We start from the raw sequence: 57,671 nt of genomic DNA, 5'->3' as shown, positions 1-57,671 counted from the left end.
GTGTCGTTGTCTTGTAGTGCTAAATAAACTTTTGATGTCATGGTGCAATTCCTTATGCAAGATTGAAAATGTCAGCTAAACCTGCTTTTTTGCTGCGTTCAGCAATCACAGCCAGTCCTTGTTCGATTTCGGCATCATTCAAGGCTAAAGTTGACCATGCGCTGAAAGCTTCCTGTACTTGTGGTAACAGTTCCGCAACCCAATTTTGAATCAGGGCTTTGTTTTCTTCTGATTCAGCAATTGCCAGTTTGAATACAGGGTCTGACCATTTGCGTAAATCGGTTAAACAGTCCTGCATAAACTCAGTCAGCATTGCCACATCACGCGCGCCATTTTCAACCAAGAGTTGGTCGAATGTTCCGTACACCAAGCTTTGCATTAAGCTATCAATCAGGAGGTTTTGCAGCACAAACAGTTTGAACCAGTCTTGTTCAGTCAGGCTGAGTTCACACAGTTTGCGCAGGGGTTGCCAAGCGGCATCATTCATCCAAGCATTTTTTGCTTGTTGCAAAGACTCACCTGTATTGCCATCAAGCAATAGACCAATACGGGAAATGTACTGTGCCATACCAAGGCGATCCATGGCTGCAAACATACAGGCTTGGGTAATGACTGTGCCATAACCATAGGCACTGCCTGACATCATGTGCAGGTTGGCGGTTTGTTCAACGTAGCGGAAAGGCAATAGACAAGTGATGATTTTTTGTTTGATTTCATCACTGATATTTTCCACCAAATGACGCTTTTCAAAGAAGGCATAATTGCTTTCAGCCACATCCTGTAAACGCGCACGGTGTTGTACATAAGCCCCATAATAAAATTGGCGTGGGTCTTTAAATACATACCAGTCTTGCATGTGTAGCGCAGTATAGCTTGGGTCATTTAAGGTTTTTGACGGATTCCATAAAGGACGATAATGGAAGTTGGCTGCACCTTGAATATCAAAGCTGACTTCTTGATAACGTGTCGCAGGCTTAGTACCAAAACGGCGTTCGATATACGCATAAGTTTGGCGAATTGGCGCGACATTGGACGTTTTAATTTCTAAAGTCATCGTGATCTCCTTATAGATAAAACTCAGATCTTCTTGATCTGCATCATTACGGCTTAAATTGTTTTGAAACTGAATTTTCGAAGTCGAAAATGGCTTATTGGTCTTGCTTCAGTGCGTGTTGCGCAATCGGATTTAACACATCGGGTTCTTCGCCATAACGCCATTTGTCTTCTTGGGCGTCATTCCATGCTTTTTGTGCTTCGGTCATTTCAACCACTTGGTTAATTTCACAAAAATGTTGAAATGCCTGTTGCGGTAAAACCAATTCGACAAAAAGCGTCGGGTCTTGAATGGCAAAGTCAAATTCAACAAATTTGGCATTGCGGTCACCTGTAACACGAATGTATTTGGTGAGTTGATCCTGAGTGGTCTGATTCATAACGATCATCCTTTTGTCTTTTACACTGAAATCATTTCAGTGGTGCAAGTGTGCATTTGCTCTATACATTTCAAGAACTGTGCCAACTTTTATATTGTTATATATTTCAATAGCTTAAAATTATATTGAATAAACTTGAGTATTTTGATCAAGATGAATTCATGATTTAATGAAATGAATTTTGCTGAATTTTAATGATTTGATGAAATTCTGAAAATGGTTTGAATAAATATCGCAATCGCTTAAAAATAAGATAAATTTTCAAAAAAATAAAAGCTGCAATTTTTGGATAGTGATTGCAGTTCTTGTCCTATCTGATTGTTTGGAATCTTTGCATGATGTGGAAAACAACAAGCAAGGATGAAGGAAATGTCAGGAAAGTATATTCAAGTGACAACTGCAACAGGGAACCAATACAAAGCTTACTTAGCAACTTCTGTAGATGGTAAAGGTCCGGGTGTTGTGCTGTGCCAAGAAATTTTTGGCGTTAATCAAGCTATGCGTGACAAGGCAGACTTACTTGCAGAAGAAGGTTATAGCGTTTTAGTACCAGATTTATATTGGCGAATCGCACCTGAAACAGAGTTAGGTTATGGTGCTGAAGATTTTCAACGTGCATTTGAGTTGTATCAACAATTTGATGAAGATTTAGGTGTACAAGATATTGAAGAAAGTTTGGCTTTTTTAAAAAGTCTAGATGTATGTGATGATCAAGCACAGCAAGCGGTGGTTGGCTTTTGCTTAGGTGGAAAATTGGCATATTTAGCAGCGTGTCGTATTCCAAATCTGGCGTGTTCTGTAGCGTATTATGGTGTTGGGATCGAAAAATCACTTGCTGAAAGTCAAAATATCCAAGGCAAATTGTTATTACATATGGCGGAACTGGATCAATTCTGTCCTGAAAATATTCGCCAAGACATTCAACAGGGTTTAGCGCAGATCAAAGGTACAGAAGTCTATGTTTATCCGCAGGTAGATCATGCTTTTGCTCGTCCAAGAAGTGAACATTTTGATAAAACTGCCGCACAAATTGCTCATGAAAGAACAGTCGCTGCATTACGTAAAACCATCGGTCCTGATTATGATTTAGCAGCTCTGTGGGAGGAACACATTCGCCATGAGTTTGATACACGAGATGTCCCTGCAACCATGGCAACCATGGTGGCTGAGCCTTATGTGAATCATATCCCAACCATGACGGGCGGTGTTGGTTATAAGCAACTGTCACGTTTTTATCAGCATCATTTTGTTCATCAAAACCCTAAAGATATGAGTCTGATTCCAATTTCTCGTACAGTGGGAGCAACCCAAGTTGTAGACGAGTTCATTATGAGTTTTACCCATGATGAAGAAATTGATTGGCTGATTCCGGGGATTGCACCTACAGGTAAAAAAGTACAAATCCCAATGTTAGGTGTAATCAAATTCCGTGGTCCAAAACTGTGTCATGAACATATTTATTGGGATCAAGCAAGTGTGCTTGTTCAGTTAGGTGTTCTCAATCCACAAGGTCTACCTGTTGCAGGTGTAGAAACCGCACAAAAATTGATAGATGAATCTTTGCCTTCAAATACCTTAATGCCATCTTGGTCATCAAGTGAAAAGAAATCAGTCGCTTAATAGGAGTTGGTAATGAAGATTGAATTTAAAGAAAAAACAGTCATTGTGAGTGGTGGTGCAACGCTGATTGGTCAAGCTGTGGTTGATGCCTTTATACAAGCAGGTGCAAATGTTGCGATTTTAGATATAGATCCAGCAGGGCAAAAAATTGCAGATGCTTATACAGACCAAGCTTTATTTATTGAAACAGATTTAACCCATGATACGCAACTTAAGGATGCAATTTCCCAAGTTCAGCAAAAGTTTGGGCAAGTTCATGTTTTAGTCAATTTAGCATGTACATATTTAGATGACGGATTTCAGTCGAGTCGTCAAGATTGGCTCAAGGCTTTAGATATTAATTTAGTTTCAGCTGTAGAGTTAACTCGTGCTGTGTATACGGACTTAAAAGCAACACAAGGTTCAATTGTTAATTTTACCTCTATTTCAGCGCAATGTGCACAAACAGGTCGCTGGTTATATCCCGTATCTAAAGCTGCAATGCAAGCATTAACCAAAAGTATGGCAATGGATTTTGCAGCCGATGGCATCCGAGTCAATTCAGTTTCACCAGGTTGGACATGGTCACGTGTAATTGCGGAAGTGAGTGGACAAGACCGAGCAAAAGCAGATCGTGTGGCGGCAGATTATCATCTTTTAGGGCGTTTAGGTCACCCTGAAGAAGTGGCAAATGTGGTGCTGTTCTTAAGTTCTCAAGCTGCGAGTTTTGTGACAGGGGCAGATTATGCTGTAGATGGTGGTTATAGCGTGATGGGACCAGAGCAAAATCAACCCGCAATTCCACGTTTAGCAGATTAATCATTTTTTAGATAACGACAGCTTTTAGGTAAATACAGCTTAATTTTACCCAAAACAAAAATTTCATGGATTGAATAAGGAAATATCAAATGCGCAAAATAGCAATCGTAGGTGCAGGTCAGGCAGGTTTACAACTTGGTTTAGGGCTTTTAGATAAAGGCTATGAGGTTAGTATGTATACCAACCGTACTGCTGAGCAGGTTAAACATGGCAAAGTCATGTCGAGTCAATGTATGTTTCATAATGCATTACAAACCGAACGTGATTTAGGTCTAAATCAGTGGGAAGAGCAATGCCCTGCAGTAGAAGGGATCAGTGTCACGTTGGTAGAACCAGAGAAAAAAGAGAAAGTTTTTAGTTGGAGCGCACGTTTACAACGCTATGCTCAATCTGTGGATCAGCGTGTCAAAATGCCAGAATGGATGGGTGAGTTTGAGCGTCGTGGCGGAAAGTTAGTGATTCAAGATGTAGGTTTAGCTGAATTAGAACAACTCGCTGAACAATATGAGCTTGTTTTATTGGCAGCGGGTAAGGGCGAAATTGTCAATCAATTTGGTCGTGATGATACACGTAGCCCATTTCAACAACCACAACGTGCATTAGCTTTGACTTATGTTAAAGGCATGCGTCCAATGTCACCTTATTCACGTGTCGCTTTTAACCTGATTCCTAACGTTGGTGAATATTTCTGTTTTCCTGCACTCACAACCAGTGGACCATGTGAAATCATGGTCTTTGAAGGGATTCCAAATGGTCCAATGGATTGTTGGCAAGAGGTTAAAACACCAGAACAACATTTGGCAAAAAGCTTAGAAATTTTAGAAAAATATATACCATGGGAGGCTGACCGTTGCCAAAATGTCGAATTAACAGATGATGGTGGTTATATTGCAGGGCGTTTTACTCCGACAGTACGTCATCCTGTTTTAACTTTGGCATCAGGTAAAAAAGTCTTTGGTATGGCAGATGCTTTAGTGGTCAATGATCCTATTACTGGTCAAGGTTCAAACAATGCAGCCAAATGTTGCAAGGTTTATTATGATGCGATTTTAGCGCATGCTGACCAAGCATTTGATGAAGCATGGATGCAGCAAACCTTTGATCGTTATTGGGATTATGCACAGTATGTTGTGGACTGGACCAATAGTATGCTACGTCCACCTGAACCACAAATGATAGATGCTTTGGTCGCAGCTTCTCAAAACCAACACATTGCTGCACAAATTGCTAACAACTTTGATGATCCACGAGGGTTTTCTCCGTGGTGGTTTGATGCAGAAGCAAGTCAGCAGTTTTTACAAGGCACTGATTTAAATCGTGTGGCATAAAGGAGTATGGCTATGAATCATTCAGTATCATCTTTAGGTTTAGCTGCAATTAATGTCAATGAACCACGCCACATTCGTAATTTGTTAGGGCAATTTGCGACGGGTGTCACGGTCATTACGACCACAGGACAAGATGGACGTAAAATTGGTATGACCGCAAATTCATTTTCATCTTTATCTTTAGAGCCACCTTTAATTTTATGGAGTTTGTCTAAAACTGCACCGAGTTTACCCGATTTTGTTGCTGCACCACATTTTGCGATACATGTGTTAGGTCATCATCAGCATGAGGTTTCTGGGCATTTTGCGCGTGGTGCTGAAGATAAATTTGCCAATATTGATCATCAGATGTGTGATCTGGGTTTACCGATATTACAAGATAGTTTGGCTACTTTAGTCTGTCGAAATGTCAACCAATATGAAGGTGGAGATCATCTGATTTTTATTGGAGAAATTGAGCATTATCAGCAAAATGATGGTGATCCATTGGTTTTTCATGCTGGAAAATATCGCATAGCCGCACAGCATCCAAACTCATGATAATGAATGTTTAAAATGCCATAAAGGAGCTGATCAATCAGTTCCTTTTTTTATCTATAAAAAATAGAAAACTCAAATGATTAACGCAAAAATTTAACTTTAGTTTCTGATGGGCTATAGCCATAACGTTTTTTATATTCTTGGGAGAAACGTCCTAAATGCGTAAATCCCCATTTCAGTGCAACTTCAGTAATTGCTTGACTTCCTTGAATGAGTTCCTCATGAACTTGTTTAAAACGTAACTCTTTTAGATATTGCATAGGTGTCATATTGAGATACTTTTGAAAACCCAAAAATAAACTACGAACACTAATACCTGCGTGTTGTGCCAAGATTTCAATTGTTAAATTTTCATGTAAATGAGCATGAATATAGTCTTGAGTGCTTTTAATAAAATGCGGTGAAATCTGTCGTTGTTGGGTCTGCGATAATTGAGCTTGATAACTGTGTGTTTGACCATAAAGTAAAGCATTATAAATATTTGCTTCAAATTGTTGTAAAGCTAAAGGATGTTTCAATGGATGATGATCTGTATGAATTGCCTGTAAAAGTTGTTGGAATAGTTGCAGAAAATATTGCCCACTGACCTGTGAAAAGTCGAGTTTTGGATCAAAAATAGGATGAGTTAAATTAAAATTTGCTAAATGTTGTTGGCAATGTAGCAATAAGCGATCTTTACTGATTTTTAAAATCATTTGTGGGGCGCGCGCTTTCCATTTCATTCTTAAAGGCATATCTGGAGATAAAAGCGCAGCAATTTGTGAATAGGAAATAAATTTTTGTTGTTGAAATTCAATTTCAGCATAACCTTCACAAGGAATTTGAATGAGATAAAAATCTGTTAAACAGTCGGGTTCAATATAAACGTCTAGACCATATTCCAAACGGCTCACTGATAAATGACCACAACGAATATGGTGCATTGAAGAAAGTGTCGATGAAGACGAACAGGCTTTTAAACGATGAGGTTTAAGTACATGTGCGACATTGTGTTGAGTTTCAGCAAGATCTGAGTTTTTAAAAATAAGTGATTGTTGTGAAAACAAGGTATTCGAAAATGGCGATACAAATGCTGAATGTTCAGTCTGAGTAGGTGTAGACATAGCTGATTCCTTTAGCTAAGTACATTATTTTATTAAAATATAAAGATATAGCTCCTGCCAAAACCTCGATATTTTTGTACAAATGAATAGGGTAAAACATGAATAAATAAGAAGTTGACTGAATTAGTCAGAAAAATCAAGTGAATTTAGATAAAATAATCACATGAAGAAGTGCTATTGAATGGATAGCACTTCGAGTCATTATGATGTAGGTTTTGTCAGTCAAAACTTAGAGATCATAACTACTTTTTTTCCAAATACCCAAATCAATCATTTTTTGAATTTGTGGCTCAAGCACTTGCTCTTTATACGTTGCATGGTTGCTTTGTACACCATCAAGGTACAAATTTTTAGGATAAATATTGTTTTGATAAATTAATTGAGCACATTCAGAACGAATATCTTTCATCCAGTTTGACACTTGAGAATGCGTACGATGATAACGTAAAGCTTCAATGTCAATCACACCTGAAACATAAGTTGAGCCATTAGTATCACTTTGTTTTCCAACGATTCGACCTTTATAATCAATAACTTGTGATAATCCGCCGCCACAATCAATAGGTGCTAAAGTATTTTCATCTAAATACATTCCGCCAATATTCGGTGCAACAACATACATATTATTTTCAAGAGCACGTGCGCGATTCGAAATTTCGAAAATATCATTTTGGGTAAAAGGTGTCGGTAGAGAAGCGCGATAAACCACTTCAGCACCATTCATGGCAAGCCCACGACCATTTTCAGGGAAGTTACCTTCCATTGCCATCATAATACCTAAGCGACCAATTTCAGTATCGACCACAGGCCAAAACGATTGTAAGTTATAACCGTATTTTTCTACCCAAGCATCAAATAAGTCATGAGGAGAAGCTGAACGTTCACAAGGCAGTAGAGCAGACATTTTGTGATGTTTTAGAATAATCTCACCTTGTGGATTAATAATAAAACCCACATTAAACATAATGCCTGACCAGTCTGGATCTTTGACTTTTGCTTGCGCCATAATAAAAACATTATGGCGTTTTGCGAGTTCACCTAAACGGTCAGTTTCAGGACCCGGAATTTCTATCGCACCATCTGCAAGAAAATCTGCAATGGGTGTATCAAGTGCTTCATCGTTAAATCCTTGTAAAGCACCTTCAGGTAGTACTAATAGTCTTACAGGCAAATCTAGGGAACTTAACCATAATGCTCCTGCGGTCAGTTCCTCTAAATGAGAAATATTTTTCATAATGTCAGCACGACTTTTAATTCCCCAAATGGTTGGAACTAAACCAACAACTCCATAAGGTTTAACCATAATAAATATCCTTTTTAAAATAAAAGTGAAAAGACTGACAAAGCATTGTCATCAGCTTGCCTATTTAAGTTATCAGTATGCTGATAATATTTCAAATATTATCTGAGGAAAATCCAAAAAATGATCATCTGGCAGAAAAATGATGAAAATGAGAGAGCAAATAAAATTTGATATTTTAAAAAGCTAAAAAACCCCTGTCTTTGTCAAGAGATCAGGAGTTTTAGGCAAATTTAAAAAAGTAAAACAATCATCACCTTAAAAATGATGATGAGTTGACTATGGTGACGGTGTTTCAATGTTTGGAATATAAGCAAGCCATTTACGTAAAGTTGCTATTTCTTGTTCAGAAAAGTCTTGCTCAAGTTTGTCTTCTAGCTGTTCAATGGCTTCGGTAGCATCCAACAAAACTTTTGAAGCATTGTCTGTGATTTCAATACATTGAACTTTTTTATTATGTGGATGGGCATTTTTGGTGACCAAATCCATTTTTTCCAATTTATTGATCATTAAGTTAACGGTTTGTGGTGTTAACGATGCATAACGAGCAATGTCTGCATTTGAACAACTTGGGTAAACAGAAACAATTTTTAAAATCGTAAATTGGGGCGGAGTAATGGCATATTCTAATAAGACTTTTTCCATTTTGAGATGGTAGGCATGAGCCGCTTGTCTGAGTAAAAAACCGAGATAACCCTGTTCAGGGCTAAACATATCTGTTGCTTGGTGAAATTGTTTTACCATAGTGCTAAAGTGCTTTCTCTTTAAAAAATAATCATATAAAAATATAAAGCTATCTTAAATCATCTTTTTATAGACTTAGATAGGATTGTTGTAAGGCTTTCGCATCCGCTAAAGCATAATGAGGCTGTTCAGATAAAACCGCAGTTGTTCGTTGTTCTAGCCATAATTGCATGGTCAATGGTGGTGTGATCATACAACGACCCGCAGCTAAAATAAGACTACGGCTAAAAAGAGCAAGGTCTTCTGGCCAGTCTGCAATGATATTGATCTGTTCATATTGTAATAAATAATCATGTAAGCGCTGCTGAAAAACTGAATAAGAAACAGGGGCTTTTTGAGTAATAGGCAAAACATTTTGCTTGACCCATTCTACAGGTGTGGGGCATTCTAAAACTTCATAGAAAAATAGTCCGTGTTCGTCCACCAATGCCATGGAAATCAGTTCACCACCGAAACCATTAAACTCACAATCTAAAAATAAATTCATTTTTCTGCCTTATATTTTGAAAATTTAAATCAATATGTGAGTAAATACTCAAAAGGTATACTGATATGCTTCTAAGGTCATACAGTTTTATACACTAAAACCAGTATCATTATATATGGACATTGACCAAGGAATGGGATGCCATGCGAACAAAAGATGAAAAATCTTATAAACAATATTTTGAACAGAGTAAAGAAATTCAAGATCTACTCGAAAAAATCCATTTTGATACTGAGCATGGGCAAATTTGGTTCGATGAAAACCGTATGTTGCTGATGCATACCAGTATGATGGGATATTTACGCAAAGACTTATATGAAATGTTGGGTTGGGAGCGCACAAAACATTTTTTTATTCGTTGTGGCTATCAAGCAGGTATGCGTGATGCTGAAGTTACCTCTAAATTACGTCCAAATTTAAATGAAATAGAAGCTTTTATGGCAGGTCCACAAATGCATGGCATACGAGGCATGGTGCATGTGGAAGTCAATGAACTGAATTTAAGTCATGATTTAAAGCAATTTTATGCCGATTTTAACTGGCAAAACTCATTTGAAGCGGAGGTACATTTAAGTGAGTTTGGCATGGCTGAAGAGCCATCATGTTGGATGCTGTTAGGTTATGCTTGCGGCTATACAAGTTTTGTCATGGGGCAAACGATTATTTATCAAGAAACGCATTGTGTTGCTCAAGGAGATGAGTGCTGTCGAATTATTGGTAAGCCATTAGCAGAATGGGAAAATTCAGAGGAACTCATCCGCTTTATGTCACCTGATCCTGTATCAGATGAATTAATTGCTTTACAGGCTGAGCTGAATAAACTTAAGAAAAATATTTATACGGATGCAGAGTCTGATTACACCATGTTTAAAGCAGTGGGTGAATCAGCAGCCTACCGCAAGGTTTGTGATTTATTAAAAAAAGCAGCAGGAAGTAAAGTTGCAATTTTATTGCAAGGTGAAACAGGAGTCGGTAAAGAAGCTTTTGCACGTGGCGTACATGATGGCAGTCAGCGTCGAAATGAACCTTTTGTTGCTGTGAACTGTGCTTGTATTCCACCCGATTTAATTGAAGCTGAATTATTTGGTGTAGAAAAAGGAGCATTTACAGGTGCATCACAAACTCGAATGGGTAAATTTGAGCGTGCGCATGGCGGTACGATTTTCCTTGATGAAGTGATTGAACTATCTCCTCGTGCGCAAGCTGCACTATTACGAATGTTACAAGAAGGTGAATTTGAACGTGTTGGTGATCAGCAAACCCGAAAAGTAGATGTCAGAATTGTGGGAGCTACGAATGAAGATCTAGAACAAGCTGTTAAGGATGGGCGTTTCCGAGCAGATTTATATTATCGTTTAAATATTTTTCCAGTGCGTATTCCTGCGCTACGGGAACGTCGTGAAGATATTCCTTTATTGGTCGAATATTTTATCAAGCGTTTTGAAAATTTATATGGAAAAACCTTAAAAGGCTTGTCTGATAAGGCTTATAGCTTTGTGATGAAATATGATTGGCCGGGAAATATCCGAGAATTAGAAAATTTACTGGAACGAGCAACTCTCCTGACAGACCATCAACAAGACATTAAACTGAGTAGCTTATTTCCACAGCTTGATGAGCAGGAACACAAGCAAAAAACTGTTGTAAATCGTTTAGATGACTTGTTGGCAGATGGTTTTTCTCTGGATCAATATGAACAAGAAATTATTATGACCGCGATGAATAAGTGCAAACAAAATGTCTCAGAAGCTGCACGAGTATTAGGCATTAGCCGTGCAACTTTAGATTATCGTTTAAAGAAAATGGTATCTTAAAAGCGCACCTTAAAATAAAACTTTCATATAACATCAAGCAATGGTCTTTATAACACGCTGTTCCATTAAGTATTGCTGTGCAATAAATGGTGTTTCATGTTCTGCTGCTTGCAGTGCTGTCCACTGCCCATTGGCTGCAAGCTCCCAAGCCCGAACATTGTCTTTAAGATAGTTCAGTAATCCATCTTCAATGATTTGCTTACGCAGTTTAGGCGCTTCAATCGGGAAACAGGTTTCCACACGAGAAAATAAATTACGTCCCATCCAGTCAGCACTTGAACAATAAAGCTTCGCATCATCATTATTTTGAAAATAATACACACGAGTATGTTCTAAAAAACGTCCCACGATAGAGCGAACCGTAATATTGTCTGATAATCCTGCAACTTTTGGTCTTAGACAGCAAATAGAGCGAATAAGTAAGTCTACTTTTACACCTGCTTGTGAGGCTTTATATAAGGCAGCAATGAGTTTTGGTTCTGTTAGGGCATTGACTTTAATAATAATATGCGCTGAAAGACCTGCTTGAGCATGCTGAATTTCTTGATCAATTAAATTTAACAACTGTGCATGTAAGGTAAATGGCGCATGAAATAACTTTTGTGATTTTGCCATACGTCCCATGCCTGTAAGCTCTTGGAAAATTTTATGAACATCTTCACAAATATCTAAATCAGTCGTCATTAAGCCATAATCTGTATACATTTTGGCATTACCTGCATGATAATTTCCTGTGCCTAAATGTACATAGCGTTTCAACTTATCTGCTTCACGACGCACAATTAAAATCATTTTAGCATGTGTTTTATAGCCAACGATTCCATAAACGACAACAGCACCAGCTTCTTGTAAAATATTGGCGACGATGATATTTGACTCTTCATCGAAGCGAGCGCGTAATTCAATGATTGCAGTGACTTCTTTGCCATTTCTGGCTGCTTCTGCTAAAACTTGGACAATTTCCGAGTCTGGTCCGCTACGATACAACGTTTGTTTAATAGCGAGAACATTGGGATCTTTGGCTGCTTCTTTTAATAAACTAATGACAGGTGTAAAAGAGTCAAATGGATGATGCAATAAAACATCACGTTTACTTAAGACTTCAAATATTTGTGCGGTATTACGCACTACTTTAGGAATAACAGGTTGAAAAGGTTTAAAACGTAAGGCAGGAATATCAAAATTCGCCACCAGACGCGCTAAATTTACAGGACCATCGACTTGATATAAATGCATTGGGTCTAAATCGAACTGTTCCAGTAAATAATGGCTAATCGGTTTTGGGCAGTTTTTTGTCACCTCTAAACGTACTGCACGTCCAAAACGTCGAGAAGATAATTCATCTTTTAAGGCTACGGCTAAGTCATCTATATCTTCAGCAAGTGTTAAATCTGCATTACGAGTGACACGGAATTGATAGCAACCTGTTGCCACCATGCCCGGAAATAAATCACTGATATGTTGTTGAATAATCGCAGAAAGCAAAATGTAATGTTCTTCGCCATCAGTGAGTTCTGCTGGAAGTCTCACCAGTCGTGGTAGAGAGCGGGGAGCAGGGACAATCGCCAGTTCAATATGTCGCCCAAAAGCATCTTTGCCTTCAAGTGTCACGATAAAGTTCAGACTTTTATTGACTAATCGAGGAAAAGGATGCGCAGGGTCAAGACTAATCGGGGTAACTACAGGTTGAACTTGTTTGAAAAAGTAGTCTTTAATCCAATCTTTATGTTTTTCTAAAATATCTGCAAATTGAATATAACGTATGCCAAAATTTTGCAATTGTGGCAAAAGATCATCATTTAATATTTTATATTGTTCTTCTAGGGCTTGGTGAGCAAGTTCAGAAATCTGCTGAATAATCACTTCATTGGGAATACCATCAGGAGAGGTGGTAATGGTGTTCATATCTAATTGTTTAATTAGACCTGCTACACGGATTTCAAAAAATTCATCTAAGTTTCTTGAAAAGATAATCAAAAAGTTTAATCGCTCTAATAAAGGATGATTTTGATCGTTTGCTTGAGCGAGTACACGTTTGTGGAATTCTAAAAGAGAAATTTCACGATTAATATAAGTATCTGAACTGTGTTGAAAATTTTCTAAATCAGGCATGATCTTCGTCATTTTTAAAGGTCTGTGTAAGCTTGCATGGCATACTAAGATTTATATATGACAGTTATGTTACATTCTCTCCTGAATAAAAATTTATTTTTTTTCAAGGTTTAACAGAAGATCAAACTTGAGCATCATACAGACATATTCAAAGGAAAATATCTGTATGATTTTTTATCATTGTGCTGACTTAAAAACGATGATTTAACTGTAAACCAACGGTATGAGCCGTATTTTTATATTCAGCAGAATAGTTTGCGTTACTTTTTTCTTGATGAACACGTGCTGTATTTTCGAAAATATACATATAACCTGCATCAATTGAAGTATTTTCTGTTGCTTGATAGTTTGCGCCTAAGCTGACAATATTACGATTGCCTAAAGGAAGACGTACTGTACGATGCTCAGTATCTACAGGGCTTTGGTCGTAGGCATAACCTGCACGAACTTTCCAATGCGGATTAACACGATATTCAGCCCCCACATTGAACATCCAATTATCTTTAAACTTTAACACTTCATCATGGTTGCCTGCCAGTTGAGCATCGACCATTTTTTTGATTTGATTGATTTCTTCAGGACTCAGTTTGCCAGAAGCAAGCATTTGCCCCAATAATCCAGCCAATTGTGCATTTTGTGCTAATAATAAATCGGCACTAAAACCTGTTTCTGGGCTGAGTGTACCTAAGCGACTCCAACGTGTCCAAGTCGCGCTACCTAGTAGGTTTAAGTTTGGTGTAACTTGATAAGAAACTGATAACTCAGCACTTTCAGGTGTTGTTACTTTTAAAGATGCATCTTGTGATGTCATATTTAAAGCATTTAATGGCGGTAATGCAGCAAGGTCAATCCCTTTTTGTGCCAACAACGCTGCTGCTTGTGGATTTGCCAACAAAGCCATTGGGTTTAGCCCTTTAAGATAAGCTGTATCTTTTAATTTATATTCAACTTTTGAATGATATGTTAAACCAACATGCGTTTTTTCAGTGGGATGTAATAATAGTCCGAGATTATAACCTCCTGCAAAATCCTCACCTTTTAAACCTGTACGGTCTGTTTGACCTGTTAAGCTTTGGTTAATTTCACCGTCCATACGGTTGATGGTCGCACCAAGACCTACAGAAATTTTAGGGTTAATTTCATAAGCAATAGTAGGTTGAATAGTCACCACTTTAACTTTGGTTTTATCGCCAAAAACAGAACCTTGGAAGTTGGTTTCATAATTACTCGAAATCCCAAAAGGAACGTAAATACCGAGACCTGCCGATAAACCATCAATTAAATGATTGAGTGGAACAGAGGCATAGCTTGAACCTAAAATCACTTCAGGTACAAAGTCGCCATCATTGCTTCCTTGACTGGCTAAGCCTGAACCTTGTGTATTTTTAAGATCAGAATAGGCTTTTACAAAAGTAAGATTTTGGCTGATTTCAGCATGTTCTAATTGTGTAATCCCAGCAGGGTTGCCATAAAGAATAGAGGCATCTTGGACATTTGCCCCACGTCCTGCATAAGCTGAGCCCATTGCAGAAATACTTTGTTCATTTACAGCATAACCTTGCGCAAATGTTTGTGTTATAGAACCTACACTGATGAGCGAGATTGCAATAGTGATCAACTTAGGTTGCATACGCATGTATTTTTCATCCAAGACATTATCATTACAGAGGAGTAAAATCTAAAAAACAGATTAATTACTCTAAAATCAGCAGGCGTTGTAACATAATGAAATATATTGAACAATTCTCATAAAATAAGAAAATGTTGTTTTATTCTTCGATTTTTAGATAAATGAATACTGAATCAATAAGTTGTATTCCTTGAATAAAATCACATAAAAATAACCAAATGTTCGAAAAATAGTAGAGTAATTATTCTATTTTTATTGAAAGTGATATGTTTTAAAAAAACAAAGTCTGGAATTAATATCAATCTGTTAAATTAAATTTATATAACTTAGTCGCTTTTGCTTTTCTGCATAAATTGATTTAAACGTGGTGATGTTATCGTGAGGCGACATGGATGTCGCCGTTGAGCACAGGTACAGGGACTTACCTTGTGCTCAACAAAGGATTTTTGTCACTTTTCATCCTTGAAAAGTGAGGTATTGACTACACAAAGCAATTTAAATTTTTCAAAGTATGTTGTGTCTGTGCAAACCCATAATTTATATTATCTAACTTTAATTAAATGGTATAAATTTTAAATTTAGTCAAAGTTATAAAAAGAAAGTAGATAAAATATTCAAAAATAAGGATTTCAATAAGATCAGGTGTATATTTGATAAACTGATTTTGACCAACCACATTTACATGTCTTCAATTTGGATTTTTTTTACTTTAATGGCTGCATTTATGCAGGCATGGCGTAATGCATTTCAAAAACAACTCAGCTTAACTGTTGATGTTTATGGCGTAACTTTAGCGCGATTTATTTTTGGTTTTCCATTTGCAATTTTATATGTATCTCTATTATCTCGGTATCAAATTGAATCAACACATGTTGTATTTACCCCAAGATATTGGCTATATATTGTGATCGCAGGAACGAGCCAGATTGCAGCAACAGCTTTAATGGTACAAGCTTTTTAAACAAAAAAATTATGCAATTGGCGTGGGATTAGCCAAAAGCGAAGCCATTTTAGCTGCCATGATTGCGGTGATGTTTTTAAGTGAACGGTTAACATTTTTGGGCTGGATTGGAGTCGCTTTAGGCGGTGTCGCTGTTTTTTTATTGAGTCAGGGCAGTCAAAAACAACCACTTTCTTTACAAACTTTGTTGATTGGAATAGGAAGTGGATTATGTTTCGCCATTACTTCATTGTTGGTACGTGAGGCGAGTTTAGAGCTGACAAATTTATCTTATATGTATCGTGCTGCATGGGTTTTGTTGAGTATTATTACTTTTCAATGTTTAACAATGCTGTTTGTTTTAGCAGTTTTTCGCCCTAAAACTTTATTGGCAATGTGGCAGCAAAAAGGGCTGACTTTTAAAGTGAGTGTATGCAGCTTTTTGGCTTCTTTGGGTTGGTTTACGGCAATGAGTATGCAATCTGTTGCAATTGTAAAAACGCTAGGTCAAATTGAAATTTTATTTAGTTTATTGATTTCATTATTTTTCTTTAAAGAAAAATTAGCAAGAACAGAGCATTTAGGGTTGGTTTTAGTGGTGATTGCAGCAATTTTAGTTATCTGGGCTTGATTTTATGAATGGTAAATAGCCTAAGTATTATATGTAATGGTAATTTAAAATTTATTTCTTAAATCACCATTGAACATAAATTTTTTAAATCTTGGAAATGACCACTTTCAAACCTGTGGGAATATTATGCATAAATTCAATCTGATAAGCATGTTTATTTAACAGCACACTGACTAAAGAAAGACCTAAACCATGCCCAGTATTTTGTGCCGATTTTCGCCAAAAACGTTTGGTTAATAAGTTTAGTTCTACATCATTTAAACCTACACCTTGATCTTGAATAATCAAAGTTTCGTGTTGCATAAAAATCTGAATGACTGTGTTTGAATGTGCATGTAAATAAGCATTTTCAATTAAATTTTTCAATACCATATAAATAGTTGAAGCGGGAAGTTGTAGAGATGTCAAACTTTCCCAGTCAATTTGAAGAAGTTGCGTTTGTGCAGCAGGGTGATGTGCTAACTCTGTGATCACCTGTTGTAAAATACGACCAATAGCACTATGTTCTAAATGTTGTTGTGTGTGTAATTCTGTTTTGCTCAATAATAATAATTGCTCTAACAATTGTTGATAACGCTGAATACTAGACTCTGCTTGCTCAAGGTTTTGAGTCAGTTTATCTGCTTTGAGATGAGGCTGTTTGAGCATGAGCAAACTTAGTTGTACATTGGTTTTAATGGCAGTGAGCGGACTGCGCAACTCATGTGCAGCAAAGGCACTAAAACTTTTTTCATTTTCTAAACTGTGATGTAAGTTTTGAATTAATGCAATTAAGCTTTCAACAAAAGGTTGAATTTCATGAGGAATATTTTGTGTTTCTAAACTACGTAAATAAGTCGTTGCATCTGATAAATGTTGTTTTTTTTCAGTAATATGTTGAGCAATCTGATCAAGCGGTTCAAATTCAATTTTGATGATCCACAAAATCAAAAACACGCATAAAATAAGTGTAAAAATCAATGGTATGAGCACTGATTTTAAAATTTGTGTGAGTAATGAAGCACGTAATTCTAGTTTTTCAGCAGAAACAACCTGTATTTGCCCCTTTTTTAAGGTATAGCTGCGCCATTCAATGCCGTGATATTGCCATGTGCTAAAGCCTGTATTTTGTGTACTCAGATTTTCAGGAGCATCTTGTGTTCGAGCAATCACTTTTTGATGGCTTGAAATTTGCGAACTAAAAAATGAGACTTCACAGGCAATTAGATTTTGTGCTGCTGTTTCAGCATTGACCGATTCCAACATATTCGGTAAATCTTCAACAGGTAAATGTTGGATTAAGCGCGCGACCATATGTGCTGATGCTGAAAGACGTTCATCAAGTGTGTGTTGTAAACGTTTTTGTAGATCATAATACAACCAAAAAAACACCATTGACCAAAGTAAAATAAAAACGATCAATAATGTTGAGACTAAACGCCATTTCAGACTATAACTTTTCATAGGTGATGAGCAGCAATTTTTAAAATATAGCCCACACCACGAACCGTTTGAATCAAGTCAGGGTGTGTTTTATGGCGTAAATGATGAATATGGACATTGATGGCATTACTTTCGATACTATCTTGAAAACCATAAGTTTTATCAATTAATTGGTCGGTTTTTAAGACCTGATTCGGATATAACATAAATGTTTCGAGTAGGCTGTATTCTCGACGTGACAGACTCAGTGCTTGCTGTTGATAATAAGCTTGTTGTGTTTCCTGATGAATTTCTAAATCACCTATAGATAAAATATTAGAAGAATAACCACGATGACGACGTGAAAGTGAGTGTATTCTTGCAATTAATTCTTCTAAATCAAAAGGTTTAGTCAGATAGTCATCTGCACCTGCATTTAACGCTTCTACACATTGTTGTGTTTGATTACGTGCAGTCAGTACTAAGACAGGAACATGAAGTTGATCTTTACGCCAACTTGATAATAACTCCAGACCATCTTGATCAGGTAAGCCTAAATCTAATAAACATAAATCTACGGCACTTTGGCGAATAAAATAATCCGCAGCTTGGGCAGTACTCACATGTTCAATTGAAATATTTAAATAATCCAAGGCGGCAACGATACTTTGTGCAATATAGGGATCATCTTCAACCAAGACTACAAACATGAATATTCCTCTCATAAAGTATATATTTTACAAAGAAAAACAAGTCTTAATGTTCTCTTAACTTTATTTCTACGATAATGCCATACATCAGATTATTTAGATGAGTTGATATGTTCATCAAAACCTTGACAGGTATGGTACTGAGCTTAGCCTCAGTTTCATTATTTGCAAATGAAGATTTTTTAGCGCCTGATCAAGCTTTCAAATTTCAGGCAAGTTCTATTTCTACACAAAAAGCTGAACTGAACTGGCAAATTGCTCCACATTATTATTTATATCATGAGCAATTTAAAGTCAGTGTGGGGCAAAAACCCGTCGCTTTAAAACTGCCCAAAGGTGAAGAAAAAGATGATCCAACCTTTGGTAAAACCAATGTGCATTATCACCAAGTCACAGCACAGATTGCTGTACAACCCAACAGCAAGTATCAGGTGGAGTGGCAAGGTTGCTCAGCAGATGGTTTATGCTATCCATTACAAAGTACAACGATTGAAACGGATGCTACAGGTTTATTGCCTCAGCAAAATTTTGCAAAAAAATTAGTAACAGCGGCTGAACCAACACTGACCGAAGAAAAAAATCAACTTACACAAAATAAAGACGTTGAAAATAGCCTAAATACAGAAAAGCAGATAAAAACCATACCAGAGGTTGACAATAAAGCGACTGAAAAGCCAATAGATTCAACACATGAGTTGGGTAATGCAAGCACAGCACAAGCTTTAGAGCTTATACCTGAAGAGCAGCCCAAAACCACATCTGCACAAACTGCAACCGCAACACAGCTCCAACCTGAATGGAACAATGACCAATTTTTCTTAGCTTTACTTTCGCAACAAAATATTTTTTTTAATATTCTAGTTTTTATTGGTTTGGGTATTTTATTGGCATTTTTGCCTTGCTCTTTACCACTCATTCCAATTTTATCTGGCATTTTAATTCAGCATAGTAAAGGTTATCGAGCTGCAGCAATCGCTACGACGTTTGTGCTTTGTATGGCATTGGTCTATGGCTTGATGGGCGTTGTTGTTTCACAGCTTGGTTTTGGTTTACAACGTTGGTTCCAAAACCCAATTTTTATTGGCGTTTTTGCCTTATTGTTTGTGGTTTTTGCACTCAATTTATTTGGTTTATATCAATTGTCATTACCACAAGGCTTGATGCAGCGTTTAGACCGCCTTCAGCAACGTCAAAAAGGTGGAACTTTAGTGGGTGCAGGTATGATGGGTGCGATTTCAGCACTCATTGTTGGACCATGTATGAGTGCACCATTGGCAGGAGCATTGTTATATGTTTCTCACCTTGATCAGCCTTTGCTTAGTGGGTTTTATCTATTTTTATTGGGTATCGGCATCGGTTTACCTTTATTTATCGCCAGTGTTTTTGGTGCAAAATATCTACCTAAACCCGGTTTATGGATGGACAGACTGAAGTTTGGCTTTGGCTTTGTGATGTTGGCAATGGCGATTTATTTTGCACGCCCATTATTGCCATTAACTGCTTATTCAGTAGCATTTGTGATTTTATTTTTAGCAGCGCTTATTTATTTATTGAATATTTTACGCCATATCACAAAATTTTCTTATAAAATCATTGTGTTAATATTGGTTGCTGTCATGGCTGTAGCAACAATTTGGCAAATGAATCAAGTTTATCAAAATATCAATGCAACAGAAAATACAACTTTACATTCATGGATTAAAGTCACCACCAAACAAGAGCTGACTCAGGCTTTGGCGCAAAATAGTCAGAAAAATGTAGTCATTGATGTTTATGCAGACTGGTGTGTCGCATGTCAACCCATTGAGCGTGAAGTTCTTCCTCGTGCTGATGTACAAGATGCGTTAACTGATGTTGTAAGGATTAAATTAGATTTAACTCAATCAAATGCATCACAAAGTGAGTTGTTAAAAGAGTGGCAAATATTGGGTCCACCTACCATGATTTTCCTCAATGCACAGCAACAAGAAGTGCGTGATTTGCGTTTGACAGGAACATTTAAAGCCGCAGAATTACAACAACAACTTAAAACTTTGACTGAGGGCACAAAATGATGCTCTCCGCTGAAGCCATACATGTGGGACCATTTATGCTTCCTTTTGCTTTGGCTCTGGTCATTTTGAGTTTGATGATTGTTTATGGTACGGGAAAAGTGTTGCAAAAAAAGCAGCAATGGTCGGCTGAAACTTGGCAAATTTTTTCTGATTCTTTATGGACGACATTGTGGGTGGGTTTGATCGCAGCACGATTGGTTTTTGTGCTGTTAAATCTAGATGTGTATTTAGCATCTCCCATCGACATGCTTAAGGTTCAAGACAAAGGCTTCCATTTATATGGTGGTGTATGTGCAGGTGTGGCGTGGTTTTTATGGAAAAATCGTGCATTTAAACTTGAAAATAAAATTATTTTCGTCACCATTTTTAGCTTACTCTGCGCTGTAAGTTTGGGCTTAAAACAGTGGCAAAAGCCACACAGTTTTTATCCTGAAATGCAATTTTCTAGCCTTGAACAAACAGAAATTCCATTACAGCAGTTTATGGGTAAGCCGACCGTTGTGAATCTTTGGGCGAGTTGGTGCCCACCATGTCATCGTGAGATGCCTGTTTTGGCACAAGCACAAACTCAATTTAAAAATGTCAATTTTGTCATGCTGAATCAAGGTGAAAATGTGGTGACAATTCAGCAATATTTAAATAAACATCATTTTTCTTTTCAATATGTTTTGATGGATTCAAAAGGTCAACTTGCCAAAGAAATGAAGATGTTTGGTTTGCCAAGTACACTATTTTTTAACTCACAAGGACAATTGATGGATCGTCATATGGGCGAACTGAGTCCTGCCATGCTGCAACAGTATTTAAAGAAAATTTCGAATTCTGATCATTTAAAATAGGTAGAAATTATGCAAAATATTCGTTATTTATCACAAAAAATTGCTTTAACTTTATATGTATTTGGTAGTGCAAGTACAAGTTTTGCACTCACGCCATTGCAACAACAAATTGCAAATGAAGGCTTTGAATTTGTGAAGGAAATTCCTGCACCTACAAATATGACAGGTTGGGCAGGGCATAGAGACCAATATCCTGCGACAGTGTTCATTTCAAATGATCAAAAATATTATATCGTGGGAGATTTATATAATGCCAAAGGGGAAAATCTATCCGTTGAAGCATTAGAAAAGCATGTCAAAGGCGCTGTTTTAGATGATGTATGGCAATCATTGGAAAAATCAACGTATATTCAAGATGGTAAAAAAGATGTGCCACGTATTGTTTATGTTTTTTCTGACCCGAATTGCCCTTATTGCCATCAGTTTTGGCAAAAGGCACGTCCTTGGGTAAATTCAGGAAAAGTTCAATTACGTCACATTCAAGTGGCTGTGATCCGCAAAGAAAGTCGTGGGCAAGTGGCAACTTTATTAACATCGAAAAATCCTGAGCAAGTTTTTAGCCAACTTAATTTAAAATCAGGTGATCAATCCTTAAAACCAATGCAAAATATTCCTGCTGAAATTGCCAAAAAAATTGATGCTAATCAGGAACTCATGGATAAATATGGTTTCTTTGCAACGCCTGCGGTGATTTGGAAAGATAGTAAAGGTGAATTTAAGTCTGCTCAAGGGATGCCGAAAGATTTAAAAGAAGTTTTTGAACAATGATTTTGATTTTAAAATCATCACTTTTTGCAAGTATTTGAAATATAAGACCCTGAATTTAGGGTCTTATGCGAGTTGTTTAAAAATAAAAAATTAGTCCATCAATAAATGTTGATATTCATCCGCTTGCGCTCTTAGAAAATCCCAGACCAATTTAATGCGTGGTTCATGTTGTAAATCGACTAAAGTCAACATCCAAAAAGTATGTACAAAGCGCACTTCGTCATGCAAAACTTGTTCAAGTTCAGGCTGATCATTGGCTAAAAATTTGGGCAATATTGCCAATCCTGCGCCTGCATTGACAGCAATTTGCTGTGCCAAAATGCTACTGCTTCGAAAATTTGCAGTGAGTTGTAAAGGTAGCCGCTCTAAACAATACAATTCAGGGCTATAGACCAAATCATCAATATAATTAACAAAGCGATGCTGCTTTAAATCTTCAAGTTTATGAATGGGTTGGCTTTGTGAGAGATAGTCTTTACTGCCATAAATTTTTAAACAATAGTCGGTCAAACGGGTGATGATATAAGGTCCAGATTTAGGGCGATCAATTGAAATAACAATGTCAGCTTCACGATGTGAGAGCTTAATCATTTTTGGTACAGGGATTAGATCAATGGTGAGTAAGGGATATTTTTTGGACAATTCTGCCAATAATTTTGCTAAAAATGCAGTGCCAAAACCTTCTGGTGTGCCAATACGCACACGACCTTGTAAAGGTTGATGTGGTTTTTCGATTTGTAAAAAAGCGTGTTCCATTTGCTCTACACGTGGAACAAGTGCTAAACCCTCTATAGTCAGTTCATAACCTGTTGCTTCACGTTTAAATAATGGCGTTCCTAAAGCCAGCTCCAAAGCCTGTATTCTTCGAGAAACAGTACTATGTTCAACACCAATCATGCGTGCTGCATTGGTCAGTGTTTTTGCACGTGCCAAGACTAAAAAATATTGTAAATGATCCCAATCCACTTTCATTGTTGCTGTTCTTCCGTGTGCATTTTTGCACAGCAATCGTGCGTGAATTTCTATTGGTCGTCAAATTTTTCTTTGTTAGTCTCAAATGAAACAGCAATACAGAAAATAGACTGAATTGAGTTTCAAGTTATTTTCAAACAATGAAACAACTTTCAAAAGACGAAACAACAAAAAATAGTACCTATGGAGAGGTTATGAACAGCATCACAAATATTCAGTCAACGACGGCTAAATTATTAATTAACGGACAGTTTGTAGAATCACAAACTTCGGATTGGCAAGATATTGTCAACCCTGCAACACAGGACGTGTTAGGTCGTGTGCCAATGGCAACACTGGATGAAGTTGATGCTGCCATTGCTGCTGCTCAAGATGCTTTTAAAACGTGGCGTTTAACACCAATCCAAGCACGTATGCGTATCATGTTGAAGTTACAGGACTTGATCCGTGACAACATGAAAGACATTGCAAAAGTATTAACGGCTGAACAAGGCAAAACTTTGGCAGATGCTGAAGGCGATATCCAACGTGGTTTAGAAGTCGTTGAGCATGCGTGTTCAATTGGTACGTTGCAAATGGGTGAATATGTCGAAGGTGTCGCACGTGGTGTAGATACGTATACGTTGCAGCAACCGCTTGGCGTGTGTGCAGGTATTACACCATTTAATTTCCCTGCGATGATTCCTTTGTGGATGTTCCCAATGGCGATTGTCTGCGGAAATACTTTTGTATTGAAACCCTCTGAACAAGATCCATTATCGACCATGATGTTGGTTGAACTTGCCGTACAAGCGGGTGTACCTGCAGGCGTATTAAACGTTGTACATGGCGGTAAAGAAGTGGTTGATCGTTTATGTACCCATCAAGATATTAAAGCGATTTCTTTTGTCGGTTCAACGGCTGTCGGAACGCATGTATATAACCTTGCAGGACAGCATGGTAAACGTGTTCAGTCGATGATGGGCGCAAAAAACCATGTCGTGGTCATGCCTGATGCCAATAAAGAACAAACTTTAAATGCGCTTGTCGGTGCGGCATTTGGTGCGGCAGGTCAACGTTGTATGGCGCTTTCTGTTGCAGTGATGGTCGGTGAAAGTAAAAACTGGGTAGATGAACTGGTCGAAAAAGCCAAAACTTTAAAAGTTAATGCGGGACATGAGCCAAATACTGACATTGGTCCAGTGATTTCTCCTCGTGCCAAAGCTCGTGTGATGGACTTGATCAACAGCGGTGTAGAGCAAGGCGCAGAGTTGTTACTCGATGGTCGTGATGTGCAAGTTGTGGGCTATGAAAATGGCAATTTTGTTGGTGCGACCATTTTCAATCAAGTCAAAACAGATATGCGTATTTATAAAGAAGAAATCTTTGGTCCTGTGCTTGCCATTATCAATGTAGACACTTTAGATGAAGCGATTGAACTGATTAATGCCAATCCATTTGGTAATGGTGTGGGCTTATTTACCCAAAGTGGTGCAATTGCACGTACATTCCAAAATACCATTGATATCGGTCAAGTCGGTATTAACATTCCAATTCCTGTACCTGTACCATTTTTTAGCTTCACAGGTTCGCGTGGTTCAAAACTTGGCGACTTAGGTCCTTATGGTAAGCAAGCAGTACAGTTCTATACCCAAACTAAAACCATTACTAGCCGTTGGTTTGAAGACACTCAAGAAAAAGGTGAAGTTAACACCACCATTAGCCTACGTTAAAACCTGCGTGTAAATACACAAAATTTAGGAGTTCAAGGATGAATATTGCTTTTATTGGTTTAGGGAATATGGGCGGTAAAATGGCTCAAAACCTCCTCAAAGCAGGTTTAACGGTATACGGTTTTGACCTCAGTGAAGTGACAATTCAGCACTTCACCGAAGCAGGTGGGATTGTGTGTGACAGTCCTCAGGCTGCGGCACAACATGCTGATGTGGTGATCAGTATGTTACCTGCGGCAAAACATGTAAAAGAGGTGTATCTGGGTGAAAATGGTGTGTTGTCAGTACTTAAAGCAGGTAGCTTATGTATTGATAGCAGTACTATTGACCCGCAAACGATTAAAGATATCGCAGCGGTTGGTGCTGAAAAAGGTATCAAAATCTGTGATGCACCTGTGTCAGGCGGTACGATTGGTGCACAAGCAGGTACATTGACCTTTATGGTCGGTAGCGATGATGCGGTATTTGAACAAGCGAAGACTGTCTTGCAACACATGGGTAAAAACATTGTGCATTGTGGTGATGTTGGCGCAGGGCAAATTGCTAAAATTTGTAATAACTTGATTTTAGGCATTTCAATGGCTGCGGTTGCTGAAGGCATGGCACTGGGTGCAAAACTCGGTATTGACCCACAAGCACTTGCAGGCGTAGTGAACAGTTCAAGTGGTCGCTGTTGGAGTTCAGAAGTATGTAACCCTTGGCCTGATATTTCAGCCAATGCACCTGCGGGTCGTGGTTATACGGATGGTTTTGCTACGCAACTCATGCTGAAAGATTTAGGTTTAGCCATTGAAGCCGCAGGACAAGTCAAACAACCGATTTTATTAGGTGGTTTGGTGCAACAAATGTATCAACAGTTGTGTTTGCAAGGTAATGCGCACTTAGATTTTTCAAGCATTATTCAGCAATATTTACCACCACAAGCTGAATAGTTGCATGCCAAAGGATGGCATAACGATAAATATTCACTCATGTCATGAATAAGAACAAATCTAGACGGAGCTTAAACGATGTTGAATTATCAAGATGTAGCGGCAGCATTTGATTTAAATCAAGCTGCTAAAGAAATGCTTTCGGGTTCATTAGATCAAGTTAATGCTTGCTATGAATGCTGTGACCGTCATGCAGAAGCCGATGCTAATAAAGTTGCATTATATTGGCAAGGAAAAGATGGGCGCAAAGAACAATATACCTTTAGCCAACTAAAAACATGGTCAAGCCAATTTGCAAATTTTTTAAAATCGCAAGGTGTGCAAAAAGGTGATCGAGTTTCGGGCTTATTACCCCGAACGCCTGAACTTTTAGTGGTGATTTTAGGTGCTTGGCGCATTGGTGCTGTGTATCAACCATTATTCACCGCTTTTGGACCGAAGGCGATTGAGCATCGTGTTCAGTTAGCACAAAGTAAATTGGTGATTTCTGATGTAGGCAACCGTAGCAAACTGGATGAAATCGCCCATTGCCCACAAATCGTGACGGTTGCAGATCGAGATGGCAATGGTGTTCAGCAAGGTGATTTAAACTTTTGGGATATGGTCAATGCGCAGTCTGATCAATGTGAATTGGTCATGCAAACGATCCAAGACCCATTTTTACTGATGTTTACCTCAGGTACAACAGGTCCTGCAAAACCGCTTGAAGTACCATTAAAAGCTTTAATTGCTTTTGGCAACTACATGAAAGATGCCATTGGTTTAAAAGCAGATGATTCATTTTGGAATATTGCTGACCCTGGTTGGGCGTATGGTTTGTACTATGGCATCACAGGACCATTACTGTTAGGTCATGCGACTTTATTCTACGAAGGTGGTTTTAGCATCGACAGCTTGTGTCAGATTGTTGATGATTATCAAGTGACCAATTTGGCAGGTGCGCCAACAGCCTACCGTATGATGATGGCGGCTGATCCTCAGCAAATGGTAAAACTCAAAGGTAAATTCCGCGTGGTGAGTAGCGCAGGTGAGCCATTAAATCCAGAAGTATTTAGATGGTTTAAGCAAGTTCTAGATGCTCCAATTTTTGACCATTATGGGCAAACTGAAACAGGTATGGTGGTCTGTAATCATCATGCACTTAGTCATGATGTTCGAGCAGGTGTCGCAGGCTATGCAAGCCCAGGGTATCGTGTGGCTGTTGTGGATGAGCAAGGCAATGAACTACCGACAGATACGGCGGGAATCCTTGCAGTTGATATTGAACAATCACCGATGATGTGGTTTGGTGGCTATAAAGAAAGCCGTAAATCACCATTTTTAAAACAGTATTATTTAACTGGGGATACCGCAGAATTACATGCAGATGGCAGTATGAGTTTTGTTGGACGTAGTGATGATGTCATTACAACGTCAGGCTATCGTATCGGTCCTTTTGATGTAGAAAGTGCTTTGCTTGAGCATGATGCGGTGATTGAAGCTGCTGTTGTAGGTGTGCCTGATCCTGAGCGGACTGAAATTGTGAAAGCTTTCGTGATTTTGGCGGAAGGCAAAACTGCATGTGATGAACTCGCGGAGCAACTTGGACAATTTGTCAAAAAACGTTTATCTGCACATGCTTATCCACGCCAAGTTGAGTTCGTTTTGGAGCTACCTAAAACCCCAAGCGGTAAAATTCAGCGCTTTTTATTACGCAATCAAGAGATTGCCAAACAAGCCGCAAAGCAAGCAGGTTAATGAATATAAGACTTTCATCGAGTATTCAGCGTAAAAAATAATGTGTTAAAACTTGATGAAAGTTAAGGAATTTTTGTAAAGGAAAACAAGATGCAATTTACCGAAGAACAATTGTTAATTCAGGATATGGCGAGAAATTTCGCACAAGAGCAAATTAAGCCAAATGCAGCAGATTGGGATCGTCATGGCACATTCCCGAAAGATGCATTGTCACAAATGGGACAGTTGGGCTTTTTAGGTATGTTGATTTCTGATGAATGGGGTGGCTCAGCAACTGGAAATTTAGCCTATGTTTTAGCGTTAGAAGAAATTGCAGCAGCAGACGGCGCAACCTCGACCATTATGAGCGTACACAATTCAGTTGGTTGTGTGCCCATTGCCAAATTTGGCACAGATGAGCAAAAAGAAAAATACTTAAAACCTTTAGCACAAGGTGAAATGATCGGTGCTTTTGCTTTGACCGAACCACATACAGGTTCAGATGCGGCAGCCATTAAAACCCGTGCAGTTAAAGATGGTGATCACTGGGTGATTAATGGCGCAAAACAATTTATTACCTCAGGTCATAACGCAGGCGTGATTATTGTTTTTGCTGTGACAGATCCAAGTGCAGGAAAAAAAGGCATTAGTGCTTTTATCGTTCCGCGTGAAACAGCAGGTTATGAAGTCATTCGTACTGAAGAAAAATTGGGCTTACATGCATCTGATACTTGTCAAATTGCGCTAACCGATGTACGCATTCATGAAAGTTTGATGTTAGGCAAAGAAGGTGAAGGTTTAAAAATCGCCTTGTCAAATCTTGAAGGTGGGCGCATTGGGATTGCAGCGCAAGCGGTAGGTTTGGCACGTGCCGCACTTGAAGAAGCAACGCAATATGCCAAAGACCGTATTACTTTTGGCAAACCTATTTTTGAGCATCAAGCGGTTGCATTTCGCTTAGCCAGTATGGCAACGGAAATTGAAGCAGCACGTCAGTTGGTACATCATGCAGCACGCTTAAAAGAAGCAGGGCAACCGTGTTTAAATGAAGCTTCGATGGCAAAGTTGTTTTCTTCGGAAATGGTCGAACGTGTTTGCTCCGCAGCGTTGCAAATTCATGGTGGATATGGCTATCTCAAAGATTTTCCAATCGAGCGAATTTACCGTGATGCGCGGATTTGTCAGATTTATGAAGGTACAAGCGACATTCAACGTTTAGTGATTGCACGTAGTTTATGATTTTAATCTGTTTAACGGTGTCTTATGTCAAAGGTTATAATTGAGTAATTAGCCTTCGGCTCGACCTACCTTACGAAACGGTGTTTCTCATTTCGGGAAAAGTAGGCAAAACCATTGTCATTCGCAAAACTCGGCATAAATTAGCAAATAGTATATTTATCGCAGAAACATTAATTTTTTAATGAAGTCTTGCCTCAAACAATTGCGAATGACCTAGTCGCGTATCAAAATATTTGAATATTCTAAAGTTTAGTCTTAAAAAATCAAGGAATGAAAAAATGCAGTTTGAAACGATTTTATTAGAAAAGAAAAATGGTGTAGGTTTAATCACCTTAAACCGTCCAAAGGCACTCAATGCGTTAAATACTGAACTCATTCGTGAAGTTAATTTAGCATTGGATGATTTAGAACAAGATCGTGAAATTGGATGTATCGTACTTGCAGGTTCAGAAAAAGCTTTTGCTGCGGGTGCAGATATTAAAGAAATGGCGAATCTCACATTCCCTAATATTTATTTTGATGATTTCTTTAATTTGGCTGATCGCATTGCACAACGTCGTAAGCCATTGATTGCTGCGGTGAGTGGCTATGCCTTAGGTGGTGGTTGTGAATTGGCATTGATGTGTGATTTTATTTACTGCGCAGATAATGCCAAGTTTGCCTTACCTGAAGTAACCTTAGGCGTTATTCCTGGAATCGGGGGGACACAACGTTTGACACTTGCTATTGGCAAAGCGAAAACTATGGAAATGTGCTTAACCGCACGTCAAATGGGCGCAGTAGAAGCAGAGCAAAGTGGTTTAGTGGCGCGTGTTTTTGCGAAAGAAGAATTATTGCAAGAAACTTTGCAAGCGGCTGAAAAAATTGCTGAAAAATCACTTGCAGCCACCATGATGATTAAAGAATCCATTAACCGTGCTTTTGAAGTCAGCTTAGCTGAAGGCTTACGTTTTGAACGTCGTACTTTCCATTCTATTTTTGCCACACTTGACCAAAAAGAAGGTATGCAAGCCTTTGTTGAAAAACGTCAAGCTCAGTTTAAAAATCAATAAGAGTCTGCTGAAATGAATACAGAAAATCATTTAATCATTGAACAGCAAGGTGCATTGGGCATAATCACTTTGGATCGTGTACCGAGTTTAAATGCTTTATCTTTAGAGATGATCAATAGCATCCGCAGCCAAGTCGAAAACTGGCAAAATGAAGACAGTGTACAAGCCATTTTAATTAAGTCGAATAGTCCTAAAGCCTTTTGTGCAGGTGGAGATATTCGCTATCTTTATGATAGTTATAAAAATGGTACTGAAGATCATAAAGGTTATTTTAGTGCCGAATATGACATGCTAAATAGCATTCGAGCATCTAAAAAGCCTGTTGCCGTTTTACTTGATGGCTATGTTTTGGGTGGTGGTTTTGGTTTGGCTCAAGCATGTCATATTATTGTCAGCAGTGAGAAATCACGTTTTGCCATGCCTGAAACAGCGATTGGCTTTTTCCCTGATGTGGCTGCAACACACTTTTTATCTCGTTTAGATGATATAGGTGTTTATTTGGCAACGACGGGTGATCAAATCAGCAGTAGTGACGCTTTATATTTAGATTTGATTGATTATCATGTGCCAAGCGAGCAACTTGCAGCTTTACAACAAGCTTTGGTTCAAGCTGAACATTTGACGAAAGAAAATATTGGTCAAATTATTGCTCAATTTATTACCCATCCAACAGAGAGCGAATTAAGTTTATTGGCTGAAAATATTCGTAAGCACTTTGGTTTTGAAAGTCTAGCAGAAATTGAAAATAGTCTGGAAAATGAAACTGATACAGAATATCAAGCATGGGCGAATAAAGTCCTAAGCACTTTGCAGCAACGTTCCTTAATTGCTAAACAAGCGAGTTTAAAGCTGCAACATCTTGGACGGAGTTTGTCTCTACAGCAGTGTATGCAAATCGAGCGTGATTTACAGGATATTTGGTTCGAACATGGCGACATCGTGGAAGGCGTTCGTGCTTTGATCGTCGATAAAGACAAACAGCCGAAATGGCAACAAAGTAATCCGACACTGGATAAAATTTTAGCTGAGTTGGGTTGAGTCTTTGTTTAAATCTACAAGCGAATTAGCATGTAAATATTAAGATATTTACATGCTTGTTTTTCTAAACTATTTTCGTAATAAATAACACATTTTATCATTAGTCTTTGAAAAACTAATGTTTAGTCAAAAAATTGTTAAAAATCATCTAAGTTTTTGATATTTTAGCATAATTTCATTTTTTTTGTATTTTGGTCAGTACGATATCTGATGAAGGGCTTTTTATGCACAAAATTTAGATGGCAGCTTAAAAATATGAGGAGGAAAAATTAAAAATATATTTAAAAATAGAGAAAATTAAAAATAGGCATATGGAATATGTGCAAATGGATATAAAAGATCAAGAAGGAAACGAACAATGCAGGATATACAAGGAAAAACACCGCAACAAAAAAAGTCATCACATCGTTTAGCTGGCATTTCAAGTATGGTGGGAACAACCATTGAATGGTATGACTTTTTTATCTATGGCGCAGCCGCAGCACTGATTTTTAATAAATTATTTTTCCCCAATTTAGACCCATTAACAGGTGTATTGGCTGCTTTTGCCACTTATGCTGTAGGTTTTATTGGGCGACCATTAGGAGGAATTGTTTTTGGGCATTTTGGTGACAAAGTTGGACGCAAGTCGATGTTATTGTTCACTTTAATGCTAATGGGAATACCCACAGTAATGATAGGTCTTTTACCGACTTTTGAATCTATTGGATATTGGGCGACTGTCTGTTTGATTATTCTACGTTTTGTACAAGGCATGGCAATGGGCGGAGAATGGGGTGGTGCAGTACTTATGGCAGTTGAACATGCCCCAGAAGGTAATAAAGGTTTTTGGGGGAGTTTGCCACAAGCTAGTACTGGTGGCGGTTTAATGTTAGCTTCATTGGCTTTAGGATTAGTTTCTTTATTACCTGAAGAGGCGTTGTTTAGTTGGGGATGGCGCTTACCATTTTTAGCGAGTATTATTTTACTTGCCGTTGGTTGGTATATTCGAGTAAAAGTACCAGAATCTCCAGACTTTGAAAAAGTAAAAGCACAATCTGAAGAAATTAAAGTGCCTGCATTACAGGTGTTTAAAAATCATCCAAAAGCATTAATGACAATTATTGTATCTCGTGCTGCTGAAAATGCTTGGTTTTATTTAGCATCTACTTTTGCTTTGGCATATACCACTACACAATTAGGTTTACCAAGACAAGATATTCTATTTGCAACAATTTGTGGTGCAGGTGTGATTATGGTAATGACACCTTTATGTGGCTATTTGTCAGATAAAGTCGGTCAACGCAATATGTTTAGATTTGGCTTATGTTGTTTGGCATTATATAGCTATCCATTTTTTGCACTTTTAAATACAAAAGATCCTGTTTTGGTATGGACAGCAATTGTGCTCGGTATAGGTGTAATCTTTCCAATTATGTACGCACCTCAAGCACAATTATTTGCGCGACAATTTCCTGCCGAGATTCGCTATAGCGGAATTTCTATTTCAGTACAATTTGCAGGTGTGATTGGTGGTGGTTTAGCTCCTTTAATTGCAACCAAGTTATTGAGTGTAGGCGGTGGTAGTCCACATTTAATTATTACCTATATTGTTAGTTTTGCTGTGATTGCGATCATTGCATCAGCATTTTTAAAACCTGATGACTTAAAAAAATCGCAAAAATTTGTGCAAAAAAGTGTGAAATCTTCATAGAGTTCAGGTCATTAGATAAATTAAACCGAGTTGATCTAACTCGGTTTTTTATTTTAAATGTTATTTAAAATTTTTCTTGAAAGATGGAACAATAATCTGAATCCTGAGGACAAGCAATATGTGCTTTTCCACCTAAAATAAAAGGTTTATTAATTTTCCCATGTCCAAAATAAGGATAATAATACACAGGAATTTGACTTTTTTCGGCAAATTTTCGGATCACTTCTTTGTAAATTAAACGTTCACCATCATTGGTTTTACTAGGATAAAACTGCCCAAACACGATGGCTTTAGGGTGAAAATCTTTCTTAAATAAAATTTGATGTAATAAACGGTCAAGTTGTTTATAGGTGACGCTAATATCTTCAAGTAAAAGAATTTGATCTTGCCAACGACGTTCATATTTGGTTGAAAATAACGTTTGCACGAGCGTTAAATTTCCCCCTGTTAATATGCCCTGATCAAAGTGGTTTTTTGCTGCCTGATTTAACGGTAAGAGTCCTTGATAATGCACACCATTTTGTAAGGTCGAAAAAATTTCATTGACCACATCATTTTGATTTTCATCAGTATCATTTATATTTTTGCTGAATGCTGTCATTTCAGTCGGAGGGACAAGAGGTGCATTGATAATTTTGCCTGTTGCGGCGGTGGTTCCATGAATACTTTTCCAACCCAATTCGTGATTAACAAAATAATGAATGGCTGTTACATCACTAAAGCCAATGAGAACTTTCGGTGTGCTTTTTTTGATCTGGTTAATTTCTGCATGTAATTCAGGTAATAAATTTAAAGCGCCTGAACCACCACGTACAAACCAAAGATATTTCACGTGATCATTTTTTAAAGCAGCAATGAGATTTTTAGCACGTTCATGGTCAGTATTTACATAACCAAAGTCTGAAAGCTGTTGTTTTAAATATTGTGTATTTACACTAAAGCCTTTATTTTCAAAAGCCTGAACAATTTTTGGGATATAATTCTCATCATAAGCAGAGGAGCTTGAAATCAGATAAATAGTTTCTTTAGCAGCATGAGCAAGAGAAAAATAGAATGAAATTGACAATATTAATAATAATTTCAAACTTTTCATCATGACTAAAAAACTCAATTTTTAAAATAAAACGAAGATTGTATGCAAATTATTGACGTCTAAGGTATTAAATTTGCATAAACTAAACAATTTCATTTACTTGAGTATATGTCTTTAAAATTTAAACCACTTTAAAAGTGTTTAATTGACACGTAACCATGTTTGCGAACGTCCTAATGCTGAAACCCCAATAAAACCACGACCTTTGAGAATTTGACCATTTTCTGAAAGATGTGCATTAAATTTATAGGTTTTTCCTGTTTGTGGGTCGGTAATACTTCCTCCTGTATATTTATGATGACTTGTACTTTTTAAATTTGAGATAATATTTACACCAATAAGCGGTTGATTTTGATATTTTCCAAGACATTTTGTACAGCTTTGGGCTTGTGTTGGATCAAAAACTTTTTGGATTGAAGCCGATAAAGTACCATTATTATTTTCTTTAAACTTGACAATGGACATGGTTTTTTGGGTTTTATCATCAATCGTTTTCCATGATGTATCAGCCAATGGATCACGGGCGTAGCTCTACATACACAGCATAAAAAGAGCAATAGAGCCTAAAATTTTCTGCATATTTACCTCTAAAATGTTCGAATAAGACTAAAGTACAATATTTTAATGAGTGAATATCAATATTTCATATTTTTATGAAAGTTTTGTATGGATCAATGATGTGCTGTGTTGTTTTTATTGATTTTAAATGTTGATTTTTTTAAATTAGTTTTAATTCATAATGATTTTAAAAGATTTTTTAAGTTGTGTTTTAGATATTTTATATTCAATATTTTTTTGTGTGTAAAATATGCCCATGATTGGTTTTAAAATAGACATTCTATTATTTGGAATTTTATATTGATTAATTTAAATAAATAATTAATAAAATAAAAAATGTATGAATAAAAACATAGATTTAATTTATTTATCATTTATGTCGATTGTAGAGGCTATAAATATGCAATGCTGTACGAAAGAATATTTTTTTAAAGTTTAATTTAAGTTATTATTCTCTTGAGAGTAAATATAAGAGAAATGATTTACTCAATTGCTGAAAGTCAAGGGAATGCACGCATGGAGCTTAGACATTTAAAATATTTTGTTGCTGTTGTAGAGGAGCAAAGTTTTACTAAGGCGGCAGAAAAGCTATTTATTGCTCAACCTCCTTTAAGTCGTCAAATCCAAAATTTAGAAAGTGAACTTGGAGTTCAACTTTTTGAAAGAGGTAGTCGTCCTTTGGTGACCACTGAAGCAGGTGGTTTTTTTTATAATCACGCACTTCAGTTATTAAGTCAGGCTGAAGAATTAAAATCAATGACCAAAAAAATAGGCGTGATTGATCGAACCATTACTTTAAGTTTTGTCGGATCATTATTATTTGGTTATTTATCTAAAGTTATTTTTTTATTTAAACAAAGAAATGCTCATTTAAAAATAGAATTAGTCGAATTATCTTCTATGGATCAAATTCAGGCGTTAAAAATGAAACGTATTGATATTGGTTTTGGTCGAGTGGATATTTCAGACCCAGAAGTTAAAAGAACAAAATTAAGAGATGAACGATTAGTTCTTGCAGTTCATGCAGGTCATCCTTTGGCATTACAAGAGGGTGTATTTTTAAAAGAATTGGTTAAAGAGGAATTATTATTTTATCCTAAAAATGATCAACCTAATTTTTCACATCATATTCAAGCATTATTTGCTGAACAAAATTTAAAACCTGAAAAAGTACGTTATGTACGTGAGTTAGCATTAGCATGTGGTTTTGCCGCAGCAGGAGATGGAATGGTTATTGTACCCGCAAGCGCACAAAACATTCATTTGACTAACTTGAAGTTTGTACCTATTTTGGATCAAAGTGCGATCAGTAATGTTATGGTTTCTATCCGTAATACAGGATGTACAGAGGATATTCAGTCTTTCTTTGATTGTGTTTATCAAGTTTATGATTTAGAAGGTGTTTCTTATCATAAGTATGAGTTTTAAAGGCTAAAATACAATTTCAAAGGCTGGAAAATAAGTGAAGTGTTTAAGCGTCATGATATTGGAAAATTATACTTTTTTGGTATAACTTTATGTCATAAAATCTATTAACTTTTATTATATTTTCAGCTTTAATAAAGTAGACTATTTTTATCAGGAATTTTATTTTAAATTATAAGTTATTCGCCAAAATGATGTGGAAATTGTTCATATTAAAAGGAAATTTTAAAACGAACAATTTTGGAATAAAACACCTCAGCGAGGTACAAGGAAGATGCAATCATTTAGCCAACACTCAGATTTAAAACATAATACAAAACAAGCTGATTTTGCTCAAAATTTGATGTCGAGTATTTGTGGTGATCATCGTTTAGAAACCACATATCGTGATACTTTAGATTTTCAGTATGACGGCTTACGTTTACCCAAAAAACATATGACCATTGGCTGTATTCAATATGGTGCAAATGTTGCTATCAATATTTCGCAGCTTAAAGCCTATAGTATTAGTTTACCTTTGCATGGTAAACAATCATTAAATATTCGAGGTGAACATTATCAGTCTGACCAAAGCAGTGGTTTAATTGTTTCAAATAATGATTTTCAAGATTTATTTATTGATAAAGACTGTAAAAAATTACAAGTGGTCATTCCCGAAAAAAGTATGCAATTGGTGTTATCAGATTTACTGAACCAACCCATCCGCGACAGTATTGTTTTTAATCCAACGATGAATTTAGCATTAGATCAAATGATTGCTGCTTGGTGGTCAAATATTCAAAATTTTATGTTGGTTAAGGCACAATATACAGGTTTTTATGGTTTACAAATGTTTTCTGAAGATTATGAAAATTTCTTGATTAAGGCATTATTACTTTCCCAAGAAAATAATTTTTCCGCAGCTTTACGAGAGGGTTCATGTCAAGATATTCCATTATTTATTAGAAATGTAAAACAATTTATGATGGATCATGCACATGAAATGATTTCTGTAGAAATGATTTTACATGTCGCTGGCGTCTCAAAAAGTAAACTTTATGAACAATTTCAATATTATTATGGCATGAGCCCTTTGGCTTTTTTAAAAAAATATCGTTTACAGAAAGTTTATAAAATTTTAAGTAGCCGCAAGCAGCAAGAGATTTCAATTTCAAAAGTGGCTTATGATTGGGGGTTTAGTCATTTAAGTCGTTTTTCACAAGAATATCGGGAAGAATTTGGTGAAAATCCAAGTGAGACCAAAGCCAAATTTCAATAATTTTGATATTTAATTTTACATAGCAAAATAAATTAAGCGCCTAAGACTCAGTCATAGGCGCTTAATATTTAAGCTAATTCTTGCGATTTAATCTGCTGTTTGCTTTTTGATTTTTCGACCATAACTTTTAGACTTAAAGCGATAAAAGAAATGAGTGTTGGAATGGCTAAAACATAGAAAATTCCACTTAAACTCAACTCAAATGTAAAAATCAATGAGCCAAAAAATGCCCCTAAAATTGCGCCAACTCGTCCAATACCATGCATCCAAGATACACCAACTGCACGACAAGTAGAAGGGTAGAACATTGCTGAAAGTGGCAGTAAAGAAGACTGTGCACCCGCAAGTAAAGCTCCAATCATAAAAATACTAATGCCAAAAAGTAAAATATTTGAGCTAACAAAACCCGTTAAAATAAACAATAAAAAGGCAATAAAATATGAATACTTAATGACGTTGGTTGGGTTAGTTCTATCCATATAATAACCCATGACTGTCGCACCGATCACGCCACCAAATGGGAAAATTGCTGCAATTAAGCTAAATTGTTGTGTCGTAAAACCCGCAGTTTTAAGAATGGTCGGCATCCAACTGGTTAACAGATAGAACACCAATAAACTCATAAAGCAGCAAAGCCATAGCATACTTGAGCCCCAGAGATATTTCCCTAAAACTTGTTTTACAGGGCTTTCATCGCTCAGGTTATTTTCTGTGGTCGCAAGTTTAAATTGTACATTTTCAGAAAATGCCTGACCTTGTATTTTTTCTAAAATATAACGTGCTTGCTGATGCTGATTTTTCTTCACTAAATATTGAGTAGACTCGGGTAGTTTTAGCATTAAAATTACCGCTAAAAGTACAGGAATAACGCCACCAATAATGATGACTTTTGCCCAACCTAAATTTTCTAAAAGAAAAGCTGAAAGCACACCACCACAAGAAATACCCAACATAAAACCGCAGCCTGCAAGACCTGTTAAAAAGGCTTTACGTTTGTTCGGCATATATTCAGAGACGATAGTACTAATGTTTGGCATTGCTGCGCCTAAACCAATACCTGTAATAAAGCGATAAATCGTTAAATCTTGAGTGGATGTTGCGAAACCACATAGAACAGTAAAAATAGCAAAAATTAATGTGGTCGTTACAATGACTTTTTTACGTCCAAATTTATCCGCAAGTGGACCTGAAACAATTGCACCGATGGACATCCCGACCAATGCTGCACTGAGTACAGGCGCAAGTTGTGGTTTAGTAATTCCCCAGTCGTCAAGTAAAGAGGGTGCAACAAAGCCAATGATTCCTGTGTCTAATCCATCACAGAAAAAGACTAAAAAACCAAGTAAAAAGACCAGCCATTGTAATGGTGAAAGTTTGTCACGATCTATGACACGATTAATATCGATTGTTTGCATAATTATTCCCTTAATGATTGAAAATCGATTGTGTTACTTTGCAAGAGTGTCTGTTAAATATTTTTAACCCATTTAAAATGATTGTATTTAATCCAAATTATTCATTTATTTTTTAGAAAATTGTGTGATGGTTGAAAATATTTTTAGTGAACTTTCCGTTGATTTTTCTAGGAAAGTGTAGGGTTGATACCGATGACACAATTAAAAAATAATGAGTGTTGAAATCAGAGTTTAAGATTTAACACACAAGGTTTTCGAGAAAATAAGCATTGAAAATGTACACGTTATTTATCTTGTGAAATGTCGCTTTTCATTGCAAATACTTGTCCGTATTGCTCAAATTGTTCAATACATTTTAGAAATATTTTCTTTTAAACCTTGTGTTATGTTTGGTTTATGCCTTAACCGTATTACTTGATAAGAACTTTTCACTGTAAATTTTAAAATTACTCAATGATTCAGTATCTAACCAAGTTTTGACGGCTTCAATCATGGGCGGTGGACCACATAAATACATATCAAATGCTTGTTCTGCAAGTTGAGATTTATTTAAATGTTCATGAATAAATCCAGTTTTTCCAGACCATGTTTCTGTTGCTTGAGTCACGATTGGATGATAACTAAAGTTGTTTATTTTATGAGAATAGTCATGTAAACGTTGCTGTTCACATAAATCTACTTCTTTATTTACCCCATAAAAAAGTTCAATTTTAGGTGGGTTTTTTTGTTCAGCGAGATGATCTAACATACCTAAAAATGCGGAAAGACCCGTCCCACCTGCAATAAACACCAAAGGCTTTTCAACTTCACGTAAATAGAAACTGCCCAATGGTGCTTCCATGACAATACTTTGACCAACTTGACAGCGTTCACGTAAATAATTACTCATGACACCGTCAGGCAATAAGCGAATTAAAAATTGCAGTTGGTTCGTGGCATTAGGACGATTTGCAAATGAATATGAACGCCACTCATCTGTATCAGGAATTTGTAAACGTGCGTATTGACCTGCTAAATATTGTAATTGCTCAGAATAATGACTGGCATCAACATGTAAAATAGCGGTCGTTTCTGAAACTAACTCAACATGTTTGACGATGGTGTTAATTTTTAAGGTATCGCCTGTATTACAAATACTTGAATCATGATCGAAGAAAAAAGCAGCATCCGATTGTACTCGCGTTTGACAAGCCAACATTTTACGTTCAGCTAAATCACGAGGACTGAGTGCTTCTTCATCGACATATTCTTGCTCATAAATGCCTGTTTCACATTGCCCTTGACAGGTTCCGCAAACACCTTCACGGCAGTCTAAAGGCAAGTTTATGCCCTGACGAATTGCTGCATCAAGCAACAATTCATCATTATTTACTGCGATAAAAAAGGTTTTACCATCTGCAAAATTCAGCGCCACAGAATGTCCCATTTTAGACTCCTTAAACGTGATAGAAGTCTAAAACTGAATCAATTTTGTCATTCAGTAAGATCGTATGCTGTTTACGAATACGGAAACTGTTTTCTGTTTTACGTAAAGTATAGGTCGCATGACCATAGAAGCAACCCTCTAAGCCTTGGCGGTTATAAAGCGTTTGCCAAACGACTTTTGCTTCAACTAAGCCATCTGCAAGTTCTTTGACACGAACATTACTAATAAAATGTGCTGTACGTGGTAAAGGTGTTGCTGAAGCAGCTTTTCCTGTTTCAATACGAAACACGCGATCTTCTAAGCCTGTGCGGTCTTCATAGTAAATATAAGACATGCCTTGATTTGGGTCAGTGACATAATGATGATCATCAATCCATTGTGGAATATGATAAACGCTATCCTCATCATACAGTTCTAAATATTCATTCCATTGAAAATTATCACAATATTCTGACTTTTGGTTTAAAAATTGAGTCACTGCAAACGTTAATTCCATGTTCATGATTAAACCTCCGCTGTTTCATTTTGGAATGTAATATCGTGCATTTTCAGTGCGTCTTTCTTTAAACCATTGAGGAGTAATTGTCTCCAATGTCCGTGTTGGTTGACATATAAACCTTCATGGGTAATTTCACGCCCTGTGATGACAGGTTGAATACCTAAAATTTCTGCATTTTTACTAGAACCATAATTCCAGTTATGATGACCACGTGAAATATCACTCCAACGTTCTAAACGTGCTTGGAAGCCTTTTTGTTGTTCTCTAAATTCAACCAAATCGTCTGGTGTACCTAAGCCTGATACATTAAAGAAATCTTCAAACTGGCGAATACGGTTGCGACGTGCTTGTGCAGACTCGCCCTTGACTCCGATACATTGGCTAATCACTTCAGTTTTATTCCAAGCCACAGGACGCACAATACGTAATTGTGAACTGATTTGATCCATAAAGAACAAGCTTGGATATAAATTTAAGTTACGTAAACGGTGCATTGCCCATTTCGCACGATCTTCACCAAACTTTTCAACCAATTGTGGCATGACAACGTCATAACCTGGACGGACTGTTGGATTAGGCATATCACTAAATAATACGCTGTGACCATTTTTAAAGCTAAACCAACCATCATCAGTGTCGCCATCACCTGCGCCAAGTTTACTGTAGTCCAAGGTATCTAAATCTTGACCATTGGCTGCATTGACTTGTTGGCGATGTTGCACAGTAGAAACATAATTATAATGAACTGTACTCACATGGTAGCCGTCTAAACCATTTTCATCTTGTAACTTCCAGTTCCCTGCAAATGTATAGGCTGATTTTCCTTGTAGAACTTCCAGCTCACCTGTAGGAGATTGGTCAACCATTAAGTCTAAAAATACTTTTGCATCACCTAGAAAATCTTCTAGTGTATCTGTTGCTTGTGTATCTAAACTCACAAAAACGAAACCACGATAGCTTGCAATACGTCCTTGTTTTAAACCACGTGCAGATTTATCAAAGTCTTCACAATATTCGCTTGGACCTTTCACTTTGAGTAAACGACCATCCGATTTATAACACCATGCATGGAATGGGCAAGTGAATGTTGATTTATTACCTTTTGCAACACGCGTCAATGTTGCACCACGATGTTGGCAAGCATTAACAAGGGCGTGTAATTGTCCATTGCCATCACGGTTAATAATCATCGGTTGACGACCAATTTGCACCGTTAAAAAGTCGTTATTATTTGCAATTTCGCTTTCATGACAAGCATAGATCCATACTTTTTCAAAGATATGTTCCATTTCCAAGTCAAATAATTCTGCTTCGGTAAACATTTCACGTGCAATACGATATACACCATCTTCAGGACGGAAATCTAAACAATTATTGATAAAGTCTTGCCACTCGGCTGTGCTACGTGTTTCCATTCTGCTTTTCTCCATATTTAAACATCTCTAAGGTGATTGAAACCCGAAAGAGAAATTCGCTCTATCCACTTTTTCCGTTTCTTTATCCTATAAGTGCATTTTGTTTTAAAATTGAAAAAAATAACGTGATTGGAAAATCGCAATAAGATGCTGCTGCAATCTAAATGTGAAAAAATGCTGCTTGATATCTAAAAATATATTTAGAAATAAAATGATGAACTTGAAAGAAGAAAGGTAAAACAATGATCGTACAACGTATTAGTAAATATTCATTACATGTTTATTTTGACGCAGCAGACGTTCAAAATTTGAGTGCATTGCTCCATCAAAAGCTTTTATCTATCCAAATTCAATATTTAAAACAAGACAAAATAACGAGTAAAATTTTAAGTTGTGTTATAGATGAAAATGAACTGCTGCAAATTGAAAGCAGTAAAATTGTGTTTCAGATCGATGGTGATACTCAGCAATATATGTTGTATTTATTAAGCGAGTTTATGGCAACAGGAGATTTTCCAGTCAATGAGTGTTGCGAGTTAGCCATAGCGAAATTGAAATATAATGTGCAAATTTATTTTCTCAATATCGCGAATTTTTCCAAAAATATCAAAAATCCTTGTGAAATTTAGGCAAAATCATGAGGAATGACAGACAAACATTATCAAGTGCATAAAATCTCTTTATAATGCAGCTATTCTTTTAGGAGTAAGTTATTTAAGTTTAAGATTTAAATAAATTTACTTCTGTTCTCTTTAAAGTCAGTTCTTTTCATCGACTTGTTTTAATATTTTTCAAATTTATGTGCTGATTTATACACATAAAATTTAGGTGCTTACATGGAAATCAAAGTCAATTATCTCGACAATCTTCGACAAGAAGCCAAGTTTGATGACTTTACGGTGATTGCAGATCAACCGATTCGTTACAAAGGCGATGGCTCTGCACCAGGACCGTTTGATTATTTCCTTGCATCTTCGGCTTTATGTGCAGCATATTTTGTAAAGGTCTATTGTGCGGCACGTGACATTCCCACCGACAATATTCGCCTGTCACAAAATAATATTGTTGACCCTGAAAACCGTTATAAGCAAATTTTTAAAATTCAGGTTGAATTACCTGCGGATATTTCAGACAAAGACCGTCAGGGTATTTTACGTTCCATTGACCGTTGTACCGTCAAAAAAGTGATCCAAACGGGTCCAGAGTTTGTGATTGAAGAAGTGGAAAGCATTGATGCAGATGCTCAAGCTTTGCTGATGCCAGACCTCGCCAAAGAAAGTACCACATTTATTGCGGGTAAAGACTTACCTTTAGAAGAAACCATTGCCAATATGTCAGGGATTTTGGCAGGTTTGGGCATGAAAATTGAGATTTCTTCATGGCGCAATATTGTCCCGAATGTCTGGTCTTTGCATATTCGTGATGCACAATCGCCAATGTGTTTTACCAATGGTAAAGGCTCAAGCAAAGAAAGTGCTTTGGCGTCGGCTTTGGGCGAGTTTATTGAGCGTTTAAACTGTAATTTCTTCTATAACGACCAATTTTGGGGTGAAGAGATTGCCAATGCTGCATTTGTACATTATCCAGATGAAAAATGGTTTCAACCACAAGCCAATGGGGCTTTGCCAACTGAAATTTTAGATGATTATACCCGTGAAATTTATGACCCTGAAAATGAGTTATTAGGTACGCATTTGTATGACACCAACTCAGGCAATAAAGCACGTGGCATTTGTTCATTGCCATTTGTACGCCAGTCGGATGGTGAAACGGTGTATTTCCCATCGAACCTGATTGAAAATCTTTATCTTTCCAATGGGATGAGTGCAGGCAATACCTTGGCTGAAGCACAAGTACAATGTTTGTCTGAGATTTTTGAACGTGCCGTGAAACGTGACATTATTCAGGGTGAAATCGCATTACCTGATGTTCCTGATGAGGTTTTGGCGAAATATCCAAAAATTGTTGCAGGTATTCAAGGATTGGAAGAGCAGGGTTTCCCTGTTTTGGTTAAAGATGCCTCGCTCGGTGGGCAATTCCCAGTCATGTGTGTGACGTTGATGAATCCAAGTACAGGTGGAGTTTTTGCCTCGTTTGGAGCGCATCCTAAACTGGAAGTGGCACTTGAGCGCAGTTTAACTGAGTTGTTACAAGGGCGTAGTTTTGAAGGGTTGAATGATCTGCCAAAACCGACATTCAGCAGCAATGCCGTGACTGAGCCAAATAACTATGTAGAGCATTTTATTGACTCAAGTGGTGTGGTGTCGTGGAAATTCTTTAGCGCACAGTCAGATTATGACTTTGTCGAGTGGGACTTTACTGGCAATGGCGATAATGAGGCGGAAGCGCAGACATTATTTTCAATTCTCGAAGACATGGGCAAAGACGTTTATATGGCGGTTTATCAGCATTTGGGCGCAACCGCATGTCGTATTTTAGTGCCTGATTATTCTGAAATTTATTTGGTTGAAGATTTGATTTGGGACAATACCAACAAAGCTTTGGATTTCCGTGAAGACATTTTAAATCTGCATCGTTTGGATGAAGAACAACTCGAAGCATTGGTTGAGCGTTTGGAAGAACTTGAAGTCGATGACTATACCGATATCGTGACGTTGATCGGGGTGGAGTTCGATGACAATACAGAGTGGGGACAACTCACTGTTCTAGAGCTTAAATTGCTGATTTATATTGCACTGCAAGCATTTGAAGAAGCAAAAGAATTGGTTGAACAATTCCTGCAATACAACACCAACACAGTAGAACGTGGTTTGTTCTATCAGTGTATGAATGTGGTGCTTGAAGTTGAGCTGGACGATGAGCTTGATTTAAATGATTATGAGCATAATTTCCGTCGTATGTTTGGTGATGAGCGGATGGATGCGGTGATTGGTTCAATGGATGGCAGCATTCGTTTCTATGGTTTGACTGAAACCAATATGCAACTTGAAGGTTTGGATCGTCATTTGCGCTTGATTGATAGTTATAAAAAGTTACATGCAGCACGTGCAAAATTTGTCAGTGCATGAATCTAAATCAATCATCTAAACAATAGTATGAACGATAAAAGCGTGGTGTAGTGCCACGCTTTTATTTTGTAGAATCGTAGTCGCTACGGGTTTAGATATTTTTCATTGAGTTGTTCATTTGCATCAATAATATGTGCATTCAGTTGGGTCATAATACGAATCAAATGTTCTTTATCTTCCGTAGATAAAATATCAAAAATAACTTTTTCACGATCCATTGCCACTTTAAATACTTCATCATGTAGATGTGCCCCTTGTATTGTCAGGCAAATTTTTGTTGCTCTTGCATCTCGTTTATCTTCTTTAATTTCAACATATTCTTGGGTTTTAAGTTTAGCAATTGCACGACTTACAGCACCTTTATCTAAGCCAATCACTTGACTGATCCGACGAGCAGAGATGTTAGGTTCAACCGCTAGCATTGACAAAATACGCCATTCGATAATATTGATTTGAAAGAGCTGAGCATAAATTTGTGAAGAACCAAGAGACATTTTATTTGAAAAAAAAGTAATCAATGCAGGTATATAGCGTTCAAGCTCTAAAGTTGACTGTGTTTTCATTTCATCTTGAAAATTAGTTTTTCATCATCATAGCATAGATGATTGTGTAAATATGGTTGTTTTAGCAACTATAAAGTTGACTTTGCAACTATATTGCTTTAATTTTAAACTAAATCACAAGGGTTTAAATATCATTGCTGGTGAGCATTAAAGTATTATGAAAATTGAATTTCATAATATAAGGCATTGAAAAATAAGGATATGAAAATGAATAATAAGCTAAAAATTGATCTGGTAGAGGAAAGCCAACAAAACTCTTTTCCTAAAAATCAATGGTTTGTGGTGGCACTGTCTAAGGAATTGAAAGATGACTTTATTGCAAGAAAAGTACTCAATATTCCAATGATTTTATTTCGAGATCCTCAAGGAAAAGTTACAGCTTTAGAGGATCGTTGTTGTCACCGTGGTATGCCACTTTCAAGTGGTCATTTAGAAAATGGGCAAATACGTTGCGGTTATCATGGCTTACTTTATAATGCAACAGGGCAGTGTGTTGAAGTTCCCGGACAAGATAAAGTACCTAATAAAGCAAAAGTAAAAAATTATCATGTTATTGAAAAGCAAGGTTTAATTTGGTTTTGGTATAGTTTTGAATATGAAACTCCCAATAGTGAAGTTCCAGACTATCCTTATCATGAACATGAAGACTATCTCTACGATGGTGATGTTTATCACTATGATACACCTTATCAACTTATTCATGATAATTTGATGGATTTAAGTCATTTAGCCTATGTGCATTTAAAAACCATTGGTGGCAATGCTAAGATTCACATGAATGCTGAAATGAAAGTGACACAAGGGGACAATCAAGTGGTGGTCAAACGCCATATGCTTGCTTCAGATCCACCGCCAACATATAGCATGGCATATCCATTCCAAGCTAAAGTTGATCGGTGGCAAGAAATTGATTTTCGCGTTTCTCATATTCGTATTTGGACTGGTGCGATTGATACAGGCACAGATAGCCTAGATAATCCTGAACGTAATGGTTTTAATATGCGAGGTTTCCACGCAATTACACCTGAAACAGAAAATACTTGTCATTATTTTTGGACAATGTCAACCAACCCACAGCATGATCGTGAGCGTATCGCCAAGGTTGTGATCGAACAAACACGCCTTACTTTTGATGAAGATAAAGTCGTGATCGAAGCGCAATTTAAAAACTTAAAGCAATTTGAACACAAGGAAATGGTGGGTATTCATATTGATGTTGGCTTAGTCCGTGCTCGACGTATTATTGCAGATTTGATTTGATGTGTTTAAGCCTTTCTTTGTTGATGATGTTCTTCTGAGAAAGGCATGGCTTATTTTGTTAAATATTTCTGTAAAACCACAAAAAGCCTTATAATCTGTAAGAATTAAATTTTAAATTTATCTTTATTTATGTCGCAATATCTCGATATTTCGCTCCAACAAGATCAGCCGAATCTTTCTGCAACACAGAAAAAGTTTAATCAATTGTTAAAAAAGCTTGATCAACAAAAAAACTTATTGGCTGAATGGCAACATGCTCAACAAGATATTCAGCACCAAGCGGCTAAAGAATTACTGCCAGCTTATGCACAATTACATCAATTATATTTTCAACAGCTTGAAATGTTGTGGCAGCATAAATTAAAAAATAAACTGACCAAAAGATACAAAGAAATACTCGATGATAGAATTGTTCATATTTCAGCGCAACTCATGCGAGTGAATACACTGACTGAGTTGCAATGTGACGAGGTAAGTAGAATATTTCATTATTTTCAGCCTGATAGCAGTGCTTCAACAGAAAACAACTCTAATACAGATGTTCCTGAATTTGCTGAGGAAATGATCATAAATTTACAAAAAGAAATGATCAAAAAAATGGTATGTCAAGAAATGGGTGTTGATGTAACAGTGGTTGATTTTGACTTTGATGTAGAAGATATAGACGGTTTAGTTGCGAAAATTAATGAAAAAATAGAACAAGAATTTTTACAAAGCTTAGATGAAGCAGAACAAATTTCTATTGAAAAACAAATGCAACGTGAACGTGCAAAAGAACAAAAAAAACTGGAAAAACAAGAGTATGCCAAAAAGATGGCAAATCAATCTTTAAAATCAATTTACTCAAAAATTGCAGCAGCGATACATCCAGATCGTGAATTAGATGAAGTAAAAAAAGTTGAAAAAACTGAAATTTTTCAGATGACCAACCAAGCATATGAAAAGAAAGATTTATTTACTTTATTAAAGTTACAACAATATATTGACAAGGATGTATCTACAGCACAAAAATCTTATGCAGATGAACAGCTTAAATTTTATAATACTGCACTTGAAACACAAATTGAAGAATTAGATATTGAGATCAAAGAGATTATTGATAGTTTTGATTGGGGAAATCATATTGCATTATTTTCATCGCGTAAAATTCAAATCAAGGATTTATATAAAAAATACAAAACAGATCTGAAAAATGTGCAAGAAAGTATTGAACATTCAGAGTTTATTGTAAAACATCTTCAAGATCCTACGAATTTAAAATCTTTGTTGCTTGATGCTTATTTCTAATTTTTCTGATGAAATACAATGATTGAACCAAGCTGATTATTTGCGGAAATGACTCGGTGGAGCACCTAGCTGTTTTTTAAACATGGCTGTAAATGCACTACTACTTTGGTAGCCGAGTTTTCCTGCAATTTGTGATATTGAAAGATGCTCCGATAAATATCCCAAAGCCAACACTACATGCATGCGTTGCAGCCAGTGCCGAAAATTCAATCCCATTTCTTTTTGAAATAGTCGAATTAAAGTACGTGAACTGGTACCAATTTGATCTGCCCATGCGTCCAGATCTTTTTGGCTGTCGGGATGATCAATTAATTCTGAACAGATCTGGATCAAACGTGGGTCGCGTGACCATGGAATGTCTAAAGAAAAATTATGAGATTGCTGAATCTCATTGAAAATAAGCAGTTGCAGGGCTTGATCTAGAGCCTGACGTTGGTCATTGTTGGGTTGAGTTGTCAGATCATCATCAGTTTTAGGGTGGTTTAAACGTAAAACTAATTCACGTAATAAATTACTCATACGAACCAAAAAGCAGTGCTGACCCAAAGTCTGTGCTGCAGTTTCTTCAACCATAGCTGAGTTTAGACACACTTGCCCATAAGACAAAACACTATGTTCATAATAAGCAGGAATCCATAACGCACAGTGCGGTGGAATAATCCAAATGTGATCTGATGTATAGACACGGATATGACCTTCAACAGCATATAACAGTTGACCACGACAATGAAAATGCTGAGGAATAATACTGCCATGTTCACGTGATGATGACATTGAGGTCACTAAAGCAGCAGATCTTCTAGCAGAATGTGTCATAATTCAACTCAATTGTCACTTAAACGATGATTGTTGGAATATAAGCTTTGATATGACGAATTATAATGCATCTTCCTACCTCTGATCTAGGATATATATGATGCCGAATCCTCAATCTAGTGAAATTGGCACTACAACTGTTTCAAATCAACCGACTCAAATGGTCACATCGATGATTGCCGCAGTGGCGATTGCACATTTACTTAACGATTTGATTCAGGCGGTACTTCCTGCAATTTATCCTATGCTGAAAGTCAATTTCCAACTCAGTTTTACCCAGATTGGTCTGATTTCATTGGTCTATCAAGTGACTGCATCATTATTACAACCTTGGATTGGGTTATATACCGACAAACATCCTAAACCCTATTTATTACCAATGGGGATGGGGGTAACTTTGATCGGGATTGCAGGTTTGGCATTTTCAGCAAATTTTGGCATGTTATTGCTTTCATCTGCACTGATTGGCGTCGGTTCTTCAACTTTTCATCCTGAAGCGTCACGTGTGGCACGAATGGCATCGGGTGGTAAATTTGGTACAGCACAATCTGCGTTTCAGGTGGGCGGAAATTCAGGTTCAGCGATTGGTCCATTATTGGCAGCAGCGATTATTATCCCCAATGGTCAGGCGGCAACAGCATGGTTTATGTTATTTGCATTATTGGCGATTTGGGTGCTGTATCAAGTCAGTCGATGGACGATTAAACATAAAAAAAGCACTGTCAATGCAGCTTCTCAGGCGATTCAAAACAAATTGCATGGTAAAACTTTATATCGGGCTTTGGGTTTGATTGCGATTTTGATGTTGGCAAAATTTACTTATATTGTCAGTCTAAGCAATTATTACACCTTCTATTTAATGGAAAAGTTTGATCTTTCCTTAAAAACAGCACAATTTTATTTATTTGGCTTTTTGGCTGCCGTCGCTTTGGGAACCTTTGTTGGAGGACCGATAGGCGATAAAATTGGACGTAAAGCGGTCATCATTATTTCCTTTGTCGGTATGGCACCTTTTGCGCTGATTTTGCCTCATGCAGATCTGACTTGGACATTGATTTTATCTGTGATTTCAGGCTTGGTGATGTCTTCTGCTTTTTCAGCCATGGTGGTTTATGCACAGGAAGCAGTGCCGGGGCGTGTTGGCATGATTGCAGGCATGATGTTTGGTTTAATGTTTGGCATCAGTGGGATTGCGGCAGCAGCCTTAGGTTATCTTGCAGACCACCAAGGGATTCAATGGGTATTTATGCTGTGTTCATTCTTACCTTTATTAGGAATTGGTTCATTATTTTTACCTAATACAAAAAAGTAAGATCACTGTTCAATAACAAATAGCCTAAGCATGAATATAAATAATGACCTCTTTTATATTCATGCTTATTTTTCAATAAGATTTTTAAATATCACATAAAATTCAATTGTATCATTATGATTTATATTAAAAATACTAGATGAAAATGAGATGATTAAACGCATTTATTTTATAAATAAAAATTTAAATACTGGTAAATCCTCCATCAATCGTAATACATGCACCTGACATAAACTGAGCTTCATCCGATGCTAAAAATATCGCTAAGTCAGCAACTTCATTGACTTCACCAAAACGATCTAAAGGAATTTTGTCAGTAGGGCGAGTTTTTAACATCTCAGCAGTCATCGGAGTGCGAATTGTTCCCGGACAAATGGCATTGATTTTAATCCCAAATTTGCCATATTCGGCAGCAAGATGCTTGGTATAACCCAGTACAGCATGTTTTGATGCGGTATAAGATGCGCCCCCCATTTTTGCAACAAGTCCAGCAATTGAGCCAATATTGATAATCGCACCAGATTTTTGTTCAATCATGTGTGGCAAGACTAAATTACTTAAATTAAAAATAGATTTCACGTTAATATTAAAAACTAAATCCCAAAGTTGTTCACTGGTGTCTAAGCTATTTATATATTTATCAAAAATACCTGCATTATTCAGCAAAACATCAATTCTGCCAAAGTGTTGTAGTGTGGTCTGAACTAAGTTTTCTAATTGAGTCTTTTCAGTAATATCAACCTGTACAACAAGTACTTCATTGCCCATTTGTCTAATTTTATCTGCAACCTGTTGAGCAGATTCAATATTCAGATCTGCAATCACAAGTTTTGCCCCTTGTGTGGCAAAAGCAAAAGCTTCAGCTTCCCCCATACCTGATGCTGCGCCTGTGATTATGCATACTTTGTCTTTCAGTCTAGACATTTTTCGTTCCTTGATTCAATAATAAATAAGCAGCCTAAATGCTAAAAATTTGGCATTGATTAATGACCTAAATTTAAATTAGCCACTAAAAAATAATTTGAGTAGTTTACAAATATGCTTTTGAACGGTATTCATATCAAGTGGACGATGATCGTGCAAAACAACAAAGAGAGAATGATATGCGTGATGAATTAATTCAGGATGAATTATCAGGTGAGCAGATAAAATATGATGATTATATTGCAGGTCTAGCAAAAGGACTCAGTATTCTAGAAGCGTTTGGCTCAGACCGACAGCGCCTCAATGTCACACAAACAGCAGAACGTACAGGTTTAACCAGAACGGCAGCCAGACGTTATCTAAAAACATTGAAATTTTTAGGGTATTTAGACACAGATGATTATTATTACTGGCTAACACATAAAGTTTTAAAATTTTCTGGTGCATATTTACATACAGCACATTTACCTAAAATAGCTCAACCTGTACTGAATATTTTAGCGGCAAAAACTTCTTTGGTTTTTTCTGTTGTTGTTTTAGACCATCATGAATTGGTTCCTGTGGCACGTAGTATTTCACCGCAGCATGAGGAGTTTCGAGTCAGCCCTTTTGGCATTCATCTCGGCAATAGAATACCAGCACATACTGCATCTACAGGTAAAGTATTACTTTCACAAAGAAGTCTTGAAGAGCAAAAACAATGGCTTGAGCATTATGAATTACGTCGCTTTACCCATTATACAATGACTGAGCAGGACGTTTTTTTACAAGAATTACAGAAGATTAGAGCGCAGGCTTATTGTATTTCTAGTGAGGAATATGAACTTGGGGTTGTTGCAGTTGCAGTCCCTATCATTAATCAAAAGGGAGAACTCATTGCCGCGATGAACGCTGTGGCATCAGTCAATAAAGTCAATGATTTTTATTTGGTGAATACCATTGTGCCTATGCTAAGACAGGCTGCAAAGGAAATACGCGATATGATTTAAAACCCCTCATGATCTTGAATATTGGGATGATTGATCACAGTCACGATATTCGTTTCATAGTATTTGTACGAATATTATCTGATATGTACGATCATCGCGCATTGATTGAATTTTACACTTTGCGAATGACTTTTTCATCATTAGTTTAAAAAACAAAGGAAAAGTCAAAACATCATTCTGAGTGTGTTTCGATAATAACGAAGCATGGATGAAGAGTTATTTGCATGGAGTGAAGATATGCATGATGCATTAGATCAACAAAATGATTGGGATTTGATTGTAATAGGTTCAGGTGCAGGAGGATTATCGACGGCAATTACCGCGAAAAAGCAGGGGCTAAAGGTGATTGTCTTAGAAAAGGATGCAGTTTTTGGTGGTACAACTGCATTTTCTGGTGGAGTGCTTTGGATTCCCAATAATCCACACGCTAAAAAAAATGGTATTCAAGATTCAAAACAAGCAGCAATTAACTATCTAAAACACGAAACTCAAAATTTTTATAATGCTCAAGCAGTCGATGCCTTTTTAGACTATGGACCTAAAATGATCGATTTTTTTGAGAAAGAAACCACAGTCAAATTTATTCCTACTTTGTATCCAGATTATCATCCTGATGTATCGGGTGGGGTTGAGGTTGGACGTTCTATTTTAGCTGCACCGTTTGATATTCGTAGTTTAGGCGAAAATATGAAACGTTTACGTCCACCCTTAAAAACCATTACTTTTATGGGCATGATGTTTAATTCGTCAAATGCAGATTTAAAACATTTTTTTAATGCAACTAAATCATTTACTTCATTTATGTATGTAGCAAAGCGTTTAGCCATTCATATGAAAGAATTGGCTTTTTATGGTCGAGGAACTAATGTGACCAGTGGAAATGCTTTGGCAGCACGCTTGGCAAAATCAGCTTTTGATTTAGATATTCCGATTTATACATCAACACCCGTACAAAAATTGCTACAAGAATCGGGGAAAATTGTAGGTGTAGAAATTTTACAAGAAGGTAAAAAATTAAAGCTTAAATCAAAGCATGGTGTTGTGTTGGCATGTGGTGGTTTTTCACATGATATTACACGTTTAAAAACAACTTATGCACATTTAAAAACAGGTGGAGAACATATCTCCCCAGTTCCAAGCAGTAATACAGGTGATGGTTGCCGCATGGCAGAACAAGTCGGCGGTGCAGTCGATATTCAATATCAAGATGCTGCCGCATGGATGCCTGTTTCAAAAGTGCCACAAGCTGAGGGTTATGGCGTATTTCCACATTTATTAGATCGTTATAAGCCCGGCATTATTGGCGTTCTAAAAAATGGGCAACGTTTTACCAACGAGTCAAACTCTTATCATGATGTTGGTGCTGCTTTATTTCGAGCATGTCAAGGGATGTCCGAAACTGCAATGTGGTTAATTTGTGACCAAAAAACCATTGCTAAATATGGTCTAGGCTATGCAAAACCTGCACCAATGCCATTATCAGGCTTAGTGAAAAATGGCTATTTAATGAAAGGAAACACCATAGAGGAGTTAGCAAAAAATGCAGGAATTGATGCTAAAAATCTAAGCGATACGATTATTGAATACAACAAACATGCGGTAAATGGTGAAGATCCTACATTTCAACGTGGTTCAACAGCATTTAATCGTTATTTAGCAGACCCCGAACATATGCCAAATCCGTGTATTGCACCTGTTTCAGTAGGACCTTTTTATGCAGTAAAAGTCTTTATGGGTGATCTGGGCACATTTGATGGACTTAGAACAGCGGTCACTGGAGAAGTGCTTAACTCGAAAAATCAAAAAATTGTTGGCTTATATGCGGTAGGAAATGATCGTGCCAGTATGATGGGCGGAAATTATCCAGGTGCAGGCATTACATTGGGACCCATCATGACTTTTGGTTATTTGACAGGGTTACATATTGCAAATTTAGCCAAAGGCGGTAAAGGATTAGCACAACAAAACCAAGAGGAGATGCAAAATGTTTCATAAAGCAATTGTTGACCATCGAATTTATACCATTACGCCACGTATGTTGCCAAAATTTTTAGCGTTATTTGATAATTTAGCAATGCCTGTATTGAAAAAACATCTTGGGCAGCCTTTAGGGTTTTATGTCACGACCATTGGTTCATTAAATCAGGTGGTGCATTTGTGGGGTTACGATAGTTTAGATGATTATGAAAAGCGTAGTTTAGCGCGAGATACTGACCCTGATTTTCAAGTCTATTTACAACAAACTGAAGGACTTGTGCAGTCGCAAACAAACCAATTGGTGCGACCAGTACATTTAAAGTCATTTACTTCATGATTCATTTTTAAATCATTTTATGAATCGATTTAATTCATAAATCAATCAATCCCTGTGTTTTGGAAACGGTACTGTCATTGCAGTGCTACAGGGGCTTCGTGCTTTTTTATAAGGAGAATGAAAAATGAGCACAAGTATGCAAAGGATGGATATTAAGAAAATACTGAATGAAAATAAAGTGGGAAATTTTCAAAAACTCATTTTATTTTTCTGTTTCGCTATTATTGCACTTGATGGTATTGATGTGGTGGTCATGGGCTTAATTGCACCGCAGATTATACAAGAGTGGGGCATTACTGCACAGCAAATCGCGCCTGTGCTGAGCGCTGCACTGGTCGGTTTAGCGATTGGAGCTTTGGTTTCGGGACCATTATCCGATAAGTTTGGGCGTAAACCTGTACTGATTTTGAGTTTGATTGGCTTTGGTATTTTTACTTTATTGACTGCTTTTTCAACAGATATTACGCATTTGATTATTTATCGTTTTTTAACGGGACTCGGTGCAGGTGCTGCTGCACCCAATGCGGCAACATTGGCAGCAGAATATGCACCTGATCGTCGTCGTTCATTTACAGTAAATACTGTTTATTGTGGTTTTTCTTTAGGCGCGGCGGCGGCGGGCTTTTTAGCTGCATGGATGATTCCTGAATTTGGTTGGCGCAGTATGTTGGTTTTGGGTGGAGTTTTACCTTTAATTTTAGCGCCATTTTTATATTGGAAAATGCCAGAATCGATTACATATTTAGTTAAAAAGGGTAATGCACAAGATAAAATCCAATTGATTTTACATCGTTTATATCCTCAACAAAAATTCGAACATTATCAGTTTTATTTAAATGAAATCCCAACCGAAAAAACGGGATTAAAGCTTATTCTTTCGCGTGAATATTTGTATGGTACGGTCATGTTATGGATTGCTTATTTCATGGCATTGTTCTTGATTTATTTATGCAGTAGTTGGTTGCCTACACTGATTAAAATGAATCAATTCAGTATTTCTCAAGCGGCTATAGTCACATCATTTTTTCAATTGGGTGGACCTTTAGGTTGTATGGTTTTAGGTTGGCTGATGGATCAATATCGCCCACGAATGGTTCTATTTATTGCAATGTTGGTGGGCACATTTGCCACTTATGCTTTAGGTCAGTTTAGTCAAAACTTTAATTTAATGTGTGTGATGGCATTGATTTTAGGCTTTACTTTTAATGGTGGTTCTACAGGTTTAACCTCGGTTGCAATGGGTTATTATCCAACGAGTGCGCGAGCAACAGGGGCAACGTGGATGAATGGCATCGGACGTTTAGGTGCAATTTTAAGTGCTTTTGCAGGAGCAGCGATGATTAATGCAAAAATTCCACTAGAGACGATGTTTACTTTATTAATGATCCCTGCATTTTTATCAGGTTTAGCAATTTTATTGCAATCGCCAAGAAAGAAAATTACCAGTGTGAAAAGCTTAAATTATTAATATTTAACAAAGTGTTGTTGGTATTTATAAATCAGTAACAACAGCACTTATTATAAAACAAGGAAGATTTATGCAATATCATTTTGAAAATAAAGTTGCCATGGTGACAGGTGCTGGCTCTGGAATCGGGCAAGCTGCGAGTATTTTGTTAGCAAAATATGGTTGCAAGTTATGTTTAATTGATATTAATCAAAACCATTTAGCTGAAACTGTGCGTTTAATCGGGTCACATGTTGATATTTTGCTACAGGTGGGTGATGTTTCCAATGTTGAGTTTATGCAGTCTTGTATTAAGCAAATTGATCAACACTTTTCAGGTTTAGATTTCGCCTTTAATAATGCTGGAATTGCAAGTCCAGTCAAAAGTATTGCTGATTTATCTATTGAAACATGGCATAAGCAAATAGATGTAAATTTAAACAGTATTTTTTATTGTTTACATTTTCAAATCCCATTAATGTTGAAAAATGGCGGTGGCAGTATTGTGAATACCTCTTCTATTTTAGGTACTGTTGCGACTCAAAATCGGGCAGCTTATATCACAGCAAAGCATGGTGTGACTGGACTAAGCAAAGCTGCTGCTCTAGATTATGCACAGCAGAATATTCGTGTGAATTCTATTCATCCAGGTTATGTCGAAACGCCATTAATCCGTCAAGTTCACACCGAAGAAATACAGATTAAACATCCTATTCAAAGGTTAGGTACAGTGGATGAAGTTGCAAATTTGGTCATCTTTTTACTTTCAGATCAGGCTTCATTTATCACTGGGGCAAATTATGCAATTGATGGTGGATATACCACGCAATAATCAACTTTTGCCCGATACAATTTAAATTACATTTCTTAAATCACGTGCAGTTTCTTGTAATAAAGGGAGTATTTGCTGAATTAAATATTCTTTTGTGGTGCGCATCGTGGGCGATACAATATTCAGTGCAGCAACAACATTACCTTTAGGTCCATAAATAGGAACAGCGAGAGCATGCACCCCAAGTTCATGTTCTTCACTAGAATAGCACCAATCTTGTTCTTTAATTTCATCTAAAATATGTAAAAACTGCTGATTATCCATACAGCTATATTTGGTCAGTCGCTTTAATGGATATTTTTCTAACCATTCTTGTTGTTGTTCCAAACTTAAATGTGCCAATAAAATTTTCCCTGCGGATGTGGCATGTGCAGGTAAACGATTACCTAAATGCAAACCATAAGGATTGACTCGATCTGTCTGTTGATGTGCTGCGCTTCGAGCAATGGTAATTGCTTCAAAACCATCTAAAACCATCACTGAAAAGATGAGAGAAGTTTGTGTGGTTAATAAATTTAATAAAGGCTGACAGATTTTTGGCAGTTGCGACCCACTGAGGTAAGCACCTGAAAACTTTAAAACTTTAGGAGCTAAATAATAATAATGCCCATCAAATTCCAAATAACCTAAATATTCTAAAGTGAGTAAATGTCGTCTTGCGGCTGCACGTGTTAAGCCTGTTTTCTCTGCGGCAATACTAATATTTAAACGATGACGTTCAGAACCAAAACATTCCAAGATCGCCATCCCTTTGCTGATACCTGCTACAAAATCTTCATGTCGAATCAGTTTTTTATTTTCTGAGTTTTCTAAAATCTTTTTTTCGAGTTCATTTTCTACAGTCATTTTTTAATACATTCCTTGTTGATTTACCATAAATACTTATCGTATTAGGTTAATTTAAAATTGACATAAACGTGAACAAAAAACGAATAATTGTTCGATCATCGAACAATTATACTGTTTATCGAACAATTTTACTATTTTATGCTAGAACAAAATCCAAAAAACAATAAAAATGAATATGCGAAATCTACACAAAAACACTCGGGATTGGGTGTGATTTTTCCTTATGAATATTCAGCACAATCCTGAGCTAGATTTATTTTTTTTATTTTTATAGCAAATGGAGTTGTCTAATGATTGATAAAAGTGCTTTCTCACTTCACGATGCGCTTTCACAAATCAAGGACGGTTCGACCA

At 36.9% G+C, this 57,671-nt stretch carries 49 protein-coding genes and 1 pseudogene (1 of these 50 running past the window's edge); 28 read left to right on the top strand and 22 right to left on the bottom strand.

Going from position 1 to position 57,671, the window contains the following annotated elements; translation table 11 throughout:
* From C9E89_RS13270 to C9E89_RS13260, 3 genes are all read right to left on the bottom strand, one after another.
* Nucleotides 1-41: the 5' portion of an MmoB/DmpM family protein gene (locus C9E89_RS13270; protein ID WP_107008820.1), read on the bottom strand. The gene continues 229 nt to the left of window position 1, outside the view; the window shows 41 of its 270 coding nt (coding positions 1-41); the start codon lies at nt 39-41; the stop codon falls past the left edge of the window.
* Nucleotides 42-52: 11 nt separating this feature from the next.
* Nucleotides 53-1,054 (bottom strand): aromatic/alkene monooxygenase hydroxylase subunit beta, encoded by a 1,002-nt coding sequence (locus C9E89_RS13265; RefSeq protein ID WP_107008819.1) that lies wholly within the window; start codon nt 1,052-1,054, stop codon nt 53-55.
* A 94-nt stretch (nt 1,055-1,148) separates the two neighbouring features.
* Nucleotides 1,149-1,433 (bottom strand): phenol hydroxylase subunit, encoded by a 285-nt coding sequence (locus tag C9E89_RS13260; protein ID WP_107008818.1) that lies wholly within the window; start codon nt 1,431-1,433, stop codon nt 1,149-1,151.
* 369 nt (nt 1,434-1,802) lie between these two features.
* On the opposite strand from C9E89_RS13260, the gene C9E89_RS13255 reads away from it, so the two are divergent.
* The 4 genes from C9E89_RS13255 (at nt 1,803) to C9E89_RS13240 (ending at nt 5,719) form a co-directional block, all read left to right on the top strand.
* The gene (locus tag C9E89_RS13255) at nt 1,803-3,053 is read left to right on the top strand and encodes a dienelactone hydrolase family protein (RefSeq protein WP_107008817.1); all 1,251 of its coding nucleotides are present in this window, start codon (nt 1,803-1,805) and stop codon (nt 3,051-3,053) included.
* Between the two features lie 12 nt (nt 3,054-3,065).
* Complete coding sequence (locus C9E89_RS13250; protein ID WP_107008816.1) at nt 3,066-3,851, top strand: SDR family oxidoreductase; 786 nt, start codon at nt 3,066-3,068, stop codon at nt 3,849-3,851.
* Nucleotides 3,852-3,940: 89 nt separating this feature from the next.
* The gene (locus tag C9E89_RS13245) at nt 3,941-5,179 is read left to right on the top strand and encodes a styrene monooxygenase/indole monooxygenase family protein (protein WP_107008815.1); all 1,239 of its coding nucleotides are present in this window, start codon (nt 3,941-3,943) and stop codon (nt 5,177-5,179) included.
* A 12-nt stretch (nt 5,180-5,191) separates the two neighbouring features.
* Nucleotides 5,192-5,719 carry a flavin reductase family protein gene (locus tag C9E89_RS13240; protein WP_107008814.1) on the top strand — a complete coding sequence of 176 codons (528 nt, stop codon included), beginning with the start codon at nt 5,192-5,194 and terminating at the stop codon, nt 5,717-5,719.
* 80 nt (nt 5,720-5,799) lie between these two features.
* Here the strand turns inward: C9E89_RS13240 and C9E89_RS13235 are convergent, their stop codons facing one another.
* The 4 genes from C9E89_RS13235 to C9E89_RS13220 form a co-directional block, all read right to left on the bottom strand.
* Nucleotides 5,800-6,822, bottom strand: coding sequence for an AraC family transcriptional regulator (locus C9E89_RS13235; RefSeq protein WP_107008813.1), 1,023 nt, complete (start codon nt 6,820-6,822; stop codon nt 5,800-5,802).
* A gap of 229 nt (nt 6,823-7,051) precedes the next feature.
* Nucleotides 7,052-8,125 (bottom strand): nitrilase-related carbon-nitrogen hydrolase, encoded by a 1,074-nt coding sequence (locus C9E89_RS13230; protein ID WP_107008812.1) that lies wholly within the window; start codon nt 8,123-8,125, stop codon nt 7,052-7,054.
* A 276-nt stretch (nt 8,126-8,401) separates the two neighbouring features.
* On the bottom strand, nt 8,402-8,866 hold the full coding sequence (locus tag C9E89_RS13225) for a MarR family winged helix-turn-helix transcriptional regulator (RefSeq protein ID WP_107008811.1): 465 nt from the start codon (nt 8,864-8,866) through the stop codon (nt 8,402-8,404).
* A gap of 67 nt (nt 8,867-8,933) precedes the next feature.
* Nucleotides 8,934-9,353, bottom strand: coding sequence for a hypothetical protein (locus tag C9E89_RS13220; RefSeq protein ID WP_107008810.1), 420 nt, complete (start codon nt 9,351-9,353; stop codon nt 8,934-8,936).
* Nucleotides 9,354-9,496: 143 nt separating this feature from the next.
* On the opposite strand from C9E89_RS13220, the gene mobR reads away from it, so the two are divergent.
* Entirely contained in the window at nt 9,497-11,167 is a 1,671-nt protein-coding gene (gene mobR, locus C9E89_RS13215) for a phenol degradation transcriptional regulator MobR (protein ID WP_107008809.1), read from the top strand.
* 33 nt (nt 11,168-11,200) lie between these two features.
* Here the strand turns inward: mobR and ppk1 are convergent, their stop codons facing one another.
* Both ppk1 and C9E89_RS13205 read right to left on the bottom strand, forming a co-directional pair.
* The gene (ppk1, locus tag C9E89_RS13210) at nt 11,201-13,291 is read right to left on the bottom strand and encodes a polyphosphate kinase 1 (RefSeq protein ID WP_107008808.1); all 2,091 of its coding nucleotides are present in this window, start codon (nt 13,289-13,291) and stop codon (nt 11,201-11,203) included.
* Between the two features lie 178 nt (nt 13,292-13,469).
* Nucleotides 13,470-14,915 carry an OmpP1/FadL family transporter gene (locus tag C9E89_RS13205; RefSeq protein ID WP_107008807.1) on the bottom strand — a complete coding sequence of 482 codons (1,446 nt, stop codon included), beginning with the start codon at nt 14,913-14,915 and terminating at the stop codon, nt 13,470-13,472.
* Between the two features lie 676 nt (nt 14,916-15,591).
* Between C9E89_RS13205 and C9E89_RS13200 the strand changes: the two are divergent.
* Nucleotides 15,592-16,480: pseudogene (locus C9E89_RS13200) on the top strand (DMT family transporter).
* An 84-nt stretch (nt 16,481-16,564) separates the two neighbouring features.
* On the opposite strand, the gene C9E89_RS13195 reads toward C9E89_RS13200, so the two are convergent.
* Nucleotides 16,565-17,923 (bottom strand): sensor histidine kinase, encoded by a 1,359-nt coding sequence (locus C9E89_RS13195; protein WP_107008806.1) that lies wholly within the window; start codon nt 17,921-17,923, stop codon nt 16,565-16,567.
* Entirely contained in the window at nt 17,920-18,591 is a 672-nt protein-coding gene (locus C9E89_RS13190) for a response regulator transcription factor (protein WP_107008805.1), read from the bottom strand. Before C9E89_RS13190 ends, C9E89_RS13195 begins: the two co-directional genes overlap by 4 nt.
* Nucleotides 18,592-18,701: 110 nt before the next feature.
* Here C9E89_RS13190 and dsbD point away from each other — a divergent pair, with 110 nt between their 5' ends.
* Genes dsbD through dsbG form a run of 3 tightly spaced genes read left to right on the top strand, consistent with a single transcriptional unit; the run spans nt 18,702 to nt 22,252 of the window.
* Entirely contained in the window at nt 18,702-20,645 is a 1,944-nt protein-coding gene (dsbD, locus tag C9E89_RS13185) for a protein-disulfide reductase DsbD (RefSeq protein ID WP_107008804.1), read from the top strand.
* Complete coding sequence (locus tag C9E89_RS13180; RefSeq protein WP_107008803.1) at nt 20,642-21,484, top strand: TlpA disulfide reductase family protein; 843 nt, start codon at nt 20,642-20,644, stop codon at nt 21,482-21,484. The genes dsbD and C9E89_RS13180 overlap by 4 nt, the downstream gene beginning before the upstream one ends.
* Nucleotides 21,485-21,493: 9 nt before the next feature.
* Nucleotides 21,494-22,252 (top strand): thiol:disulfide interchange protein DsbG, encoded by a 759-nt coding sequence (gene dsbG, locus C9E89_RS13175; RefSeq protein ID WP_107008802.1) that lies wholly within the window; start codon nt 21,494-21,496, stop codon nt 22,250-22,252.
* Nucleotides 22,253-22,342: 90 nt separating this feature from the next.
* On the opposite strand, the gene C9E89_RS13170 is transcribed toward dsbG, so the two are convergent.
* Complete coding sequence (locus C9E89_RS13170; RefSeq protein WP_107008801.1) at nt 22,343-23,224, bottom strand: LysR family transcriptional regulator; 882 nt, start codon at nt 23,222-23,224, stop codon at nt 22,343-22,345.
* A gap of 194 nt (nt 23,225-23,418) precedes the next feature.
* Between C9E89_RS13170 and C9E89_RS13165 the strand changes: the two genes are divergently transcribed.
* The 7 genes from C9E89_RS13165 (at nt 23,419) to C9E89_RS13135 (ending at nt 32,606) form a co-directional block, all read left to right on the top strand.
* Nucleotides 23,419-24,936 (top strand): CoA-acylating methylmalonate-semialdehyde dehydrogenase, encoded by a 1,518-nt coding sequence (locus C9E89_RS13165; RefSeq protein ID WP_107008835.1) that lies wholly within the window; start codon nt 23,419-23,421, stop codon nt 24,934-24,936.
* 38 nt (nt 24,937-24,974) lie between these two features.
* A complete protein-coding gene (gene mmsB, locus C9E89_RS13160) occupies nt 24,975-25,868 on the top strand; it encodes a 3-hydroxyisobutyrate dehydrogenase (RefSeq protein ID WP_107008800.1) in 894 nt (297 codons plus the stop codon).
* A gap of 78 nt (nt 25,869-25,946) precedes the next feature.
* Nucleotides 25,947-27,605, top strand: coding sequence for an AMP-binding protein (locus C9E89_RS13155; protein ID WP_107008799.1), 1,659 nt, complete (start codon nt 25,947-25,949; stop codon nt 27,603-27,605).
* Between the two features lie 90 nt (nt 27,606-27,695).
* Nucleotides 27,696-28,823 (top strand): acyl-CoA dehydrogenase family protein, encoded by a 1,128-nt coding sequence (locus C9E89_RS13150; RefSeq protein WP_107008798.1) that lies wholly within the window; start codon nt 27,696-27,698, stop codon nt 28,821-28,823.
* 278 nt (nt 28,824-29,101) lie between these two features.
* Entirely contained in the window at nt 29,102-29,875 is a 774-nt protein-coding gene (locus C9E89_RS13145; protein ID WP_107008797.1) for an enoyl-CoA hydratase, read from the top strand.
* Between the two features lie 12 nt (nt 29,876-29,887).
* Nucleotides 29,888-30,913 carry an enoyl-CoA hydratase/isomerase family protein gene (locus tag C9E89_RS13140; RefSeq protein ID WP_107008796.1) on the top strand — a complete coding sequence of 342 codons (1,026 nt, stop codon included), beginning with the start codon at nt 29,888-29,890 and terminating at the stop codon, nt 30,911-30,913.
* Nucleotides 30,914-31,271: 358 nt separating this feature from the next.
* Nucleotides 31,272-32,606, top strand: coding sequence for an MFS transporter (locus C9E89_RS13135; protein ID WP_107008795.1), 1,335 nt, complete (start codon nt 31,272-31,274; stop codon nt 32,604-32,606).
* 64 nt (nt 32,607-32,670) lie between these two features.
* Here the strand turns inward: C9E89_RS13135 and C9E89_RS13130 are convergent, their stop codons facing one another.
* Nucleotides 32,671-33,702 (bottom strand): LD-carboxypeptidase, encoded by a 1,032-nt coding sequence (locus C9E89_RS13130; RefSeq protein ID WP_107008794.1) that lies wholly within the window; start codon nt 33,700-33,702, stop codon nt 32,671-32,673.
* A 138-nt stretch (nt 33,703-33,840) separates the two neighbouring features.
* The gene (locus C9E89_RS13125; RefSeq protein ID WP_378228214.1) at nt 33,841-34,212 is read right to left on the bottom strand and encodes a DUF2147 domain-containing protein; all 372 of its coding nucleotides are present in this window, start codon (nt 34,210-34,212) and stop codon (nt 33,841-33,843) included.
* A gap of 561 nt (nt 34,213-34,773) precedes the next feature.
* On the opposite strand from C9E89_RS13125, the gene C9E89_RS13120 reads away from it, so the two are divergent.
* Together C9E89_RS13120 and C9E89_RS13115 are read left to right on the top strand one after the other, a co-directional pair.
* Complete coding sequence (locus C9E89_RS13120; RefSeq protein WP_107008834.1) at nt 34,774-35,685, top strand: LysR family transcriptional regulator; 912 nt, start codon at nt 34,774-34,776, stop codon at nt 35,683-35,685.
* A gap of 271 nt (nt 35,686-35,956) precedes the next feature.
* Nucleotides 35,957-36,940, top strand: a complete 984-nt coding sequence (locus C9E89_RS13115; RefSeq protein ID WP_107008793.1) for an AraC family transcriptional regulator — start codon at nt 35,957-35,959, stop codon at nt 36,938-36,940.
* Nucleotides 36,941-37,008: 68 nt separating this feature from the next.
* On the opposite strand, the gene C9E89_RS13110 is transcribed toward C9E89_RS13115, so the two are convergent.
* The 4 genes from C9E89_RS13110 to antA form a co-directional block, all read right to left on the bottom strand.
* Nucleotides 37,009-38,355, bottom strand: a complete 1,347-nt coding sequence (locus C9E89_RS13110) for an MFS transporter (RefSeq protein WP_107008792.1) — start codon at nt 38,353-38,355, stop codon at nt 37,009-37,011.
* 394 nt (nt 38,356-38,749) lie between these two features.
* The gene (gene antC / locus C9E89_RS13105; protein WP_107008791.1) at nt 38,750-39,781 is read right to left on the bottom strand and encodes an anthranilate 1,2-dioxygenase electron transfer component AntC; all 1,032 of its coding nucleotides are present in this window, start codon (nt 39,779-39,781) and stop codon (nt 38,750-38,752) included.
* A 10-nt stretch (nt 39,782-39,791) separates the two neighbouring features.
* Nucleotides 39,792-40,283 carry an anthranilate 1,2-dioxygenase small subunit gene (gene antB / locus C9E89_RS13100; protein WP_107008790.1) on the bottom strand — a complete coding sequence of 164 codons (492 nt, stop codon included), beginning with the start codon at nt 40,281-40,283 and terminating at the stop codon, nt 39,792-39,794.
* Between the two features lie 2 nt (nt 40,284-40,285).
* Nucleotides 40,286-41,695: an anthranilate 1,2-dioxygenase large subunit gene (antA, locus tag C9E89_RS13095; protein WP_107008789.1), complete on the bottom strand. Its 1,410-nt coding sequence runs from the start codon at nt 41,693-41,695 to the stop codon at nt 40,286-40,288.
* A gap of 242 nt (nt 41,696-41,937) precedes the next feature.
* Here antA and C9E89_RS13090 point away from each other — a divergent pair, with 242 nt between their 5' ends.
* Both C9E89_RS13090 and C9E89_RS13085 read left to right on the top strand, forming a co-directional pair.
* Nucleotides 41,938-42,324: a hypothetical protein gene (locus C9E89_RS13090; protein WP_107008788.1), complete on the top strand. Its 387-nt coding sequence runs from the start codon at nt 41,938-41,940 to the stop codon at nt 42,322-42,324.
* Between the two features lie 207 nt (nt 42,325-42,531).
* The gene (locus C9E89_RS13085) at nt 42,532-44,724 is read left to right on the top strand and encodes an OsmC domain/YcaO domain-containing protein (RefSeq protein WP_107008787.1); all 2,193 of its coding nucleotides are present in this window, start codon (nt 42,532-42,534) and stop codon (nt 44,722-44,724) included.
* An 83-nt stretch (nt 44,725-44,807) separates the two neighbouring features.
* On the opposite strand, the gene C9E89_RS13080 is transcribed toward C9E89_RS13085, so the two are convergent.
* Nucleotides 44,808-45,287, bottom strand: a complete 480-nt coding sequence (locus C9E89_RS13080) for a MarR family winged helix-turn-helix transcriptional regulator (protein ID WP_107008786.1) — start codon at nt 45,285-45,287, stop codon at nt 44,808-44,810.
* A 207-nt stretch (nt 45,288-45,494) separates the two neighbouring features.
* Between C9E89_RS13080 and C9E89_RS13075 the strand changes: the two genes are divergently transcribed.
* The gene (locus C9E89_RS13075) at nt 45,495-46,547 is read left to right on the top strand and encodes an aromatic ring-hydroxylating dioxygenase subunit alpha (RefSeq protein ID WP_107008785.1); all 1,053 of its coding nucleotides are present in this window, start codon (nt 45,495-45,497) and stop codon (nt 46,545-46,547) included.
* Nucleotides 46,548-46,676: 129 nt separating this feature from the next.
* Nucleotides 46,677-47,834, top strand: a complete 1,158-nt coding sequence (locus C9E89_RS13070) for a hypothetical protein (RefSeq protein ID WP_107008784.1) — start codon at nt 46,677-46,679, stop codon at nt 47,832-47,834.
* 36 nt (nt 47,835-47,870) lie between these two features.
* Here the strand turns inward: C9E89_RS13070 and C9E89_RS13065 are convergent, their stop codons facing one another.
* Nucleotides 47,871-48,650, bottom strand: coding sequence for an AraC family transcriptional regulator (locus C9E89_RS13065; RefSeq protein ID WP_107008783.1), 780 nt, complete (start codon nt 48,648-48,650; stop codon nt 47,871-47,873).
* 97 nt (nt 48,651-48,747) lie between these two features.
* On the opposite strand from C9E89_RS13065, the gene C9E89_RS13060 reads away from it, so the two are divergent.
* Nucleotides 48,748-49,962, top strand: coding sequence for an MFS transporter (locus C9E89_RS13060; protein ID WP_107008782.1), 1,215 nt, complete (start codon nt 48,748-48,750; stop codon nt 49,960-49,962).
* Nucleotides 49,963-50,145: 183 nt separating this feature from the next.
* Here C9E89_RS13060 and C9E89_RS13055 read toward each other — a convergent pair whose 3' ends face one another.
* A complete protein-coding gene (locus tag C9E89_RS13055; protein WP_107008781.1) occupies nt 50,146-50,886 on the bottom strand; it encodes an SDR family NAD(P)-dependent oxidoreductase in 741 nt (246 codons plus the stop codon).
* A 179-nt stretch (nt 50,887-51,065) separates the two neighbouring features.
* Here C9E89_RS13055 and C9E89_RS13050 point away from each other — a divergent pair, with 179 nt between their 5' ends.
* The 5 genes from C9E89_RS13050 (at nt 51,066) to C9E89_RS13030 (ending at nt 56,468) form a co-directional block, all read left to right on the top strand.
* Nucleotides 51,066-51,875 carry an IclR family transcriptional regulator domain-containing protein gene (locus C9E89_RS13050; protein ID WP_107008833.1) on the top strand — a complete coding sequence of 270 codons (810 nt, stop codon included), beginning with the start codon at nt 51,066-51,068 and terminating at the stop codon, nt 51,873-51,875.
* Nucleotides 51,876-52,079: 204 nt separating this feature from the next.
* Nucleotides 52,080-53,870, top strand: coding sequence for an FAD-dependent oxidoreductase (locus C9E89_RS13045; protein ID WP_228199035.1), 1,791 nt, complete (start codon nt 52,080-52,082; stop codon nt 53,868-53,870).
* Nucleotides 53,860-54,189 carry an NIPSNAP family protein gene (locus C9E89_RS13040; protein ID WP_107008780.1) on the top strand — a complete coding sequence of 110 codons (330 nt, stop codon included), beginning with the start codon at nt 53,860-53,862 and terminating at the stop codon, nt 54,187-54,189. The genes C9E89_RS13045 and C9E89_RS13040 overlap by 11 nt, the downstream gene beginning before the upstream one ends.
* A gap of 124 nt (nt 54,190-54,313) precedes the next feature.
* Entirely contained in the window at nt 54,314-55,657 is a 1,344-nt protein-coding gene (locus C9E89_RS13035) for an MFS transporter (RefSeq protein WP_107008779.1), read from the top strand.
* A gap of 70 nt (nt 55,658-55,727) precedes the next feature.
* Nucleotides 55,728-56,468 carry an SDR family NAD(P)-dependent oxidoreductase gene (locus C9E89_RS13030; RefSeq protein ID WP_107008778.1) on the top strand — a complete coding sequence of 247 codons (741 nt, stop codon included), beginning with the start codon at nt 55,728-55,730 and terminating at the stop codon, nt 56,466-56,468.
* Nucleotides 56,469-56,489: 21 nt separating this feature from the next.
* Here C9E89_RS13030 and pcaU read toward each other — a convergent pair whose 3' ends face one another.
* Nucleotides 56,490-57,314, bottom strand: a complete 825-nt coding sequence (gene pcaU / locus C9E89_RS13025) for an IclR family transcriptional regulator PcaU (RefSeq protein WP_107008777.1) — start codon at nt 57,312-57,314, stop codon at nt 56,490-56,492.
* Between the last annotated feature and the right edge of the window lie 357 nt (nt 57,315-57,671).

Origin of the sequence: Acinetobacter sichuanensis, assembly GCF_003024515.2 — a bacterium.
GTDB lineage: Bacteria > Pseudomonadota > Gammaproteobacteria > Pseudomonadales > Moraxellaceae > Acinetobacter > Acinetobacter sichuanensis.
This window is presented reverse-complemented; position numbering and strand designations above follow the sequence as displayed.

Bases quoted from the DNA above. Each gene is read 5' to 3' on its own strand.
- C9E89_RS13265 (WP_107008819.1), bottom strand. From the start codon at position 1,054: ATGACTTTAGAAATTAAAACGTCCAATGTCGCGCCAATTCGCCAAACT.
- C9E89_RS13260 (WP_107008818.1), bottom strand. From the start codon at position 1,433: ATGAATCAGACCACTCAGGATCAACTCACCAAATACATTCGTGTTACA.
- C9E89_RS13255 (WP_107008817.1), top strand. From the start codon at position 1,803: ATGTCAGGAAAGTATATTCAAGTGACAACTGCAACAGGGAACCAATAC.
- C9E89_RS13250 (WP_107008816.1), top strand. From the start codon at position 3,066: ATGAAGATTGAATTTAAAGAAAAAACAGTCATTGTGAGTGGTGGTGCA.
- C9E89_RS13245 (WP_107008815.1), top strand. From the start codon at position 3,941: ATGCGCAAAATAGCAATCGTAGGTGCAGGTCAGGCAGGTTTACAACTT.
- C9E89_RS13240 (WP_107008814.1), top strand. From the start codon at position 5,192: ATGAATCATTCAGTATCATCTTTAGGTTTAGCTGCAATTAATGTCAAT.
- C9E89_RS13235 (WP_107008813.1), bottom strand. From the start codon at position 6,822: ATGTCTACACCTACTCAGACTGAACATTCAGCATTTGTATCGCCATTT.
- C9E89_RS13230 (WP_107008812.1), bottom strand. From the start codon at position 8,125: ATGGTTAAACCTTATGGAGTTGTTGGTTTAGTTCCAACCATTTGGGGA.
- C9E89_RS13225 (WP_107008811.1), bottom strand. From the start codon at position 8,866: ATGGTAAAACAATTTCACCAAGCAACAGATATGTTTAGCCCTGAACAG.
- C9E89_RS13220 (WP_107008810.1), bottom strand. From the start codon at position 9,353: ATGAATTTATTTTTAGATTGTGAGTTTAATGGTTTCGGTGGTGAACTG.
- mobR (WP_107008809.1), top strand. From the start codon at position 9,497: ATGCGAACAAAAGATGAAAAATCTTATAAACAATATTTTGAACAGAGT.
- ppk1 (WP_107008808.1), bottom strand. From the start codon at position 13,291: ATGACGAAGATCATGCCTGATTTAGAAAATTTTCAACACAGTTCAGAT.
- C9E89_RS13205 (WP_107008807.1), bottom strand. From the start codon at position 14,915: ATGCGTATGCAACCTAAGTTGATCACTATTGCAATCTCGCTCATCAGT.
- C9E89_RS13195 (WP_107008806.1), bottom strand. From the start codon at position 17,923: ATGAAAAGTTATAGTCTGAAATGGCGTTTAGTCTCAACATTATTGATC.
- C9E89_RS13190 (WP_107008805.1), bottom strand. From the start codon at position 18,591: ATGTTTGTAGTCTTGGTTGAAGATGATCCCTATATTGCACAAAGTATC.
- dsbD (WP_107008804.1), top strand. From the start codon at position 18,702: ATGTTCATCAAAACCTTGACAGGTATGGTACTGAGCTTAGCCTCAGTT.
- C9E89_RS13180 (WP_107008803.1), top strand. From the start codon at position 20,642: ATGATGCTCTCCGCTGAAGCCATACATGTGGGACCATTTATGCTTCCT.
- dsbG (WP_107008802.1), top strand. From the start codon at position 21,494: ATGCAAAATATTCGTTATTTATCACAAAAAATTGCTTTAACTTTATAT.
- C9E89_RS13170 (WP_107008801.1), bottom strand. From the start codon at position 23,224: ATGAAAGTGGATTGGGATCATTTACAATATTTTTTAGTCTTGGCACGT.
- C9E89_RS13165 (WP_107008835.1), top strand. From the start codon at position 23,419: ATGAACAGCATCACAAATATTCAGTCAACGACGGCTAAATTATTAATT.
- mmsB (WP_107008800.1), top strand. From the start codon at position 24,975: ATGAATATTGCTTTTATTGGTTTAGGGAATATGGGCGGTAAAATGGCT.
- C9E89_RS13155 (WP_107008799.1), top strand. From the start codon at position 25,947: ATGTTGAATTATCAAGATGTAGCGGCAGCATTTGATTTAAATCAAGCT.
- C9E89_RS13150 (WP_107008798.1), top strand. From the start codon at position 27,696: ATGCAATTTACCGAAGAACAATTGTTAATTCAGGATATGGCGAGAAAT.
- C9E89_RS13145 (WP_107008797.1), top strand. From the start codon at position 29,102: ATGCAGTTTGAAACGATTTTATTAGAAAAGAAAAATGGTGTAGGTTTA.
- C9E89_RS13140 (WP_107008796.1), top strand. From the start codon at position 29,888: ATGAATACAGAAAATCATTTAATCATTGAACAGCAAGGTGCATTGGGC.
- C9E89_RS13135 (WP_107008795.1), top strand. From the start codon at position 31,272: ATGCAGGATATACAAGGAAAAACACCGCAACAAAAAAAGTCATCACAT.
- C9E89_RS13130 (WP_107008794.1), bottom strand. From the start codon at position 33,702: ATGATGAAAAGTTTGAAATTATTATTAATATTGTCAATTTCATTCTAT.
- C9E89_RS13120 (WP_107008834.1), top strand. From the start codon at position 34,774: ATGGAGCTTAGACATTTAAAATATTTTGTTGCTGTTGTAGAGGAGCAA.
- C9E89_RS13115 (WP_107008793.1), top strand. From the start codon at position 35,957: ATGCAATCATTTAGCCAACACTCAGATTTAAAACATAATACAAAACAA.
- C9E89_RS13110 (WP_107008792.1), bottom strand. From the start codon at position 38,355: ATGCAAACAATCGATATTAATCGTGTCATAGATCGTGACAAACTTTCA.
- antC (WP_107008791.1), bottom strand. From the start codon at position 39,781: ATGGGACATTCTGTGGCGCTGAATTTTGCAGATGGTAAAACCTTTTTT.
- antB (WP_107008790.1), bottom strand. From the start codon at position 40,283: ATGAACATGGAATTAACGTTTGCAGTGACTCAATTTTTAAACCAAAAG.
- antA (WP_107008789.1), bottom strand. From the start codon at position 41,695: ATGGAAACACGTAGCACAGCCGAGTGGCAAGACTTTATCAATAATTGT.
- C9E89_RS13090 (WP_107008788.1), top strand. From the start codon at position 41,938: ATGATCGTACAACGTATTAGTAAATATTCATTACATGTTTATTTTGAC.
- C9E89_RS13085 (WP_107008787.1), top strand. From the start codon at position 42,532: ATGGAAATCAAAGTCAATTATCTCGACAATCTTCGACAAGAAGCCAAG.
- C9E89_RS13080 (WP_107008786.1), bottom strand. From the start codon at position 45,287: ATGAAAACACAGTCAACTTTAGAGCTTGAACGCTATATACCTGCATTG.
- C9E89_RS13075 (WP_107008785.1), top strand. From the start codon at position 45,495: ATGAATAATAAGCTAAAAATTGATCTGGTAGAGGAAAGCCAACAAAAC.
- C9E89_RS13070 (WP_107008784.1), top strand. From the start codon at position 46,677: ATGTCGCAATATCTCGATATTTCGCTCCAACAAGATCAGCCGAATCTT.
- C9E89_RS13065 (WP_107008783.1), bottom strand. From the start codon at position 48,650: ATGACACATTCTGCTAGAAGATCTGCTGCTTTAGTGACCTCAATGTCA.
- C9E89_RS13060 (WP_107008782.1), top strand. From the start codon at position 48,748: ATGATGCCGAATCCTCAATCTAGTGAAATTGGCACTACAACTGTTTCA.
- C9E89_RS13055 (WP_107008781.1), bottom strand. From the start codon at position 50,886: ATGTCTAGACTGAAAGACAAAGTATGCATAATCACAGGCGCAGCATCA.
- C9E89_RS13050 (WP_107008833.1), top strand. From the start codon at position 51,066: ATGCGTGATGAATTAATTCAGGATGAATTATCAGGTGAGCAGATAAAA.
- C9E89_RS13045 (WP_228199035.1), top strand. From the start codon at position 52,080: ATGGATGAAGAGTTATTTGCATGGAGTGAAGATATGCATGATGCATTA.
- C9E89_RS13040 (WP_107008780.1), top strand. From the start codon at position 53,860: ATGTTTCATAAAGCAATTGTTGACCATCGAATTTATACCATTACGCCA.
- C9E89_RS13035 (WP_107008779.1), top strand. From the start codon at position 54,314: ATGAGCACAAGTATGCAAAGGATGGATATTAAGAAAATACTGAATGAA.
- C9E89_RS13030 (WP_107008778.1), top strand. From the start codon at position 55,728: ATGCAATATCATTTTGAAAATAAAGTTGCCATGGTGACAGGTGCTGGC.
- pcaU (WP_107008777.1), bottom strand. From the start codon at position 57,314: ATGACTGTAGAAAATGAACTCGAAAAAAAGATTTTAGAAAACTCAGAA.